We start from the raw sequence: 57,671 nt of genomic DNA, 5'->3' as shown, positions 1-57,671 counted from the left end.
TTCTGGTGGCAGACTATGTGACCACCACCGACGGTACCGGTCTGGTACACCAGGCACCCGCCTATGGTGAAGACGACCAGAAGGTGTGTGAGGCCTACGGTATTCCCGTGGTGCTCTCGATGGATGAGGGCGCTAAGTTCCTCGACCTCTTCAAGGATGAAAGCCTGGCAGCGGGTGCGCCCCTGGCCGAGATCGCCGGGGTACAGATTTTCGATGCCAACCGCACCATCATCAACGTGCTCAAGGCAGATCAGGTTCTGATCCAGGAGAAGTCCTACGTTCACTCCTACCCCCACTGTTGGCGCTGCCGCACCCCGCTGGTCTACCGGGCCATTACCTCCTGGTACGTGAAGGTCACCGACTTCAAAGACCGCATGGGCGAGCTCAACCAGCAGATTAACTGGATTCCTGACAATGTGAAGGACGGCCAGTTCGGTAAGTGGGTTGCCAATGCCCGCGACTGGTCCATTTCCCGTAACCGTTTCTGGGGCTCCCCGATTCCGGTGTGGGTCTCTGACGACCCCAACTACCCCCGCACCGAGGTCTACGGTTCGCTGGCTGAGCTGGAAGAGGCCTTTGGCCGCCTGCCCAAGAATAAGGACGGCGAGGTTGACCTGCACCGGCCCTACATTGACGAGCTGACCCGGCCCAACCCCGACGACCCCACCGGTAAGTCCACCATGCGCCGTGTTGAGGATGTCTTTGACGTGTGGTTCGACTCGGGTTCCATGCCCTATGCCCAGGTTCACTATCCCTTTGAAAACAAGGAATGGTTTGAGACCCACAACCCGGCCGACTTCATTGTGGAGTACATTGGCCAGACCCGCGGCTGGTTCTACACCCAGCACATTCTGGCCACCGCCCTCTTTGACCGCCCCGCTTTCACCAACGTGATTGCCCACGGCATTGTGCTCGGTGAAGACGGTCAGAAGATGTCTAAGTCCCTGCGCAACTACCCCGATGTTAACGAGGTGCTGGATCGCGACGGTTCAGATGCTATGCGCTGGTTCCTCATGTCTTCACCCATTCTGCGCGGTGGTAACCTCTCAGTGACCGAGCAGGGTATCCGCGAGGGTGTGCGCCAGGTGATGCTGCCACTGTGGAACGTCTACCACTTCTTTGCCCTCTACACCAACGCCGCCAACAATGGCGAGGGCTACGATGCCCAGCTGCGCTTCACCTCAGACAACGTGATGGACCGCTTCATTCTGGGCAAGACCCGCGAGCTGGTGGAGAATACTACCGCCCACATGGACGACTACGATGTCTGGGCAGCCACCGAAGACCTGCGCAAGTTCACCGACGCGCTGACCAACTGGTACGTGCGTCGCTCCCGCGAGCGCTTCTTCGACGAAGACACCCAGGCCTTCGACGTCCTCTACACCGCCCTGCGCACCGCCGTGCAGGTGGCAGCGCCCCTGCTACCGCTGATGAGCGAGGAAATCTACCGGGGCCTCACCGGGGAGCGGTCGGTGCACCTGACCGATTGGCCCGATGCGGAGCAGTTTGCCGACGAGTCTGCCCTGATTGAGCTGATGGAAGCTACCCGGGCTATCTGCTCGGCGGGTTCTGCCCTGCGCAAGGCTGAGAAGCTGCGCGTGCGCCAGCCCCTGCAGTCGCTGACCGTGGCGGCGGCCAACGGCAAGGAACTGGCGGGAGTTTTTGAGTCGATTATCGCCGATGAGCTCAATATCAAGCAGATTGAGCTTGTGGACGCCGCCGAGGTGGCTCCTGCGGACTACGGCATCTCCCAGCAGCTGAAGGTCAATGCCCGCGCGGCTGGCCCTCGCTTGGGTAAGCAGGTGCAGGTTGCTATTAAGGCAGCGAAGTCCGGTGACTGGACCGTTGACGAAACCGGTGCGGTGGTTGTCGGCGTGAAGTCCGGCGACAACCTGGGCCTGGTTGAGGGCGAATACGAGTTGGCAACCGTGGTCTCTGAGTCTGAGGAATCAGCAGATACCGCCGTTTCGGTACTACCCGGTGGCGGCTTCCTGGTGCTCAACACCGCGCTGACCCCCGAACTGGAGGCAGAGGGTATCGCCCGCGATACCATCCGTGCTATCCAGAACGCCCGTAAGGAAGCCGGTCTGAACGTTTCTGACCGCATCGCGCTGACCATCGCCGCGCCGTCCTCAACCCTTGAAGCTATCAAGGCAAATGAAGAGCTGGTGACCGGCGAAACCCTGGCAACCTCAGCGACCTACGCCGAGGCCGCCGAGCTGGACATCAAGGTAGAAAAGGCATAAATGAGCGAAAACATGGAACACGATTCCATCTTCGCTGACTTGAGCGCCGAAAGCGGCAGTGCTGCTGCCGCTTTCGGCGTGGAGTCGGTTTACCGGGAGCTGCTGTCACGGGCTCCCGAAAATAAGATGGAACCTCGACTCGATGCGGTGGCTCGTGCCGTGGAGATTCTGGGTGAGCCGAACAAGGCCGCCCCGGTTATCCACATCACCGGCACCAACGGTAAGACCTCCACCGCCCGCATGATTGAGCGCATACTCATGGCGCACGATTTGCGTACTGGCCGCTTCACCAGCCCCCACCTCTCATCGGTGACCGAACGTATCTCCATCGACGGTGAGCCTGTCTCTGATGAGACCTTTGTGCGTATCTGGGAGGAGATTCAGCCCTACCTACAGATGGTAGATGCCGAACTTGAGGCGGAAAACAATCCCAAGATTACCTACTTTGAGGCGCTGACTGTGCTGGCCTTTGCGGTGTTTGCCGATGAGCCGGTTGACGTGATGATTCTTGAAGTGGGCATTGGTGGTACCTGGGATTCCACCAACGTGGCTGACGCCGCTGTGTCGGTGGTAACCCCCATTGGGCTTGACCACACCGACATGCTGGGGGAGACCCTGGAGGAAATTGCCGGGGAAAAGCAGGGGATTATTAAGGACGGCGGCTTCCTAGTTTCTGCCGCCCAAGACCCTGCCGCCGCCCAGGTTCTGCTGGATTCTGCCCGGGCTCACGACGCTCAGTTCCGCTTTGAGGGCGTGGAGTTTGGCCTGGCAGACCGCAAGCCCGGCGTGGGTGGCCAGATGATTTCGGTGAAGGGCCTAGCTGATACCTACACCGAGCTGCCGCTACCGCTCTTCGGGGCCCACCAGGCTGAAAACGCCGCGGTGGCTATCGCCGCGGTCGAGGCATTCTTGGGTGGGGGAGAGACCCCGCTGAACCCCGAACTGATTCGCTCGGGCTGGGAAGAACTCAAGTCCCCCGGACGCCTGGAGATCGTGCGCAACTCGCCGACCGTCGTCGTCGATGCAGCGCATAACCCCCACGGCATTCGCGCTTCAGCCGAAGCCTTCAAGGAGTCTTTCGCGGTAGACGAGATTGCCCTGGTCATCGGTGTGCTCCAGGAAAAAGACGCTCGGGGTATCTTTGAGACCATCCGGGAGGAATACCTGGACTCGGTGGACTCAGGATTGAAGCTCTACCTCACCGCCTCAACCTCCCCGCGGGCAATCGCCCCCGACGAACTGGAAAACATGGCGCTGGATGCCGGCTTCGACGAAGATCTGCTCGAAAAACACGAGCACCTTCATGACGCCGTGGCGGCGGCCATTACCTCGGTGGGCAACAACGATCAGGCAGCCGGAGCGGTGCTCATCACCGGCTCCATCACCGTAGTGGGCGAAGCCCGAGACTTGTTAGGACTCTAATGGCACGAATGACTAAAGCCCAGCGCGAATGGCGGCCGGGCATGAAGAAGAAACAGCGTTCTATTAAAACCATGTTTGCTTCTACCGTGCTCTGCCTGGAAGCACTGGTTGCCTACTTCGGAACCCTGGCCACCTTCGGCCTTAACCAGAATGAACCGGGTTCGGTCAAGGTAACCATCTGGGTGCTGGGCCTGGCCCTAGCGCTCGCCTTTCTTATTACCCCCGCCTTTCTCAAAAAGCCCTGGGGCTATATTCTGGGCTGGGTGCTACAGGTTCTGCTGATTCTGGGCGGGCTAGCGCTGACTCCCATGCTCTTTATCGGTGTAGCTTTCGCTCTTACCTACTGGTACGCGCTGGTAACCGGCGAAAAGCTAGACCGGGAGAACGCCCAGCGCGCCCGCGAACAGGAAGAATGGGAGCGCAACAACCCTCTCTAAAACCACTCAGTCAGCCAGCTGATGTAGGCTAGAGAATGAACTAACCCCGGTACCTGAGGTGCCGGGGTAACTCATAGATAAGGAGAAAAGATGACCGAGCGCAGCTTGATTTTGGTGAAGCCCGACGGCGTTCAGCGCAACCTCATTGGCGAGGTGCTGAGCCGCTTTGAAACCAAGGGCTACAAGATCGTAGACCTCAAGATGCTGACTCCCACCGAGGAAATCCTCACCCAGCACTACGCCGAGCACGAGGGCAAGCCCTTCTTCCGTCCCCTGGTGGAGTTCATGAGCTCGGGCCCGGTGGTTGCCCTGATTCTCGAGGGTGAGCGCGTGATTGAGGGCGCTCGCACCATTATGGGCTCCTCAGACCCCACCACTGCCCCCGCCGGTACCATTCGCGGCGACCTGGGCCGGGACTGGGGAGAGGCCGTGCAGAAGAACCTGGTACACGGTTCAGACTCGCCCGAGTCGGCAGAGCGTGAAATCGCTATCTGGTTCGGTGCCTAAAGTCTCTTATATAAGAAAAAGGGAGCGGCCGAGGAAACCCCTCGGCCGCTCCCTTTTTCTTGCGGAAGATTAGAACATGCCCACAATCTGATCGAAGAATCGGATTACGATGATGCCGTAAATCACCACGACAATCAGCACAATCACAAACCAAGACCAGCCCTGAGCGGCCTCACGAATGTGCTCGGGAGCGGGAATCACACCGGCGGTGATATTGCGGGCGGTGACCCTCACCAGCAGGAAGGTCTGCATCAGCCACACCACCATGCAGAAGATACACAGGGCGTTGATATTGAAGGTGGTGTTGAACCAGAGGTAGCAGACAAAAGCGAAGGCCAGCAGGTGGCCAATGTTCATGCAAATCCAGAACCAGTTGGCAAAACGAGCTTTGGCCAGCAAGGCCATAGAAATGGTCAGAACAATGGTGTAGCCCACCAAGCCAATGAAGGGGTTGGGAAAGCCAAAAGCCTCAGCATAGGGAGTTCTCATGACCGTGCCACAGTTAAGAATGGCGTTAATATCACAAATTGACTGGTGATTAGGGTCAATATAAACCTGCATGCGCTCGTAGACCAGAACAATCGCCGAGACTAGGGCGAGTGCTCCGGTAATCAAAGACAGAATCGCAAAATTGCGATCCAGGCGGGAAAACAGGGGGTAATCACCCGTTTCTCGCTCAGCGAGCATGCTCGATGTTGACATAGTTTCCTCTCTACACTGACAAATCCTTAGCCCATAATACTGATATAAGGTCAATAAATCCTGAGAGTCTGTGAGACAATTGCAATGGTTTACTGTTGTTCCCGTACGTTCAACAGTGAGCCCGGTCAGTGAAACCGAAGGGCGAGTGCGCCGCAATACCAGCGAAGACCGCCCCGCAAGATCAGTGCACGATGCACCGGCTCGGTAGAGAGCTCACCGGTCGGGTTCGCTGCGAAGATGTGATCAAAGAAAGATTAGTCTCGCAGTCAATCGCCCTGAAGAGGGCTTGAGGGAACCCGGTACCAGAAGACTTGAGGGTTGATTTATTCGGCCCGTGATGGGTAGCGCGCCAGGTACGGCGGTAGCGCTACAGGAGCAGATTGACTATGAGTGAATCGAATGAGTCGCTAGACTCAACCCAGCGTGAAGAAGCTGTAGAAAACGCTGCGGTAGACCAGCAGCAGGTCGAGTCTCAGCCCGAGACCGAGCAGGCTGAAACCGAACAACCTGAGACTGAGCAGTCCGGCACCGCCGAAACTGAAGATGCCCAGCCTGAGGTAGCCGAAACTGCCGAGGCTAACGCTGAGGATGCCGAGGAGAAGACCGAGGACGACGCCGCGGAGCAGGAGCCTGCCCCCAAGTCCCAGCGCGAGCTGCTGGCAGAAGAGTTGCAGAGCATTACCGCCAAGGCATCCACCAATAACCTGCTCTTCTTTGCCCCCAACCTCGATGAAATTACCGAGAAGGTCCGCGCCGAGCGCGAGGCCGCCCGAGAGGCAAAAGAAGCAGAGCGCCGGGCCCGCCGCCTGGCAGAGCTGACCCACGATGAGGAGGAAGTCTCCTCCCGCCGCCGTCGTCGCCGTCGTCGCGGTGAATCCGACATCGAAATTGACGGCGGAGTAGACGGTGACCCCGAGAACACCATCACCAAGGTGCGCACCCAGCGCATCTCCGACTCCCACACCACCAACCGGGTCACCGGCGTGCGCGGCTCCACCCGCCTAGAAGCCAAGAAGATGCGCCGCCGCGAATCCCGCGCCGGTGGCCGCCGCCAGCGCGGCATCTCCGAGGCAGAGTTCCTGGCCCGCCGCGAATCCGTAGACCGCCAGATGATTGTGCGCCAGAAGGACGACCGCATTCAGATTGGCGTGCTCGAAGACGGCGTGCTGGCAGAGCACTTTGTCTCTAAGACCCAGCAGGATTCGCTGATTGGCAACGTCTACTTCGGCAAGGTGCAGAATGTTCTGCCCTCCATGGAAGCAGCCTTCGTAGATATTGGCCGCGGCCGCAACGCGGTGCTCTACGCCGGTGAAGTGAACTGGGATGTCTCCGGCCTGGAAGGCGCCCCCCGCAAGATTGAAAACGCTCTCAAGCCCGGTGACTCGGTGCTGGTGCAGGTCACCAAGGATCCCGTGGGCCACAAGGGCGCTCGCCTGACCTCCCAGGTTTCCCTACCCGGCCGCTTCCTGGTCTACGTACCCGGCGGTTCTATGACCGGCATCTCCCGCAAGCTGCCCGATAACGAGCGTGCCCGCCTGAAGAAGATCCTCAAGGACAAGCTGCCCGAGGGGGCCGGCGTCATCGTTCGCACCGCTGCCGAGGGCGCTTCAGAAGACGAGCTGACCCACGATATTAACCGCCTGCGCGTGCAGTGGGAGGAAATCAAGGCAGCTGCTGAGGCTCCCAAGACCCTTGCTCCCGAAATGCTCTACCAGGAGCCCGACCTCACCATTAAGACCGTGCGCGATGTCTTCAACGAAGACTTCACTTCTATGACCGTGCAGGGAACTGAGGCCTGGGATTCCATCGAGGCCTACGTGACCTACATGGCCCCCGACCTGGTAGATCGCCTGAAGAAGTGGGAGGAAGAAGAGGACCTCTTTGACCACTTCCGCATTGAAGAGCAGCTGGCTAAGGCGCTAGACCGCAAGGTCTACCTGCCCTCCGGTGGTTCGCTGGTGATTGACCGCACCGAGGCCATGACCGTGGTCGATGTGAACACCGGTAAGTTCACAGGCTCCGGTGGCAACCTCGAAGAGACCGTGACCAAGAACAATCTTGAGGCGGCCGAAGAGATTGTGCGCCAGCTGCGCCTGCGCGATATCGGCGGCATCATCGTGATTGACTTTATCGATATGGTGCTCGAATCTAACCGCGAGCTGGTGCTGCGCCGCCTGGTGGAGTGCCTGGGTCGCGACCGCACCAAGCATCAGGTGGCTGAGGTCACCTCGCTTGGCCTGGTGCAGATGACCCGCAAGCGTATGGGCACCGGTCTGCTGGAAGTTTTCTCGGAGCCCTGTGAGGCCTGCGCCGGTCGAGGAATCCTGGTTCAGGATCAGCCGCTGAAGGGTCGCTCCGGTGGCGCTTCTGACTTCATCCACCGCCACGATCACCGCGACCGCGACGACCGCCGCAAGGCGCGCAAGCAGCAGCGCAACCGCGACTCCCGCATCGAAGAGACCCAGGTTGATCCGCAGGAGCAGCAGAAGAACGAGGCCCGCCGGGCGGCCCTGGCCAATATCGTTGCCGCCAGCGCCCACACCGAGGAGCAGGCTGAGTCAGACGAGGCCAAGACCGAGTCGAAGAACGCCCGCAAGCGTAAGCGCCGCAAGAAGAACCGTCGCGAGGCGGCAGAGGCTGCTGAGAACCAGCAGAATTCAGTGCTGAACGGTCAGCCGGATATGGTGCTGACCATCGGGGGTGAAGTAATTGAGTTGCCCCAGGGCCATGACTCTTCCGAAGAGATCGAAGAGTCAATGGGGGAGCAGGGTTCCTTCACTCTTGAATCTCTGGCAGAGGTCTTTGACAAGCAGGAATCCAAGAAGCTCAGCCGCAAGCAGAAGCGCCAGATTAAGGCGGAGCAGCTGGGGGAGAACTCAGACGCCTCACCTGAAGACGATTCCGAGACCGGTCTGGATGAGCGCTTCACCCAGAATTCCTCCCGCTACGAGGCAATTCGCGCCGGTGAAGCTCGTGCCCGTGCCTCGCAGAAGGCTGGCCGGGATCTTTCCGGCCGCGAAGACCGCTCTGCTGATTCCGCAGGCTCTGCTGAGAAACGCGAGAACAAGCGCGCAGAACAGCCCCAGCGCGAGGAGAAGCCGGCTGAGACCCAGCAGGTTGAGCCCGCCACCGAGGTAAAGCCGCGCAAGCGCCGTGCCCGCCGTGCTGTCTCGACCGGAATCGACGGCACCGTGAACACCCAGCAGGTTGAGGCGGCGCAGGCAGCAGCAACCGTGGTAGCTTCTGCGGCAGCGCCGACCGCCAAGCAAGACTCCTCAGAGGTAGTCATGCTGGGCGTGGGCGTCGCGGCAGAGGACATTAAGCGAGAGGGTAAGTAAGGTATCTAACTCGAGAGCGCTGGCCAACCTCCCTTAAACGCCAGCCCCGATGCCAGTTGGCCAGGCGCTCTCGGGTTATCTCCCACCGTATCTTCGCTGTCGTTTTAAGCACATCGGCCTTGCGCAGCGCCTCTTCCGCTTGTTCGGAATTGCTAAATCCCGTAAGCTAGTGTGCTGGTGCTGTTCCCACAAGCAAACGTTAGCGTGGGTTCAGTGGAATGAGGCGGTGAAAACCGTTGGATTTCAGCCATAGGTTCGAGCGTTCTTACCCCCGTGTTGTTTGAACGGTTCAAGGGTTCACTCTTGGCAGGGGATCAAACCGTACACGTTTTGGTGCGCTGTAAGACGCTCGTTCGCACTGTTAAAAAAGACGTCAAGAGAATTGAGTTCCCAAGTGTCCTACGCAATTGTTCGCGCTGGTGGCCGCCAGGAAAAGGTCTCCGTTGGAGACATCGTTACCCTTGATCGCGTTGCTGGCGAAGCTGGCGCAACCGTAGAACTTCCCGTTCTGATGCTGGTTGATGGCGACAAGGTAACCGTAGATGCCAAGTCACTGGCTTCTGCAAAGGTAACTGCTGAAAAGGTCGAGGATCTTCGCGGTCCTAAGATCGTTATCCAGAAGTACAAGAACAAGACTGGTTACAAGAAGCGCCAGGGTTTCCGCGCAGAACTGACCACCGTTAAGATCACCTCGATCGACGCGTAATTTCAGTTAGAATCAGTTTTAATCCAAACTTTTACCTAAGGTAGGCACAAATGGCACATAAGAAGGGCGCAAGCTCCACCCGCAACGGCCGTGACTCAAACCCCCAGTACCTCGGTGTTAAGCGCTACGGCGGTCAGACCGTCAACGCAGGCGAGATTCTTGTTCGCCAGCGCGGCACCCACTTCCACCCCGGAAACAACGTTGGTCGTGGCGGAGATGACACCCTGTTCGCTCTGGCAGCAGGCAAGGTCGAGTTCGGTACCCGCAAGGGCCGCAAGGTCGTCAACATTCTGGCAGCAGCTGAGTAAGCTTTCCAGAGTTTAGCGGAAAGGGCAAACACCGGTTTTTGGTGTTTGCCCTTTTTGTTTAGGATTTCCCGGTGCCGCGGTATGGCACAATTGAAGACAGTTTTTAGTTCTAAATCCCTAGGAGTACATCGTGGCTGAGTTTGTTGACCGCGTCGTCCTGCACGTTTCCGGTGGCCATGGCGGGCACGGCTGTGTCTCGGTTCGCCGCGAGAAGTTTAAGCCCTTGGGTGGGCCCAACGGCGGTAACGGCGGTAACGGTGGAGACGTTATTCTGCGGGTTGATGGTCAGTCCACCACCCTGCTGGAGTACCACCACAGCCCCCACCAGCATGCCCCCAACGGCGATATTGGTCGCGGCGATATGCACCACGGTTTCAACGGTGACTCTCTGGTGCTTTCGGTGCCCCAGGGCACGGTGGTTAAAGACCGCGAGGGCAACGTGCTAGCCGATTTGGTGCGGGTGGGCGATGAGTACATTGCTGCCCGCGGTGGCCAGGGTGGCCTGGGCAACGCCGCGCTGGCTTCGACCAAGCGTAAAGCTCCCGGCTTTGCACTGCTGGGTATTCCCGGCGACCAGCGCGATATTATGCTGGAGCTGAAGTCGATTGCGGACGTCGCTCTGGTGGGCTTTCCCTCGGCGGGTAAGTCATCGCTGATTGCGGCTATTTCGGCGGCGCGGCCTAAGATTGCCGACTACCCCTTTACCACCCTGGTGCCTAATCTGGGTGTGGTTGAAGCCGGTGATACCCGCTTTACCGTTGCCGATGTTCCCGGTCTGATTGAGGGTGCCTCCCAGGGCAAGGGACTGGGCCACCAGTTCCTGCGCCATGTGGAGCGATCCTCTGCCATTGTTCACGTGCTTGACTGCGCCACCCTCGAACCGGGCCGTGACCCCATCACCGACTTCAACATTATTCGCGCGGAACTCGAGAACTATCAGGTTGACCCCACCGCCGGCGTCACCGTACCCCTCAACGAGCGGCCCCAGCTGATCGTTCTTAACAAGATTGACGTGCTAGAGGCCCGCGAGCTGGCCGACTTTGTGCGCGAGGACTTTGAGAAAATGGGCTTCAAGGTCTTTGAAATCTCCACCGCCTCCCACGAGGGTCTGCGTCAGCTGACCTTTGCCATGGCAGAGATTGTGGCGGCTGATCGCGCAGCCCGTGAAGAGGTAGAAGAGACCAAGGTCGAAGAGGTTGCGGTGATTCGCCCCAAGGGCTTCCGCAACAAGAAGCAGCAGGAGTTCTTTATCCGCCGTGAAGAGCGGAACCTGGAGCCTCTCTTCCGCGTGATCGGTGAGAAGCCCGAGCGGTGGATTCAGCAGACCGACTTTAACAATGACGAAGCGGTGGGCTATTTGGCAGACCGGTTTGCTAAGCTGGGCATCGAAGACGAGCTCTTCAAGCAGGGGGCTCGCGCCGGAGATGCCGTGGTGATCGGCGAAGCCAACGATTCGGTGATTTTTGACTGGGAGCCCACTATGGTGGGCGGTGCTGAGCTCCTCTCTAGCCCCCGAGGCACCGACTCCCGTCTGGACGAGATCATTCGCCCCACCCGCTCCGAGCGTAAGGCCCAGTACCACGAGCGGATGGACGCCAAGGCTGAGGCTCGTGCTGAGCTGGAAGCCGAGCGCATCGCCGGTGTGTGGACTGAATCTGTCGAAGCAAAGAAGCGTGAACGAGCTGCCAAGAAGAAGCAGCAGGAGGAGAGTCGAGGCGAGTAAGAATGGTTTTTGAGCAGGTAACACGCCACCGTGACGCCGTGATTGCAAGTGCTGAATCCCGAGGCAAGAACAAGCGCAGCCCCATTGTGGAGCGCACCGATATGCCCCGGGCTCAGCGGGTAGTGGTCAAGGTGGGGTCGTCCTCGCTCACTTCTATTCAGAACTCACTGGACGAGCTGGCGATCGCCACCATCATCGATGTTCTTGCCAAGGTCAAGCAGCGCAACCCCCACATTGAGCTCCTCTTTGTTTCTTCCGGAGCTATCGCTGCTGGCCTGGCGCCGCTGGGATTGAGCCGTCGCCCTAAAGACTTAGCAACCCAGCAGGCGGCGGCGTCAGTGGGGCAATCCCTGCTCATGACCCGCTACACCGAGACCTTTGCCCGCTACGGGGTCAAGGTCTCCCAGGTACTTCTGACCGCCCAGGATCTCATGGCGCGCGACCGCTACCACAACGCCCACCGCCAGCTTGAGCGCCTGCTGGATCTCGGGGTTATGCCCATTATTAACGAAAATGATGCGGTGGCTACCTCAGAGGTGCGCTTTGGAGATAATGACCGCATTGCCGCCCTGGTGGCGCACGCGGTGAAGGCAGATGCCCTGATTCTGCTCTCAGACGTTGACGCCCTCTACACCAAGCACCCCGACCAGGGAGGGCTGCGCATGAGTGAGGTTCGTTCCTCTGAAGATCTTGAGGGTCTGAGCATCGGTTCGGTGGTCCGAGCTGGAGTGGGCTCTGGCGGTATGGTCACCAAGGTCAAGGCGGCGCAGATTGCAGCTTCTTCCGGTATTCCGGCCCTGGTGACCTCCGCCGCCAACGCCCGGGCGGCTTTCAATGGTGAGGATGTTGGAACCTGGTTCCACACCACCGGCCGTCGCAAGTCGGTCTACGGTCTGTGGCTGGAACACCTAGCTGATATTGAGGGCACGATTACCGTGGACGCCGGCGCGGCGGCTGCCCTGCGGCGGCGTCGGTCGCTGCTGGCGGCGGGTATCACCGAGGTGACCGGTGACTTTGAGGGCGGCTCGGCCGTGGGTATCAAGGGTCCTGACGGCGTGGAGATTGCCCACGGTCTCAGCTCCTATTCCTCCGATGAAACCTCTCAGATGATCGGTAAACACTCCGATGAAATTGAAGAAATCATGGGTGAAAATTACGACGGAACCGTGGTGCACGCCGATGACATCGTCATATTAGAAGAATCCGTGGAGTCCTAGGGGAGTTCACCTGTAGACTTGTGACTCAAGCTACCCGGCAGGTGAGTGACCCGGGTGATTCGTCGAAAGGATGGCTAGTGGCAGAAGCAAAAGAAACCCTCTCCGTTTCAGAAAACGTGCTCAAAGAAGTTCAGGATATGGCCTACGATGCCCGTATCTCGGCCCGTACCCTATCCCGCGCTGATACCGAGTGGAAGAACCGCGCGCTGGAGGCAATGGCGGCAGCACTCGAGGAGCAGGCAGACGTTATTGTTTCCCAAAACGCCGAGGATCTTGCCCGCGAGCGCGAGAACGGCATGAGCGAGGCAATGCTTGACCGTCTGGCACTGAACGAGAAGCGGGTGGCTGAGCTGGCAGCTGCTTTGCGCGAGCTAAAGGCCCTGCCTGATCCGGTGGGTGAGGTAATGCGCGGTTCCACCCTACCCAACGGCCTGCGCGTGCTTCAGACCCGGGTGCCCCTGGGTGTGGTGGGTGCTATCTATGAGGCCCGTCCCAACGTGACCGTTGATATTGCCGGGCTTGCCATTAAGTCCGGTAACGCTGTGATGCTACGCGGTGGTTCCGCTGCCGCCAAGTCTAACCAGACTATCTGCCGTATTCTGCGCCAGGCACTCGACCGTACCGGGCTGCCCATGGACTGTGTTCAGTCGGTGGACGAGTTTGGCCGCGAGGGCGCCAACGCTCTGATGGTCTCCCGTGGCTTCATTGACGTTTTGATTCCCCGCGGTGGCCACAACCTGATTCAGTCGGTGGTGCGCAACGCTCAGGTGCCGGTAATCGAAACCGGTGAGGGCAACTGCCATATTTTCATGGATGCCTCTGCCGACCCCAAGACCGCCGCAGAAATTGTGGTTAACGCTAAGACCCAGCGGCCGGGTACCTGCAACACCGTGGAGACCCTGCTGATCGCCGCCGGAGCCGACTCCAGCGCCGTCCTAAAAAAACTGAGCGAGGCGGGAGTCACCCTGCACGTGGACGCCGAAACTAAGGCGAACCTGCCCGCCGGTCTTTCTGCTGAGGACGCCACCGAGGAGGACTGGAATACCGAATACGGCTCCCTGGATCTTGCCGTGGCAACTGTGCCACATCTGGATGCGGCGATTAGCCATATCCGCAAGTACTCCACCGGCCACTCCGAGGCGATTTTGACCAATGACGTGCGCAATGCAGATATCTTTGTGCGCGAGGTGGATTCGGCGGCGGTTTACGTGAACGCCTCAACCCGCTTTACGGACGGCGGCCAGTTGGGTCTGGGTGCTGAGGTTGGCATTTCAACCCAGAAACTCCACGCCCGCGGCCCCATGGGTCTGGAACAGCTGACCACCAGCAAGTGGATTATCCGCGGCGACGGCCACGTGCGCCGTTAGTCGCGTATTAATCAAGGGGCTTGAACTACAATGTGTCACTGATTCAGGCTAAAAACCGGTAGCATAGTAGCGATGGCCTCTTAAGCCCGCACACACATCAGCTTTAAGGGAAGGATCCCCATGGACCATTCACTGATTCTTGCAGCAGCAGAAGGTGCAGAGCACACCGAGCGTGTTCTGCTGGGTCTGCCCACCTACTGGTTCGGTATCATCTTCGGCATTATTTTTCTGTTGATGTTCCTGATTACCCTCTCCTTCAGCGGCCGAGGAATTATCCGCGCCTCCCACGGTGCTGATCGCCTAGACTCAGACGAGCAGCAGGCTATCAAGGAGTACAACTCCAGGCACGGGCGCTAATTTATCTTCTGATTGATCGGTACAGTTCTCGCGGAAGAGGGCTGTACCGATTTTTCTTGTTTTTACATGATTGTGCAGTCGAGAGTTTTTGAGGTTGTAACCCGGTGAATTCACCTACCTTCAAGTTTGATGCTTCATTTGTGCCCCCTCGCGTTGAGGGCCGCACTCGCCTGGGGGTGATGGGTGGAACCTTTGACCCCATTCATCACGGTCACCTGGTGGCAGCGAGCGAGGTTGCAGCCCTGCTCGATTTAGACGAGGTGGTTTTTGTACCGACCGGCCAGCCCTGGCAGAAGTCGGGTAAGCGCCGGGTTTCAGACGCAGAGCACCGCTATCTGATGACCGTGATCGCCACCGCCTCGAACCCGCGCTTTACGGTCAGCAGGGTGGATATTGACCGTGGGGGAGCGACCTACACCATCGACACCCTCACTGACCTGCACCGGCAGCGGCCCAACTCTGACCTTTTCTTCATTACCGGCGCCGACGCCATGAACCAGCTGATGACCTGGAAAGATTCTGAAAAGCTCTGGGACCTTGCCTATTTTGTGGGGGTAACCCGCCCCGGTCATGTGCTCGAAGATCCCAATGCCGAATCGGGCCGCTACTCCCTCATGGAAGTGCCCGCCATGGCAATTTCTTCCACCGATATTCGCCAGCGGGCCGCCGAGAAGAAGCCGGTCTGGTACCTGGTTCCTGACGGTGTGGTGCAGTACATCAACAAGTACGCCCTGTATTCGCGCGAGGATTCGCAGAGCTTTACGGAGCAGCACCACTATGAAGACGGCCTGCCCGTGGTGGCAACCGACTAGATTTGCGCCAACACGCGGGCAGGGGAGCCGCTAGGGGTACTCTTCTGGGGCTGGATTGTTAGGATTGTGCTTGTAAGCGCAAGAACCAAGAGGACGCCGGAAAATGAGCGAAAATACTGATAACGACCAGCAGGATTCTTCGGACTACCTGCTTGAGCCCTTTGTTACGGAAGACGGTATTGAGGTGCCGCCTCCTACGCGCCCTATGGGTCCGCGGCGTTTGGCGCGTTATCGGGACGACGCCGCCGCCTACCTGCGAGCGCTACGCGACGGTCTGCCGCTGCCGGAAGAGCCGGTTGCCTACATGCCCGCGGTGGAAGATGATTCTTCTGAGTCCGAGGCTGAAGGCGCATCGACGCAGAGTCGCTTCTCTGCTCTGGCGGCCCAGGGAGATATTGATACCAGTGCTTCAGCTCAAGTGGATCTCTTTGCAAACGGCGGCAGGGACACCCGGGAGGATGTCAGCGTTGCAGACGGGATAGCTTCTTCCCAGGAGGCAGAAGAAGATTCGATCGCCTCATCTGCCACAGATATTAGTTTTGGCGAGATTGTGGTGGAAGAGGACTCTGCTGACGAGTTTGAGACGGAGGTGGGCTCTGAAACTGAGACTGACTCTGAGATGGAGACTGAACCGGAATCCGAGCCTGAACCGGAGCCCGAGTCTGAGGTTGCGCCCGAGCTACCCCAGCCGGTAGCTGCCCTGGATGCCCAGGGCTTAGATTTCACCGAGCTGGATCAGAATGAACAGGAGGCTCCTGTTTCTGAAGATGCCCAGGATCAGATCAACACTGAGTTAGACGACCAAGCGGCAGAGGTAACGGAGCCGGCTTCTGAAGGGCTCGAGACCCGGGAGACTAGCTCAGAGTCTCAGCTAGAAGCTGAAGAGACTTCCAAAGAGACTACCGCTGTTGCTGCTGAACCTACCGAGGAAACCAAGAAATCGGGTGTGGGTCTCTGGGTGACCTTGCTCCTGCTTCTGCTGATTGCGGCGGCGGTCATTTTCTGGTTCGTTTTCATGCAGTAGACTAAACCATCTTTGAACTTTACCGGTGCGCTTTAAAAGCGCGCCCCATCGAAAGGACGCCATGGCGGCAACCGAAGAATCCATTAAGGCGCTGAAAATTGCGGCACAGGCCGCGGAAGATAAGCAGGGCACTAACTTATTCGCCGTTGATACCTCAGAGGCTATGGGGCTTATTGACGGTTTTCTGGTGGTCTCAGCTCACAATGAGCGCCTGGTCAATGCAATTGTTGACGCGATTGAAGATGAGCTACGCCTGCAGGCTAACCTCAAGCCTACCCGCCGTGAGGGTCGGGCAGGGGGCCGCTGGGTGCTTCTGGACTACGAAGACATCGTTATTCATGTGCAGCACGAAGAAGACCGGGCTTTCTATGCCCTGGATCGTCTCTGGTCTGAGGCACCCCGTATTGAGCTGGGTCTTGAGTCAGAGACCGAGGCTATCACCGGTGTTGACCAGGAGGCAGATTCGCAGGTTATCACCGAAGAAGCTGACCTCATGAAACAGGATTAACCCGGGTTTCACTGGCTGTTTAAAAATTTTTCGAAAAAATACGGTTTCAGTTTGCAATCGCGAGAATCATCTGTGTATAGTTAGTGAGTCGCCGCGAGCGACAAACTGAATACGGGGGTATGGCGCAGTTGGTAGCGCGTCTGCATGGCATGCAGAAGGTCAGGGGTTCGAATCCCCTTACCTCCACGTTTCGGTGATTATATCAAGAGGGAAACGCCCGGCTCCATCCCGAACCCGGAAGCTAAGCCTCTTCGAGCCGATGGTACTGCACTGGGGACGGTGTGGGAGAGTAGGTTGTCGCCGAGCTAACTTTGAGAAAGAGACCTAGTTCTTCGGAGCTGGGTCTCTTTTTTGTCGAGTCACTTTTTGTACAGGCTTGTCTCTGATGCACAGAGATATCGCTGTATAGAAGAGACAAGCCTGTACAAAACGGGGGTATGGGACAAATTGCCAGAATAGGCAAGCGCGTCGAGTCGCCGCTTCTGTTGTGTTTCGCCGGTTCGTGACCGGCGATGTGTCGTTGAAGCGGCGACTCAATGAAACAGGACCATCTGCACGGGCTACCATGTTCGCCGAGCGGCTATTTTTGTACCGTTTTTCTCCGATTTTCGGTACAAAATGGTCTTTCGTGGCGCTCGGTGGTGACAAGGTACAAGTTTCTTCTTACCGGGTCACCTAAAGTACAAGCGTGGTTCCCGAGTACAAGTCTTGTCTTGTACCTGGGGACTACACTTGTACCTTTGGTCTATTAGCGGAGCCACACCTGCCCCTCAGAAAAGTTGCCAGTGCATGCTTCCACCCTCACTCTCAAGTCACAAGCAAGAGGTTGTTCTTCCTCATTACTCATGGTTCTTCGAGTGTCTTTTCCGTATCTTCAGCGTAAAGTTTCTTGAGAAATCCTGCTCATGTTGTTGCAGGTAATTTCCACGTCAGCTCCAGGAGAGGTTCTGTCAGCAACCCTACCTGGCTCGAGGTTCCTGTACCCTTGAACCAATGCCACAGCCTTCCACCAACCACCTGCACCGGTGAAGCCAACCAATGAGGAGTCTGCTTTGAACACCACAGAAAACCCCGAGCTGAGCCGAGCCTGGAAGTCCACCGAGAAATCAACGGGCTACTCGCGTCAGCAGTGGATGACCGTGCTTGAAGAAACAGAACTGACGAGCCATGCCGAGATTGTGGGCGTTGCGCGGAAAAAGCTGGGGGAGCTGGCTGAACAACCGGGAAGCCTCCTAGCCGGCAAGAATCTTGACTGGTGGGCTCAGTCAGTGGCGGTGACCTATGAACAGCAGACAGGACGCCGCCCGGTCGGCCAGCGCTGTGACGGCAGCTTCGGTGCCAGCGCGTCTAAGACAATTCCCCTGGGACTGGATGAGCTAGCAGCAGCATGGGAAAAATTCGCTGCGGCAGAGCTTCCCGAAGTGAACGGGGTGGCGTGGGAGGGAGAGCCCAGAATTACTTCCTCTGAGAAGTGGCGCTATTGGCGGGCCAATCTTGCCAACGGTGCTCCGGTCTCGATTAATATGAGTGCTAAAGCCCCGGGAAAGTCCCTAATTTCTGCCGAAATGCGCAAGCTGAACACCTCGGAAGATTCTGTTGACTTTAAGGCTGCCTGGAAAGCTGTCTTGGCCCGTTTCGCCCAGAGCATCGCCTAGTTTTTCTGGTGGCGCACCTGACTCCTGTGGTATTCTTAGAAGCACGATTCAGAAGCTCACACCTAAGCCCTCAAGCTGTGTGACTGGCAACCGCAATCGCTTTCGCGGTGCCCCTTGAGGAAAATCGGCCCGCTCCTTCAACTGGGGAGTGGGAAGTGCGACTAAGAGGAGTCATACAATGACCACCCCGAACCTTTCCAACAATATCGTCGAGAATCCTAACTACTTTCCTGGATTAGCAGTTTCGGCGATAGAAAATCAAGACTGCCCCTATTACTTCATGGGGCACACTATCCACTGGATTCGGCGGCACCATGCCGCTAAAGAAGCCTGGTACCCCGCGACAATCCTGGGCGTTGAGGGAAATTGGATTACTTTTGAGTCTGAGGGCGAGGTTCTGCGAATGTGGAATCATGATGCTCAGAAACTCAGCGCTATTTTTGATGCTGTTCAGCTGATAGAAAATGTGCCCGTGCAGTGGTGCCCCCGTTTTAAGCTTTTAGGCGCGGTCTTTGAAGCGGGAGGTTTTTCTGTCGGTCTCGATTATGAGAAAGATCGGGATTGCCCGCTAACCCTTAGAGAGAAAGAAACCGAATGACCCATCGTATTTTTACCACGGCTGTCAAAGATGTCTACCCCCACTATGTCGCTAAGGCTGAGAAGAAGGAGCGAACCAAGGATGAGGTCGATGAAATTATCCGCTGGCTGACCGGCTTTAGCCAGCAGGAGCTAGAAAGTCACCTTGAGGCAGCCACCACCTTCGAGGATTTCTTTGACAGAGCGCAGCTTCATCCCAATGCTTCGCAGATTACCGGCAGTGTGTGCGGAGTGAAGGTGCAGGAGGTCGAAGATCCTCTGATGCAGAAGATCCGTTATCTCGACAAGCTCATTGATGAGCTCGCTAAGGGCAAGGCGATGGAAAAAATCCTCCGCTAGCCTGCTAGCAAATATGCGAGCGGGCCGGGCTAGAAACCCGGCCCGCTCCAAATATGGGTTACTAGGAGAAACTACTACCAAAAAATCCAGCACCTGCGATATGGGGCATCCTGGATTATGCGCTGAAACAGCTGGGTGCACGTAGATTCCCGTTGAAGTGCCACGGGTACAAGTAGAGTCCCCGGGTACAAGTATTGTCTTGTACCCGGGGACTCTACTTGTACCCTAGGTAGCCCTGCAAGAAGTAACTTGTACCTTGTCATCACTGAGCTTTCCCGAGAGGCCACTTTTGTACCGAAAATCAGTCAAATACGGTATAAAAATGGCTTCTCGGCGATTGTGGCAGCTCGTGCAGTTGCCCCTGTGCTCATCGAGTCGCCGCTTCAACGACAAATCGCCGGTCACGAACCGGCGAAACGTCGTTGAAGCGGCGATATGTCACCGAAGCGGCGACTCGGCGCGCTGCCCCGATTTTGCCGGGAGCTCAGCATGCTCATGGGGGCGCGTTTTTAGGCCACTATCTCGGGTGAGATGGCTGGTCTGGGACACAGATTTGCCCTATACCCCGAATACGCAGGGGAATAAAAGTGGGGTAGCAACGGTTATTCCTGAGTTAGAAAGTCTCTCAGAGAAAGTTCACCATGAAGATTGAAATCTGGTCGGATATTGTTTGCCCCTTCTGCTACATCGGCAAGCGGCACTTGGAATTAGCGCTGGAGCAGTTCGAGCACAAAGACGATGTTGACATTATCTGGCGCTCTTTCGAGCTGGATCCCACCGCCCCTGCGGTAGCTGAGGGGAACCTTGCTGAGAAGATTTCAAAGAAATACGGCATTAGCCTAGAGAAGGCCGAGGCTAGCCAGCGAGACATTGCGGCCCGGGCTGAGGCCGTGGGACTGACCTTCAACTGGCAGAAGGCCCGCTACGGAAATACCTTCGATGCCCACCGCATGGTTCATTTGGCGGCCCAGCACGGTCTGGTAGACCAGGCTGAGGAGACCTTTAAGAAAGCCTACTTCACCGACGGCCAGGCAGTGGGAGACCCGCAGGTCTTGCGTAGCGTGGCCGCAGAGATTGGCCTGCCCACCGACGAGGTAGAAGAGGTGCTTGCCTCAGATAAGTTTGCCGATGAAGTCCGCGACGACGAATGTAAGGCCCAGGAGCTGGGAATTAGCGGAGTGCCTTTCTTCCTGCTCGAAGAGAAGTGGGCAATTAACGGGGCGCAGCCGGTGGAGATGATTCTGGCTGGTTTGCGGCAGGTGTGGGCAGAGACCCACCCGACCCCGCAGCCCACTTTCATTACCGTGGACGGCGCCGATGCGGCGGCGTCCTGCGGTCCCAACGGTTGCTAAAGCAGGCGCTCAACCCCGGCGGAGCACTCCCTCCGCCGGGGTTTTCTTTTAAAGACCCGGGTGAAAACCTGTTGGAAAGTGTGGTAATGACCCCCGTTTCATAAGGATTTTCTGACAAGAATGTCATACATTCAGAAAAAATGTCACAAAACCCACACAAAACCATAGAGGGGGTAGGGTTTAAGTGAGGCCTCAACTCTGAGGTTTCCAAAATATACAGACTTTGAGGAGTTGAAACCATGAAGGCAGCTCGTTTCTACGACCGTGGCGACATTCGGATTGAAGAGATTGAAGAACCCGTTGCAGCGGCCGGCGAGGTACTGATTAAGGTGGCATGGTGCGGTATCTGTGGTACCGACCTGCACGAATATCTGGACGGCCCAATTTTCTGCCCCACCCACGATACTCCCCACCCTATTTCCGGCGAGACCGCGCCCGTGACCATGGGCCATGAGTTCTCAGGTGTTGTGGAGGCTCTGGGCGAGGGCGTCGATGACCTCGAAGTGGGCGACCACGTGGTGGTGGAGCCCTACATTATTCGTGACGACGTCAATACCGGCCCCGATTCCAAGGACTACCACCTGTCTCAGGACATGAACTTCATTGGTTTGGGCGGCCGCGGCGGTGGCCTGTCTGAGAAAGTAGCTGTCAAGCGCCGCTGGGTTCACAAGATTTCCAAGGATATCCCTCTGGACCAGGCAGCCGTGATTGAGCCGCTGACCGTGGGCTACCACGCGGTAGACCGTGCCGGCGGTGTCAAGGAGGGCGATTTGGCTCTGGTGGGCGGCGCTGGCCCCATCGGTCTGCTCACCGGTGCTGTGCTCAGGGCTCAGGGCGCAACCGTGGTGATCTCAGAGCTTTCCGAACTGCGCCGCAAGAAGGCAATTGAAGCCGGTGCTGCCGACTACGCTTTCTCACCCGCTGAGGTCGACGTGGTGGAGGAAGTCAAGAAGCTCTCCAAAGACGGCAAGGGCGCAGACCTCTCCTTCGAGTGCACCTCTGTTCAGGTAGTTCTGGATACCCTGCTCGATGCCACCCGCCCCACCGGCAAGATTGTGATTGTCTCCATCTGGGGCAAGCCGGCAACCGTTGATATGCACAAGATTGTGATGAAAGAGCTGGATGTTCGCGGTACCATCGCCTACGTGAACAACCACCCCGATACCATCAAGCTGGTGGAATCCGGCAAGTTGGATCTGGCCCCCTTCATCACCGGCAAGATTATGGTGGATGATTTGATTGAGAAGGGCTTTGACACCCTTATCAATCACAACGAGACTGCGGTAAAAATTCTTGCCACCACAGACCCCGAGCGCCTGAACTCCTAAGGGTGCTCTGACTAGGGGGAACCAACAGAATTCGCCCCGCTGCTCAAATGAGCGGCGGGGCGAATTTGTTGTTGAAAGTGGTGAGTAAGTGGTGACCTTTATTCGTAGAAGCTCTTCTTCTTCACCTGGGGAATCTTGCCGGTGGCAACATAGGTGGCTGCTGCCGAAGCGGCGGTAGCCTGAGTGTCCTCCTCGGTGGGAACAATCTCTGCCGACTGCGAGCGGTACATGTGCTTGTTAGCCCACAGACCAAAGGCCAGCACTGCAAGGGCTAGCAGGCAGGAGATGAAGAGGAAGGGGGAGAAGATTCCCTCGTAGTAGAGCTTGAAGAAGGAGCCACCCATGAAGCCACCGGCGATGGGTGCGGCGATCGGAACCCAGGAGTAGTACCAGCGGGAGCTGCCCTTGCCGAAGATGGGAAGAATCGCGTGCATGATGCGCGGGCCCAAATCGCGGGCGGGGTTGAGCGCAAAGCCGGTTTGGCCGCCGAGGCCAATAACGAGCACAGTCACCATGAAGCCGAAGGCCAGCGGTTTAAGGACGTCGTTGAGGTTGAGGGTGAGCTCAGAGCCGGTTAGCGCCGGGGTAAAGTTGACGCCCACATAGAGAGCGGAGAAGACCAGCAGGAAAGTGCCGATCATTTCAGACAGGGCGTTGGTGAAGTAGTTGTGAATGGCCGGTACAGTGGCGAAAACGCCGAGCTTGATTTTGCGGTCTTCGGTGGCCTTCCAGTGGGGGAGGTAGTTGAGGTAGACGAAGACTGCGCCCACCATAGCTCCCAGTAGTTGGGAGATGATGTAGCCGGGCACCTGGGACCAGGGGAACTCGCCGTAGGCCGCCAGTCCAATGGAAACCGCCGGGTTGAGGTGGCCGCCGGAGTAGTGGTGGGAGGCGTAGACGCCGAAAGCGACGGCGAAGCCCCAGCCGAAGGCGATAGTGAAGAAGTTATCGCCGTGACCTTTGGAGCGACGAAGCTCAACGGTTGCAATCACGCCGCAGCCAATGGTCACCATAATCATGGTGCCGAGGAATTCGGCGAGATAGGGGCTGATGGTGTGCATTGGGAAAATCCAATCTTGGGTTGTGTGGTTTTCTTTTGGGTTCGTTGGTTTTTATCAAACCTTAGTTTTGCCTTAACCGCAAAGCTTTGGTGTAAAGGTGCTTTAAGTACTTATGCACTAGTCCGCCGGGAAATAAAACCTCCAGTGGGGAGATTCACACCAAATGCCCAGGGTGACTCAGTGTTCTTGCAGACACGCCGACCTGTGATGTGCAACAAAAAGTCAGAGTGCATAAATTTGGTTTTATGCGGGAAAAGCCCTCACATGTGCGACCCAGCCACCCCGCCGTCCATAAAAAACCCACACAAACGATCATTTCCCCAAAAAATCGTGCCATACTGGTGGCAAGACCCGGCAGGAACAAAACCCATGAAAGGACATTCCGCCATGACCATCCAGAAATCAGGAACCAAGCTCGGCGTAATCGGAGCCGGCGGCGTGGGCTCGGCAACCGCCTACGCAGCGGCAATCCGCGGCTCAGCCGATGAAATCGTCATCTACGACATCGCAGACAAACTCGCCGAGGCTGAAGCACTCGATATTGCCCACGGCACCATGTTCGCCCACGAGGCAGAAGTTACCGGCGGCGGAGACATTGAGCTGCTACGCGACTGCGACCTGATTATTATTACCGCCGGCGCTCGCCAGAAGCCCGGCCAGCCCCGCCTTGAGTTGGTGGACGCCAACGTAAAGATTTTCCAGTCCATGCTGCCCAAGGTGATGGAGGTTGCCCCGCAGGCAATCCTGATGATCGTTACCAACCCCTGCGACGTGATGGCGGTGGTGGCTCAGAAGATTACCGGCCTGCCCACCGAACGCTGCTTCGCCTCGGGTACCGTTCTCGACTCTTCGCGCCTGCGCTGGCTGATCGCCCAGAAGGCAGAGGTCTCCATTCGCTCTGTTCACGCTAACGTGGTGGGTGAGCACGGCGATTCTGAGTTCCCGGTCTGGTCGGCGGCAAATATCGGTATGGTTCCGCTGGATGAGTGGAAGGCCAACGGAGAGCTGGTCTTTACCGAAGAGGTCAAGGCTCAGATCGCTGAAGACGCTATGCGGGCAGCCTACAAGGTGATTGAGGGCAAGGGGGCTACCAACTACGCCATCGGTATCTCGGGTGCCCGTATTGCCGAGGCTATTCTGCGCGATGAGCACGCGGTGCTCAACGTTTCCACCCAGCTTCGCGGTAAGTACGGTGTTGAGGGCGAAGCCGCTGTATCGCTGCCCTCTGTAGTGAGCCGCCAGGGTGTGCTGCGCGTGCTGGATGTGCCCATGACCGAGGCGGAGATCGACAAGCTGAGGGCCTCTGCTAAGGCGATTGACGACGTCATTCAGGGTGTTGACCTGAGCTAGCTCTTCTTCATCCCCGCCGCCGCGCCTGCTTCTGAGGGCAGGGGTGGTGGCGGGGATTTTTATACCAACTTTTGTGCCTAGCGGCTTCTTAATGATGCGGTTCTGTGCTGTTTATCCGCTAATCTGTATGTAGACGTTGTGTCTGTAAATCGACTGGCGCCCATACGGCCCAGCACCCGGCCAGAAGATAAGGCAGACTAGACAGAGGCAGCGACCTCGTTTCAGCAGGTCACACACATATTACTTAGTTAGGTTATTGCACATGGCTTCTAAGAAGGTTCTCGCGGCACTCGCGTTGGGTTCAGCGGCACTGCTCAGCGGTTGCGCTACCACCATTGTTGATGGTCTCGGTATCGAGAAAACTACTAACTTTGAGGATAATCGCGACAACGTTGTGGTTGAAGCGTATGTGCTCGATGTAGAGACCGGTGAGCCCAAGGCAGCAACCGTAACTTTTGAACAGGATCAGATGCCTTTCGAGGGTAACCGCGTTGAGATTGGTGCCGAGGAGACTTATCTGAAGGTCACCGCTGATAACACTGACGATCTGGCGGGTCACCGTCTCACCGCCGTGGTCTCTAGCGATAACCCCGACGACACCGCCGTCTGCGCTATCAAGGACTCCGGTATTTTTGAGCCCGTTCACTCTGCCCACGCAGAGGCTAAGGGCAGCGCCACCTGCCAGATTGAGATGCACTAGGATTTTTTCGCGAGCGCCCCGGCATAGGCTGTGCCGGGGCGCTTTTGTATGGGTGGACGGCGTTATAGCGGCACATCGGCCGATTGCGGCGGGTTATTCGTCAACATGGTTCAGGTCTGTGAAAGACTAGAGACATGAATACATCTGGGTCCCACGATCTACGAAATATTGTTACTGAAGCCGCCGATGAGGCGGTTAATCTTGGTTACCGGGTAGCTGACCGTCTTCATACTTGGCGGGAGGCTCGAGCCCAGGAAAACGGTAAAGAGCCGGTGGTTGTTCCCTCGGTGGGTTACGGTGCCCCCGGCTGGGTGCGGGTGATTGGTCGTGCCCTCTATAAGACCGATATGTTCGAGGAATTCTTCAATACCCTCGAGGGAGAGAACCCTAAGAGTGAGCCCATTCGTGGCTGGCGCTCTTTTACCTCGATTGCTATTTCTCATGCCCGGGTGACTGTGCGGATTGAGAACCACGAGTTTACGGTGCAGGCAGACCGCGGTGGCGTGGTGGACGAGCGGATTGAGGTTGACCTCGAGCCCGGTATCCACGAGGTCTACATGCAGGTGCCCGGCAGTAAGCCCGCTAAGACCACCGTCTACATCGTGCCGCCGGAGCAGAAGATTGGTGTGATTTCCGACGTTGACGACACGGTGATGGTCACCGCCCTGCCCCGCCCCATGCTGGCCGCCTGGAACTCCTTTGTGCTCAACGAGCACGCGCGAACCCCCACTCCGGGTATGGCGGTGCTGATGGATCGTATTCACCGCGCCCACCCGCAGGCTCCCTTCATGTACCTGTCCACCGGCGCCTGGAATGTTACCCCGACCCTGCGGCGCTTCCTCTCCCGCAACGCCTACCCCAAGGGCACCTTTTTGCTGACCGACTGGGGCCCGACTCCCGACCGCTGGTTCCGGTCTGGCTCCCAGCACAAGGTGGAGTCCCTGAAGCGCCTGGCGGCGGAGTTCCCCGATATGAAGTGGATTCTCATTGGTGACGACGGCCAGCGCGACCCTGACATCTACAACGGCTTTGCGGTGCGCTACCCACAGAACGTGGCTGCGATTCTGATTCGTAACCTGACCCTGGGGGAGTCTGTGCTGGCCTCGGGCCGGGTCTGGGGCGATAAGCGGGCCCAGCAGATTACCACCGGTGATCTCTGGATGGAGGCCAATGACGGCGCCACCCTGCTGGCGCGCCTGAAAGAGGTGGGTCTGCTCTAGGGCTAGCTTCGCCAGTAGTTCGTAGGACGCCGTCGCTTGACTGACCTGCCTCGGGGCGGGGGAGTCGGGCGGCGGCGTCCTCGCCTTTAATAGACTCGAAAACCCTAAAATGCAAGCAGGCCCCATCGCAGACACGGCCGGTTAAAAATCTTTAAAAATTGAGCTTAAGCTTCTTTAACCTTCAAGGCTCATGTGATGGTTGAATCGCCTTGCCCGGAATCTCGCGGCAGAGAATTATTCCCCACCGGGCACGTGATTAAGCAGACCGGGCTGGGCGGCTTGCGCTCCTGGCAAGCCGCCGATGTGGATAACTCGGGCTTAAACCGCGAAAACAAGCCAACCAGCTGTGGATTAAAAAATTTTTCAGAAAATTTTCGTCAGTTACCACACTATATAGGGGTGTGGATTAAGGCCCGACACTAGATGTAGTATTGATACCTGTTGGGCAGCACAGGGCAGTTCTTCGCGAATCCCCCGAAAATTCCGCGAAATGCCGAAAGCCCCCAGCCTCTTAGACCACCACAGATTGTTAGAAATACCCGGTGCCCTGGGCCCGGGAGTTCAAGGAGTCAAAATGTCAGTTACGGTGTACACCAAGCCGTCATGCGTCCAGTGCAACATGACCTACCGTGCCCTCGATAAGCAGGGCATTGAGTACAACACCGTAGACGTGACTCAGGACGCCGAGGCGCTGGCCCGCATCAAGGAACTTGGCTACATGCAGGCGCCCGTGGTGATTGCAGGCGACGAGCACTGGTCAGGTTTCCAGCCCGACCGCATTAACGCTCTGGCAGCCTAGCGGGGCCGGAATCAACCATGAAGTCCCAGCAGGCACCCCTGGTTGTTTACTTTTCCTCCATTTCAGAAAACACCCACAAGTTCATTCAAAAAACTCGGGTGGAAAGCCTGCGCCTACCGTTGCTCACCAAAGACGAACCCCCGGTGGTAGACCGGCCCTTCGTTCTCTGCATTCCCAGCTACGGTAGACCCAACGGCGCCGGATCTGTACCGCCCCAGGCGGTTAAATTCCTTAACGTGGAGCAGAACCGCGCCCACCTGGTCGGAGTCATCGGCGCAGGAAACACAAACTTTGGAGACCTCTACTGCGTTGCCGCCGACAAGGTCGCGGCCAAATGCCAGGTCCCGGTACTCTACCGTTTTGAACTCATGGGTACCGCAGAAGATGTACATAAAGTCAATGAAGGGTTAGAAGAATTTTGGATTCAAAACTCCCTGTACTAGGTCAGTCGCAGGAACCCGGTCACGAAGACCTCACCACCCCCGAGAAATTCCAGGGCCTGGGCTACCACGAGCTCAACGCCATGCTGAATCTCTACGACGAAAACGGCAAGATTCAGTTTGACGCCGACCGCCAGGCAGCCCGCCAGTACTTCCTGCAGCACGTCAACAACAACACCGTTTTCTTCCACGATCTCGAAGAAAAGCTCGACTACCTGGTCAAGCACCAGTACTACGAGAAGCACGTGCTCGACCAGTACTCCTTTGACTTCATCAAGTCTCTCTCCAAACTGGCCTACTCCAAGAAGTTCCGCTTTCCCACCTTCCTGGGCGCTTTCAAGTTCTACACCTCCTACGCGCTGAAGACCTTCGACGGCCAGCGTTACCTGGAACGCTTCGAAGACCGCGTGGTCATGGTGGCCCTGCTTTTGGCAGAGGGCAACGAAGAGCTGGCCCGCGACATCGTCGAAGAAATCATCTCCGGCCGCTTCCAGCCCGCCACCCCCACCTTCCTCAACGCCGGCAAGATGCAGCGCGGTGAGCTCGTCTCCTGCTTCCTGCTGCGCGTAGAAGACAACATGGAGTCCATCGGCCGCTCCATCAACTCCGCCCTACAGCTCTCCAAGCGCGGCGGCGGCGTCGCCTTTGCGCTGACCAACCTGCGTGAATCCGGCGCTCCCATCAAGAAGATCGAAAACCAGTCTTCCGGCGTCATTCCCGTCATGAAGTTGCTGGAAGACTCTTTCTCCTACGCGAACCAGCTGGGCGCTCGCCAGGGTGCCGGTGCGGTTTACCTGCACGCCCACCACCCCGATATCTACTCTTTCTTGGATACCAAGCGCGAGAACGCCGACGAGAAGATTCGTATTAAGACCCTCTCGCTGGGTGTTGTGATTCCCGATATCACCTTTGAGCTGGCCAAGCGCAATGAAGATATGTATCTCTTCTCGCCCTACGACGTTGAGCGGATCTACGGCGTTCCCTTCTCTGACATTAACGTCACCGAGAAGTACTACGAGATGGTGGACGACGCTCGAATTCGCAAGCAGAAGATTAATGCTCGCGAGTTCTTCCAGACCCTGGCTGAAGTTCAGTTCGAGTCGGGCTACCCCTACGTGATGTTTGAAGACACCGTCAACCGGGCCAACCCGATTGAGGGCAAGGTTATTATGTCTAACCTCTGCTCTGAGATTCTTCAGGTTTCCGAGCCTTCTGCCTACCACGACGATCTGGGCTACGAGACCGTGGGTAAGGACATTTCCTGCAACCTGGGCTCGCTCAATATTGCCCTGACCATGGACGGCGATAACTTCGGCAAGACTATCGAGACCGCTATCCGGTCGCTGACCGCCGTCTCTGACCAGTCCGATATTCGTACCGTTCCCTCCATTGAGCGCGGTAACAAGATGTCTCACGCGGTGGGTCTGGGTCAGATGAACCTGCACGGTTACCTGGGCCGCGAACACATCTACTATGGTTCCGAAGAGGCGCTGGACTTCACCAATATCTACTTCTACACCGTGACCTACCACGCTATCCGCGCGTCCATGGAGATTGCCAAGGAGCGTAAGGAAACTTTCGCTAACTTCGAGAACTCCGACTACGCTTCGGGCAAGTTCTTCCAGAAGTACATTGAGCAGGAGTGGGCTCCGCAGACCGAGCGGGTCAAGGAGCTCTTTGCCGCCCACCAGATTCCCACCCAGGAAGACTGGAAGAAGCTGGCTGCCGATGTCGCCGAGCACGGTATGTACAACCAGAACCTGCAGGCGGTACCGCCCACCGGCTCGATTTCCTACATCAACGGTTCCACCTCTTCGATTCACCCCATTGCCTCGAAGATTGAGATCCGTAAGGAGGGCAAGCTGGGCCGCGTGTACTACCCGGCTCCCTACCTGAACAACGACAACCTGGAATACTACCAGGATGCCTACGAAATCGGCTACGAGAAGATTATCGACACCTACGCTGTGGCAACCCAACACGTTGACCAGGGCCTGTCGCTGACCCTCTTCTTCAAAGACACCGCAACTACCCGCGATGTCAATAAGGCCCAGATTTACGCATGGCGCAAGGGCATTAAGACCATCTACTACTCGCGTATCCGCCAGATGGCTCTGGAAGGTACCGAAGTAGAGGGTTGCGTATCCTGCATGCTCTAGCCCCAGGCTAAAGCGAGCGCTTGAACCCAGCTATCGGTTGCCCGCCGGTGGCTGGGTTTTTTGTGGGTTTGGGTGCCCGGCGGTTGTGTTTTCAGATGACCTGTCGGGCTAAAATGGTTTCAACTGCCGATAGACATATCGGCACAAGTTCACGAAGGAGTTTCCCTCAGCATGATGAGCGAAAAGGTCAAGCTCGTTGACCACGTCGAAGCAATCAACTGGAACCGTATCCAGGATGAAAAGGATCTTGAGGTGTGGGATCGCCTGACCTCTAACTTCTGGCTCCCCGAGAAGGTTCCGCTCTCTAACGACGTTCCTTCCTGGAAGACCCTGACCGATGAGGAAAAGCAGCTGACCATGCGTGTTTTCACCGGTCTGACCCTGCTGGATACCATTCAGGGCACCGTGGGCGCTGTCTCGCTGCTGCCCGATGCTACCACTGCCCACGAAGAAGCGGTGTACACCAACATCGCTTTCATGGAGTCGGTGCACGCGAAGTCTTACTCTTCTATCTTCTCCACTCTGGCGTCTACCCGCGAGATTGACGAAGTCTTCCGCTGGGCCACCGAGAACCCCCACCTGCAGAAGAAGGCTCAGATTGTGATGAGCTACTACCAGGGCGATGACCCGCTGAAGAAGAAGGTTGCCTCCACCCTGCTGGAGTCCTTCCTCTTCTACTCGGGCTTCTACCTGCCCATGTACTGGGCTTCTCGAGCCAAGCTGACCAACACCGCAGACCTGATTCGCCTGATTATCCGCGATGAAGCTGTGCACGGCTACTACATTGGCTACAAGTACCAGCGCGGTCTGGAGCAGGAGACCCCCGAGCGTCAGCAGGAGCTCAAGGACTACACCTTTGACCTGCTCTATGAGCTCTACGAGAACGAAGTGCAGTACACCCACTACCTCTATGATTCTGTGGGCCTGAGCGAGGACGTCAAGAAGTTCCTGCACTACAACGCCAACAAGGCACTGATGAACCTGGGCTACGAGGCAATGTTCCCGGCATCGGTCACCAATGTTTCCCCGGCCATTCTCTCAGCCCTGTCGCCGAACGCTGATGAGAACCATGACTTCTTCTCGGGCTCCGGCTCCTCCTACGTCATCGGTAAGGCAGTTAATACCGAAGATGAGGATTGGGACTTCTAAGAAGTTTCGTAACCTGGGGTGACTGGTGGTGATTCTCCCTTGAATTTCCGGGGTTTATGCCACCGTTTCATCACCCCGGGTTACTCCGAGTAATTCGCAAAGGGGTTCAAAATGGGGTTCAAAAAATAGACCCCTTAACGCACAAAAAGGCGCCTCACCCCCATCAAGGGGTGAGGCGCCTTTTTCTACTCACTCAAATGTCCGTGCTGCAGCTCCAGCACTACCGGGGGTATTCAGCACGGACAGCATGCCCTGACCACCAATGAGGAAAGACCACACAGCGAGAGCCACATTCAGCCAGACCGGCTGCGGGGCTTCTGCTATGCCGTCCTCCGTCCCCTCTTTATGCCGAGCCACCAGCACGTTACTTGTAGCTCAGTAACAATTGGTGGCTCGCTGGCCGGTAGCCGGCTCACCGCTTTGAGCAGGGCCAACAGATATCGAAGGTTTCGCCGTCGCGTTCCTAGGGCATCTTGTCCATGGTTTTCCTGGTATGACTAAGGTTTTGACTGTTAAAATTGAGATATAGCAGGTGCTACCCTCTGCAACCTTGAAATAACAGGGCGACTGTAATAGGTCTAAAAGTAGATGGAGGTGGGGCACCTGCATTTTTATTGCACTTTTATTTCCTCGGCAATAAAAGTCCTGAGCTGCAGATTCAACTTCCCCAGGGCGGGATTTTTTGCCTTGAAAGCCCGACGGGAGAAGATTTTGTACAGGATTATCTCGAGAGTACAGAGTTACCTCTGTACAACCGAGACAACCCTGTACAAAACTGCGGGGTGCCGAACAGATACAATAAATCCAGTGAAGACCTCGAATTCTGCCAGAGAAGCAATCACCACCTATGAGCGCTCACGGGAGCTTGAAACCGCCCTCATGGAGGCCGACTTCTGCCTACCAGTGGGCTCTATTGAACTTGCCCGGCAGCACAGAGCAGCCCAGCTTACTTCGCAAAGACTCAAGCTAACAGAGATGCAGCCCTGGCGGCGTCGTTATTCTGACTCCCATTTCGAGATGCGCCTGGGCAACTATCGAGGCCTGACCATTATCTGCGCCCAGCACGAGCGGGTACGGGAGGAACTTGCCGCCCTGCTACCCGGCGATGAGGGTAACTGGGCCGGAGACTATAACAAGCTCAAAAAGGTCAACGATTTTCTCAGCCCCTTTGCCCTGCAAAGTTCGGGTACCGCCCTCTTCTTCACCCCGGGACGAAGCCTCTTTAACACCCAGCACCTCGAACCTCCCGCAGGCTATAGCTTCCGCTGGCTAACCCCCAGCGAAATTGAAGACTATAGAGGAAACAACCCCTTTCCCAACGCGCTGGGCTTCAGCAAAGACCGCCCAGACGTCCAAGCCCTCGCCGCAGAGTACGAAAACCAGGTCATCGGTGTTGCAGGTGCCAGCGATGATTCCTCCATCGCCCGCCAAATTGGTGTGGATGTTCTCTTCGACCACCAGCAGCGCGGCCTCGCCACAGCCCTGGTGCAGAAGCTGGCGCTCGCCGTCCTTGATGAGGGTTTTCTGCCCTTCTACGGCACCTCACCCTCCCACGTTCCCTCGCAAAACGTTGCCCTGCGGGCGGGGTTGGAGCCCTGCTGGTTTGAGTATGTCTCAACCTCCCTGCTCGATGTTAACGTCAATTAGGCCTAGGAGTTTTTATGCGCGTTGATCTTGACCGGCATGAGCCCGGCACCCACCTCTATCCCTTCGCAGAGTCGGTGGACTATGTGCGTGCGGTGGGGCGGGGAGAGGCTGAATCGACCCTGCGGCTCTACCGTCCGCGCAAGAATATGGCTTTTGGACGTCGTGATGAGCTGCGGGAGGGATTTGAGGACGCCGCCGCTGCGGCTTCGCGCTTTGGCTATGAGCCGCTGGTGCGGCCGGTGGGCGGTCACGCAGCCGGCTACCATGCTGGCTGCCTGGTGGTGGACCATTTTCAGGCGGATGCCGATGCGGTCAGCGGTAATACAGACCGCTTCGAGGTATTCGGACATATGTTCGAAAAGGCTCTAGAGACTCTCGGCATCTCCGCTGGGGTAGGAGAGATTCCGGGGGAGTACTGCCCCGGTGAACACTCTGTACACGCGGTCTTTCCTCACGGAAGCAAAACAAAAATAGTGGGCACCGCCCAGCGGGTGGTCGCCGGTGCCTGGTGGTTCTCTACCGGAATTGTGGTGGAATCCGGCTACCAACTGCGTGAGGCTACCGAGCAGGTCTATAAGAAGCTGGGGCTGGAATTAGAACCGGAAACCGTCGGAGCCCTCACCGAGATCAACCCCATTCTCACCGTTGAAGATGTAGAAGATGCCGTGCTTGAAGCCTATGCGGCAGAAGGGTGGCTCTGATGTGCGGCCGCTACGTTCTCGATTTTGATCACGGCGTTTACATGGCAGGCGTGCCGCTTGAGGCACCGATACAAAACTTCAACGTGGCTCCCACCCACACGGTACCCATTATTATTGATAACTTCACCGGGTTGGAGCCGGCCCAGACCGCCCTGCTGGTCCACGGGCAGGCCGGCGAAACTGGGCAAGCCGGTGGGGGAGTAACTCCCAACCGGGAACTTCACGCCGCCCGCTGGGGGCTCCTCCCCACGTGGGCAGAAGATGCCAGCTTCTCTGCCAAGGCTTTTAACGCCCGCAGTGAAACCATCTTCGAAAAGCCCACCTTCCGACAGGCCGCCACAGCGGGCCACTGCGCCATACCCGTCAGCGGCTACTACGAATGGAAAACCGAAACCACCACCGCGGGCAAACAGGTCAAAACCCCGCACTTCATCCACCGGGCAGATCAAGACCCCATCTACTTCGCAGGCCTCTACTCCTGGTGGAAAATCACCGAGAAAGAAGCCCACAACCCCAAGTCCCCCTACGCCAACCGGGCAGGGGACTGGCTACTGACCTGCTCCATTATCACCATGAAATCCCCTGACGACCTCGACCTCGCCGACCTGGCAACCAGCGGCCGCCCAGAAGCAACACCCACCGCTCTCTCCCACCTGCACAACCGACTCCCAGTACCCCTGCACTTCACCGGAGAACCCACCGACGCCCTGACCCGCTGGCTGCAATCCGGCAAAGCCCCCGGCCGCCCCGTCACCCAACCCAGCGGCGTCCTCACCCAAGACGCCCGGGTAGCGCTCGCCGAAATACTCGACCAAGCCTACGCCCAAACCACCGGATGGGAGCTCTACCCCGTCTCCACCGATGTGGGTAATGTTCGTAATAATGGCCCCCACCTCATCGAGCCGGCCCAAGACCTACTCAGCGGCCTTTAAACACAAAAAAGTGCCCTCGCTCCCGGCAAGGGGAACGAGGGCACCTGTGAAAAGAAACTAAACAATCTCTTCATCCTCAGAAGGATCCTGCCAACGGCGGAACTCTAAGGTCAAATACAACGCCAGCGCCGCAGCATTCGACTCAGGAATACGCACACTGACCTCCTCAAGACCATCGGAGCGCATCACCGACAGCGACTGACGAATCAGCTTCTCAGCTAAACCCTCACGACGACGCGACGCCGCGGTAAAGAGCTCATAAATAGCCGGAACATCAGAGGGCTGACCACCATCGGTGCGATTGCGCAAACACAGGGCCGCAGCCACCACCCGATCGTGATCATCAATCACCACTGGTGAAGCCTCAGTATAAAATTCCCCGTGCTCTCCACCCAAGACAGCCTCAATCTCAGTCAGCGCATGAGCCTGCGACGTCAACCGCCCATCGTCATAGGAAGAAAAAAGCAAACGCGCCAGCGCCTCAGCATCAGAATGCTCCACCGGGCGAGTCTCCAAAGTGGGCTTACCCACCAACTCTTTAGTCTCAGAAATCAGAGTAATTAAACGGGTCATGGCTGCCTCCTTTATCAGTCTGGCCTGAACCTGTATCTTATAGAGTAACCTCAATCACTGTAGTCAGAAGCAATATGACACAATAAATTTAAGTTAACAGGGGGAGTACACATGCGATGGGGCAATGCAAAATTCGGAGAAAATCTCCTAGCAGTCGTCGAACATCAGAACCAAACTTTCACCTTCGACCAACCCCTCGACACCCTCCTCGCCCAAGGCATCCCACACCACATCCACACCGCTGAAGACATCAAAAAACTCGGCGGCCACTCCACCGACCTCACCTTCAACACACTCACCTTCGCAGCGCCCGTCCTCAAACCCGGCAAAATCCTCTGCATCGGCCTCAACTACACCGACCACGCCCAAGAAGTCGGGGCCCAAATCCCCGAATACCCCACCATCTTCACCAAATACTCCAACGCCCTCATAGGCCCCACCGACCCCATCACCCTCCCCAAAGAATCAACCAAAATCGACTGGGAAGCCGAACTCTGCGTCGTCATCGGCACCCAAACCCGCAGCGTACCCGAAAACCAAGCCCTCAACCACGCCCTCGGCTACACCGTCATCAACGACATCTCAGTCCGCGACTGACAAGGCCGCACCACCGAATGGTTCCAAGGCAAAAACTGGGACAACACCACACCCACCGGCCCCTACATTGTCACTCCAGATGAAATTGACCCCGTCAAAGGCCTCACCATCACCTGCACCATCGACGGCGAAACCCGCCAAAACGGCAACACCGCCAACATGATCTTCACACCAGCCCACATCATCTCCTACATCTCCACCTTCATGACCCTCGAACCCGGCGACCTCATCGCTCTCGGCACCCCAGCCGGCGTAGGCCTCTCCATCAAACCCCGCAAATGGCTCACCCCGGCCAAACCGTCACCACCGAAATCCAAGGAATAGGAAAACTCACCAACACCTGCACCCAACCCAACTAACACCCACAACACACAGAAAGACAACCATGCGCAGCATCACCGTAAAACTCGCCAAAATGATCGCCACCGAAGCCCACGAAGGCCAACGCGACAAAAACGACAAACCCTACATCGGCCACCCCGGCAGAGTCGCCAAATACGCCGAAGCCCTCGCAGAAGAAAAAGGCATCAACCCCGTCAACGCAATCGCAGTCGCCTGGCTCCACGACGTCCTCGAAGACACCCAAGTCACCAAAAAACAACTCAGCCACGAATTCCCCCGCGAAATCGTCAAAGCAGTAGAAGACCTCACCCACCAACAACAAGAAACCCTCGAAGACTACTGCGCTCGCATCAAGCGCAACGAGTTGGCCCTGCTGGTGAAGAAGGCAGATATTCAAGACAACACCAACCCCGAACGCATGGCCGGCCTCGATGAGGAGACCCGCCTGCGCCTGACCGATAAGTACCAGCGTATGAGTCGGTTGCTGGCGGTCTAAGGGAGTGAGAAGGACGGCGCTGGGGCAGCTGTTGCCGGTGCCGGCGAGCGGGTAGACTGGTGGGTGATGTGTGCCCTCGTACCGCACACATGTAACCCGAGCCTGCCCCTTGTATGGGTGGGCAGATAAAGGAGACACACAGTGTCCAACATTTCGATCAGCGTAAACGGCGAAGCACGTTCGGTAGAAGCCGGAACCACCGCGGCAGACCTCTTTGGAGAAGACAAAGAGATTGTTGTTGCTCGAGTCAATGATGTTTTGGTTGACCTTTCGCGCGAACTGGCTGAGGGCGACGTCGTCGTTCCCGTTTCAGTACACGAGGAAGACGGCCTGAACGTTCTGCGCCACTCGGCAGCGCACGTGATGGCGCAGGCGGTGCAGGAGTACCGCAAGGATGCCAAGCTGGGCATCGGCCCCTACATCACCGACGGTTTCTACTTCGATTTCGATGTGGAAGAGCCCTTCACGCCCGAGGACCTCAAGAAGATTGAGAAGTCCATGGTGAAGATTATTAAGTCGGGCCAGACCTTCCGACGCCGCGTGGTCACCCAGGCCGAGGCTGAAGCCGAAATGGCTGATGAGCCCTACAAGCTGGAGCTGCTGGCTCTCTCGCAGGGTCCCGGTTCAGGTGCGGACGCCGCCGAGGGTGCCTCTGTTGAGGTGGGCGCGGGCGAAATCACCATCTATGACAACGTGAACAAGAAGGGCGAGACCGTGTGGAAGGATCTCTGCCGCGGCCCCCACGTTCCCAACACCAAGCTGATTGCTAACGGCTACGCTCTCATGCGTGCGGGCGGCGCCTACTGGCGCGGTTCCGAGAAGAATCCCATGCTACAGCGCATTTACGGTACCGCCTGGCCCTCGAAGGAAGAGCTGGTTGCCTACAAGGATCGCATTGCCGAGGCAGAGCGCCGTGACCACCGCCGCCTGGGCGAAGAGCTGGATCTCTTCAGCTTCCCCAAGACCATTGGCCCCGGTCTGCCGGTTTTCCACCCTAAGGGCGGTATTATTCTGCGCGAGATGGAGAACTACGTTCGCCAGCGCCACATTGACGAGGGCTTCCAGTATGTGAAGACCCCCCATATCTCTAAGGAAGATCTCTTCTACACCTCTGGCCACCTGCCCTACTACTCAGACGGCATGTTCCCGGCCATGGATGACGAGGGTCAGGCTTACCGACTGAAGGCAATGAACTGCCCCATGCACAACGAGATTTTCCGTTCGCGGGGTCGTTCCTACCGCGAGCTGCCCCTGCGTCTCTTTGAGTTCGGTACCGTCTACCGCGATGAGAAGTCCGGCGTGTTGCAGGGCCTGACCCGCGTGCGCATGATTACCCAGGATGACTCCCACTCCTACGTGACCAAGGAGCAGGCACCCGACGAGGTACGCCACCTGCTCAAGTTCATGCTCTCCCTGCTGGAAGACTTCGGTATGACCGACTTCTACCTGGAACTGTCTACCCGCGATACCGAGGGCGAGAAGAAGGATAAGTTCATCGGCACAGATGAGCAGTGGGAAGAGGCTACCGCGGTGCTGGAGCAGGTTGCATCTGAGACCGGTCTTGATTTGGTTCCTGACCCGGGTGGAGCTGCTTTCTACGGCCCCAAGATTTCTGTTCAGGCTAAGGATGCGATTGGTCGTACCTGGCAGATGTCTACCGTGCAATACGACTTCAACCAGCCCAAGCGCTTTGGTTTGGAGTACCAGGCTTCTGACGGCTCCCGCCAGGAGCCGGTGATGATTCACTCCGCTAAGTTTGGTTCACTGGAGCGCTTCTTCGGTGTGCTGACCGAGCACTACGCGGGTGCTTTCCCTGCCTGGTTGGCTCCGGTGCAGGTGATTGGTGTTCCCGTTGCTGAGGCCTTCAACGATTACATGGGTGAGGTTGCTGCCAAGCTGGCAGCCCACGGTGTGCGCGTTGAGGTGGACTACGGTACCGACCGCTTCCCCAAGAAGATCCGCACCGCTTCTAAGGAGAAGGTGCCTTTCATCCTGATTGCCGGTGGCGAGGACGCCGAGAACGGCGCGGTCTCCTTCCGCTTCCGCGACGGCTCGCAGGAGAACGGTGTTCCCGTGGACGACGCTGTGGCCCGCATTGTCGAGCACATCGAGTCGCGAAACAATGAGGATCCGAAGTCGCGGGTGAGCAATTAATCCAGGCAATATATTATTGACTAAATAAATATTAATAAATGGAAGGTGTCGTATATGTACGGCACCTTCTGTCTATATTGAAGAGGAGTAAGATGCTAGGCTGGTTTTTTGAATCTGAAACATCCCGTACAATCCTTTCAACCTTATTAGCTAGTTTTGTTTCCATTCTTACGGCAATTATTGCTGCTAAAAATGTTTCAAGAACTATTAGGAATCAAAATAAGGGATTACCTCCAGAAATATTAAGAGTGGAGAAGATTCAATCAGTTTTAATAAATCATTTAAATCATAAAAAATTAAATAAAATAGACATGGAAATATTGGAATCCGAGTACAGGGGCTCACTTAAGAAATTATTCCTAGAGTCTAGATTGGCTAGTGTTGGTGTAGTGGATGAATTTTCAAGACAGAAGCTTCTCAAATTGTCAGACAATATTCAAAATATAAGAAAATTTCCTGACCTCAACACTGTACATGGTTCGATTTTTGATAAATTTAATCGAATATTCGGAGCCGCATCCATAATACTTGGAATTTTTACACTAGGTATAACACTCCTGCTTCTTGTTCTACAGGTGTTTATTTTAGTATTTGATGCAAATTTAGAAAGATTCGATTTTGGGTACGTTCCATTTATAGTTATATACGGATTGGTAACCGTATTTTTATTCAAATTATCGAAATTAATTGTAGAGAGATGGGGTGAGTTGGATTTGATTACAGATTTGATAGTTAGAAATGTCTATCAGTATCATACAGAATATTTTACAGGAATGGCTGATGTCGTGCGAGAGAGTGAATTGGAAGCTAGGAAAAGATTAAAATTTGAGAATTCGAAAAAGTATAAAAAATGGATTAAAGAAAATCCTGGGAAAACATCTTGGGACTATGGCTTCGAGAATAAATTAAGTTATAAAATTTTTTCGCCCTCAGAGGCGCTTCCAATGGGGTATCATGTGGAATATAAAAAAATTGGTTTTATAACCAGTTCACCGTTTTTGATTTCTAATAAAAAAGTTCTCAGAGAGTCTAAATAATCTTTATGATGTCGAACTTGCCTGTTCTGCGAAAGCCTGGGCATTTTCTAACATGCGGGCAAGACGCTGTTCGGTGGGGGAGGAGTCGTCCACTTGGTGGGTTTCGTTGGGGTTTCTTTCCTTACATAATCTGCAAGGCGGAGGGTTATTTTCGCGGTAACTTAAACTGCTGACGAGCCCGATGTGGTTCATTGTTCAAGCGAGTAGAGGTGGCAAGCTCCTGAGGTTGGGTTGGTCTCCTTGTGTAACACTATTCCTGAAATCGCAGGAGAGTGCTACATTGTAAATACACCGTATGTTTAAGGAGAGATGCAATGTCTACTACAAGCATCAGTGTCCGTATGGACTCAGAAACCAAAAAAGAAGGTGAAGCTCTCTTCAAAGAGCTGGGCCTGAACATGTCCACGGCTATCAACATGTTTGTGAAGCAAGCCGTGAGAGAGAACCGCATTCCCTTCACAGTGGGAGACCCTAGACCCAATGCAGAATCTCTTGAAGCAATCCGTGATAGAGAGCAGTTCCTTGCCAGTGGAAAGAAGCCTAGGTTCTCAAAAGCCGAGGAGCTCTTTGAAGATTTAGGTATCTAATGTATCTCGAAGCCGACTATGCACCAGCATTTAGGCGGGATATCAAAAGGCTGCAGAAGAAGCACATTGATACAAAACCACTCCGAGATTTGATTCAACTGGTACTAGAAAATTCGGTGGAGTCTAAGGAAACCCTGCGACGAAGGCACATGATGCATACGCTCAAAGGTGAATGGCAAGGTAGTTATGAGTGCCATGTTGCCAATGCTGGTGACTGGTTAATTATTTGGAGTGAGACAAATGAGCTCGCCTACTTCCAAAGAACTGGTAGCCACGACGAGCTGTTTCGCTAAGAAGTCTGGTGGAGGCGCTCTACGAAAGCCTGGGCATTCTCCAGCATACGTTGCAAGCGTTGCTCGACCGTCAGGGTTTCGTCTATTTGGCGGATACCTTCGGGCTTCTTCTTGCCCGTTACATAATCTGCGCAGCGCAGGTTAGAGCAGATATACGTACCCAGGGTGTTGCCACGACGACCAGATTCACCTGTTTTCGCCGCTGAAAACAGGGAAATCCCAGAACCGGGGTGCAAAGTCATACAAAACGAGCACATTTGGGCCTTCTTGCCCTGAGCTTTAGCCCGAGTTAGCAGCACACCCGCCACAGCGCCGTCCTGCTGAGGAACCACCACACAAGCCTTCTGCGGATTCTTCGCATTGATCCACGAGAAAAACTCAAGCGACTCCCAATCCACCTCGTTCAAACGCGGCGGCACATTCAGACGCTTCGCCTCGCCCTTGGAACAGTTAATAAAGGATTTACGAATCTCGGCCTCGGTCAAACTTTGCATAGAACCATCCTAACCGGGCGAGGTTATGAGCATGAAAGTCACTGGTGCAGAAAAGCGGTTTTGGGTGCCAAATTTGAAGCCGAAAACCACTTTCTGCACCATCGGGTTTTCAGCACCACCGAGTTTCCTGCACCACTGAGTTCCGGCGCCAGCAAACCCACCCACGCCCCGCGCTATGAGCCCTCACCACTCCCCAAGCAAGGAGAATTTCCCCTCACCCCGGAATAGAGCCACCCCACGCCGCGTTAAGAAACCGGAAGCCTGCCCAACCAACGAAAGGAAGACCCGTGGCATCACCGCTCTTTGAAGAATTCACCGTCAAAAATATGACCACTCGTAACCGCATCTGGAACCCGCCCATGTGCCAGTACTCGGTTGAAAAGCAGGACGGCATTCCCACCAGCTACCACGAGCACCACTACAGTGCGCTGGCACGCGGGGGAGCGGGCGCCGTCATCGTAGAGATGACCAACGTTCTGCCCGAGGGCCGCATTAGCCCCTTCTGCTCCGGCCTCTGGTCAGACGAGCACACCAAAGCGCACGCCCGCCTAGTGCAGGCTATTCACGATGGCGGCGCTAAGGCCGGCGTGCAGATTGCCCACGCGGGCCGCAAGGCGTCAACCGGCGGTGAGCTGCATTCGGAGAAGCCCAACGTCTCCCTGAGCGAAGAAGAGGGTGGCTGGGAAACTTTTGGCCCCTCGGCGGTTGCTTACCCCGGTCTCAAGAAACCCACCGCGCTGACCCTCGAACGCATTGACGAAATCGTTGAAGCCTTCGGCGCAGCTGCCGCCCGCGCGGTAGAGGCAGGCTATGACTTTTTGGAAATCCACGGTGCCCACGGTTACCTGCTGATGCAGTTCCTCTCGCCCCTGTCTAACAAGCGCGACGACGAATACGGCGGCTCCCTGGAGAACCGCGCCCGCATGATCCGCCGTGTTGCGGTTGAGATGCGCAAGAATATGCCCGCCGACATGCCCCTGCTCGCCCGCCTCTCCGCCACCGAGTTTGTGGAGGGCGGTCTGACCGTGGAGGAAATCGCCCAGGTTGCCGCCTGGCTCAAGGAAGACGGCGTGGACATGGCCGATATTTCCACCAGCGGTAACTACCCTGCCGAGATCAAGGTTTACGCGGGATACCAGACCCCTATGGCAGCGCAGGTCAAGCGTGAGGCAGACATTCCCGTGGCTGCGGTGGGCATGATTAACTCCCCGCGTCTGGCCGAGTATATTGTAGGCTCGGGCCAGGCGGATGTCGTGCTGGTGGGTCGCGAGGCGCTGCGCAACGCTTCGACCCCGCTGGAATGGGCGAGGGAGCTCAAGCAGGAAGTTGATTACTCACCCAAGCAGTACCGCCGTGCCTGGAACACCCGCCGATAGCCTGAGCTATAAATACCCCGCTCCTTCCGTACAAGCGGTAGGGGCGGGGTAAACTTTTGAGTCTAAAGCCAAGTTTCCATACCTACCCAGGAGTTTTCTTGACCATCAAAATTATTGCCATCGGTAAGAAGCATGAGAAGTGGGTTAAGGAGGGAATCGATCGCTACGAGTCTCGGCTGCGCAAGCCCTGGGATATTAGTTGGAATTTCCTGGCGCATTCATCTTTGGCCGAGGAACAGGCGCGAGCTGAGGAGTCGAAGAGGATTCTCGATAAGGTGGCAAGCGACGATTATCTGATTCTGCTAGACGAGCGCGGTAAAAACCTGTCTTCCCCTGACCTGTCTGCTCTCATTGCGGGCAACCTGGGCTTCAAGCAGGTGACCCTGGTAATCGGTGGCGCTTACGGCGTGGATGACTCGGTACGCCAGCGGGCTAACACCGTCTGGAGCCTCTCTAAGCTGGTTTTTCCCCACCAGCTGGTGCGCCTGATTCTCACCGAGCAAATTTACCGTGCCGGCGAAATCGCCAATAACCGCCCCTACCACCACGTGTAGGTCAGATTTCCGCCTCTTCTAGGGGCTAGACTGAAGTCATGGGTTTTGATTCACACGACTACACCACCGACGACTTTGAACTACCCGGTGTTCCCGACGCTTTCCAGCGCCTCTGGACTCCCCACCGCCGAGCCTACGTGAAGGGTGGTCAGCAGGACTACACCGAGAACACCTGCCCCTTCTGTGCGGCGCCGACTCGTTCTGATGAAGAATCCCTGATTGTAGCCCGCGGTGAGCACGCTTTCGTAGTGCTGAATCTTTACCCCTACAATCCGGGCCACCTGCTGGTCTGCCCCTACCGCCATATTCCCAATTATGACGACGCCACGGTAGAGGAAACCGCAGAGATAGCCCTGCTCACCCAGCAGGCCATGGGGGTTCTCCGCGAGGTTTCCAGGGTGCACGGCTTCAATATCGGCATGAACCAGGGGAAAATTGGCGGCGCAGGAATTGCCGACCATCTGCACCAGCACATTGTGCCCCGCTGGAGCGGCGACACCAACTTTCTGCCTATCATCGCGGGCACCAAAACCGTGACCCAGACCCTGGGGCAGATTCGCGAGTTAGTAGCTGAAGCTTGGCCTAGTAAGTAGAGCGCAAGCAGTCGCCTGCAGTCCCTCTTGCGAGCTCGCTGGCGCTCGTATCGCAATTCACGAGCGCTGCGCGATTCCACTCGGTTTTTTGTTCTTCACTTGCTCAGAAAACCTTCGTTCCATCCCGATGCCAGCAGACGACGTGCTTGCGCTCCACTCTACGGGCAGTAATCCGCTAGAACAGCGAAGCCTGGCTCTGCGGCTCTTGGGTCAGCGAATCATGGGGCAAGATTGCCCGGTTCTGTAGCTCTGCCAGGTTGACCAGGAAGGCATGGTCTGGGTTGCCAAAATGCACCACGGCAAACTTGCCGGTGGCCCCCACGAAGTAGAAGCCCTGCTGGGAGTCCAAAAGAGAAGAATAGGTGTTCAACGGTGCCGGATTCTCTGCCCACAGCGATTCATAGGCTCGGTTCATGGAGAGGGAGGGCTGCCACTTTTCGTCCATGAGCTGCTCCTCATCGATGAAGTCCTCAAAGAGGGCTGCCTCCTGTAAGGTCCAGGTGGCAAGGGAAACCGCTTTCTCATGAGCCGTAGAAAGCTCACTCGAAGCAAGGGGCGAGGTCCATGCCTTATATTTACTCCGTACCTGCTTGACCTGCACCAGGCCGGCCTCCTTGGATACCAGATCTTCCCAGATGCGCACCTGGCGACCGTCGGTAGCGTGAGCAACGTAGGTGGCGCAGGCTACCGCCTGCTCGTCGAGACGCCGGGGCTTGGAAAAGAGGGAGGTGGTGCCCACCTTGGAGGTGCCATCGGGAAAGGTCGCCACGTAGAGCCAGTGTTCCAGGGAAGCGTAGGACTCTGCGGCGGGGGTTAACGCGGCTCCCCGGTGAATACCGTGCATGGCGGAGAACTCATCGCGGGCTTCACAGCGGGCACACTGCTTGCCCTTGCTAATCACAGCAGAATCGGGGCAGGGCTCCACCGAAAAACCTACACCCTCCACCAAAGCTTTAGAGTAACCAGCGCAGTAGCGCTCGGTCGATAAACCTTCAGCCTCAATAGAAGGTAGAACTGTGGAGAAGCCCAGAAAAGACCCGGGGGAGAGCTCAACACGCGAGAGGCGGCCGCTGGGAGCGGCGTCCTCAACAGTCTCAACCACCGCGTGAGGAACCCGATCAACCCACTTGAGGTCGCGAAAAATCAGGGGAGAATTGCCTTGGTCAAAGAGTAGGTTTTGCACCTATCCAGTCTAAAGCCAAACCTGCTTACTGGTAGAATTAGGCGCATGTCTAGACCCGTAACTCGACTTATTGGCCAGGGCGTTCGCTACGCCACCAAACTGCGCGGCGGCGGATCCGCCTTTCCCGGTTTGGTTATGGAAAAACTGCACCCTAATTTCGTGCCCGAAGAACTCGCCAAGCTGCCCAAGGGCGTGGTGGTAGTTTCTGGCACCAACGGCAAAACCACCACTACCAAGATGGTGGTGCAGCTTTTGGAGTCCCAGGGTCTCAAGGTTTTCACCAACCGCACCGGCTCTAACTTTGTGCGCGGGGTGGCGGCGGCCCTGCTGGGCGAGATGAATCTCAAGGGTAAGCTGGACGCCGACATCGCGGTTCTCGAGCTCGACGAGGCTCACGCGGTGCACTTCGTGAAGAAGGTCAAGCCAGACTACGCTCTGCTACTCAACGTTCTGCGCGATCAGCTGGATCGCTTTGGCGAGATTGACACCACCCGCCGCATGCTGGCTCAGGTGGCCGCCAACACCACCGGAACCGTGGTGCTCAACCGGGAAGATCCGCGGATTCGCTCCCTGGCAGAGAACGTGGGCTCCGAGACACAGGTTAGGTATTTCGGGCTTTCTGAGAAGCTACGCGCCATGTTCCCCTCGGACGACGAGATGCGGTCGGCAGGTGCCGGCGGCGAGAAGAAGCTGGCGCCCGAGCTACCCGCTGCCAGCGTCGTCCTGAAAGATTTCACCGGAACCGCCGCCAACTTTCTCATCGACGGGGAAGAGGCAGCCGGTAACGTCAACCTCTACGGGGTCTACAACATCTTCAACGCAGCGGCAGCAATGGCCCTGACCTTAGAAGTTATGGGTGAGCAGGCAGACCGCACCGCGCTTTTGCGCGAACTCGCCGAGATTACCCCGGCCTTTGGCCGCGGAGAAACCCTGAGCGTCAATGACCAAACCCTACAGTTGCTTTTGGTCAAGAACCCCTCGGGCTTCCGTCTTTCGCTGGCCTCTGCCGATGCCCGTGACTACGCCACCATGATTGTTATCAATGACCAGTACGCGGACGGGCGCGACGTCAGCTGGCTCTGGGACGTCGACTTCCACTCGCTACAGAACGGGGGAGTCAGCATGGTCTCGGGCGTGCGCGCCTACGACATGGCGCTGCGCCTAGAACACGATGACGTGACCGTTGCCAGCGTTAACGAAGATCTTGAGCAAGCTCTCGCCGAGTTTATTAAGAAATCTGAGGGCAAGCCCATGCGCATCTTCACCACCTACACCGCCATGTTGGCAATCCGTAAAGAACTTTCCAAGATTACCGATGTGGAGGAAATCTCCTAATGAGTAAAGAAAATTCGTCAGAGAAAATTATTGCGCAGACCAGCGGTCTATCTTCAGCCAATGCACAGAAGATTGAGTCGGTGATCCCTGAGGGCCAGCAGTCTGTTCAGCCCCAGAAGTCTGACTCAGAGCAGACGATCCCCCGTGAGCAGGAGCAGCCAGAGCGCTCGTCCAGCGAGAAAACCCTCAAGATCGTACAGCTCTACCCGCGGGATATGAACATCTACGGTGACTGGGGCAACACCCTCTCGCTTTCCCGCAGGGCTCAGGCCCACGGCTACGCCACCGAAATTGTGGACTACAATCCCGGCGATACCTTTCCGCAGGACGCCGATATTTTGGTGGGTGGCGGCGGCCAGGATTCTGGCCAGACCGTGATTCAGGAAGACCTGCATGCCCTGGCGCCCCAGCTCAAAGAAATGGCTGAAAATGGCACCCCCATGCTGGTAATTTGCGGCCTCTATCAGCTCTTCGGCAAGGAATTCCGCACCATTGGCGGCGATAACCTGGCGGGAATCGGCATTTTTGACGCCGTAACCGTCGGCGGTAAAGAGCGGCTGATTGGCAACATCGTTGAAGAATCCGAGGAATTTGGCACGGTGATTGGCTATGAGAACCACTCGGGCCTGACCACCCTCTCGGGATCTACCCGCCCCCTGGCAACCGTCACCAAGGGCGAGGGCAACAACACCGAAGATAGCTATGAGGGTGCCCGCATCCACAATGTGATTGGCACCTACCTGCACGGTTCCCTGCTGCCGAAGAACCCACAGATTTCGGACTTCCTGGTTGAGAAGGCCGCCGAGAAAAAGTTTGGCTCCTTCGAGAAGAAGCAGATTGACGACTCCCTGGTAGAGAAGGCACGGGCTTCGGCGGCGGCGCGGCCGAGGTAGGGCAGACCAGCGCGGTTTTTGCCGAACACGTTACAATAGAAACCGATTCCCAAGATTGAATGCGCATTTTCGTGTGCGCGGAAGAAACAATTAATAAGGAGATTCCATGTCGGGTCACTCCAAATGGGCCACTACCAAGCACAAGAAAGCTGCGATTGACGCCAAGCGCGCTAAGGCTTTTGCCAAGTACATTAAGGCGATTGAGGTTGCAGCGCGTATGGGTGGCGCAGACACCTCTGCTAACCCCGCCCTGGATCTGGCTGTTTCTAAGGCCAAGAAGAACTCCGTTCCCAATGACAACATTGATCGCGCGATTAAGCGCGGTGCTGGCCTAACCGGTGAGACCATTGACTACACCGAAATCATGTACGAGGCTCGCGGCCCCCAGGGTACTGCCCTCTACATCGAGTGTCTGACCGATAACCGTAACCGTGCGGCAGCTGACGTTCGCACCGCCGTCACCCGTAACGGTGGCACTATGGCTGACCAGGGTTCTGTTGCCTTCATGTTCGAGCGCAAGGGCGTGGCCGAGGTGACCAAGACCGACGGCCTGACCGAGGACGACGTTCTGATGGCTGTTCTCGACGCCGGCGCTGAAGAGGTGGTGGACGACGGCGACGTCTTCACCGTGGTCTCCGAGGCAACCGACCTGCCCGAGATTCGTAAGGCTCTGGAAGAGGGCGAGCTGGACTACAACAACGACGATCCCGTCTTCCGCCCCACCATGAAGGTTGATCTCGATGCTGAGGGCGCTAAGAAGTTCCTCAAGTTGGCAGACGCTATTGAAGAGCTGGACGACGTGCAGAACGTCTACTCCAACGCTGATATCAGCGAAGCAGTTATGGCAGAGCTCGAGGCGGAGTAAGCAGGTTTGACCCCCGCAACTTCTGCGAAGAATAGCGCCCAGCGCCCGGATTTTGCTCCTATTGAGCGAGTTCCGGGCGCTGCCCGTATTTTGGGTGTTGACCCGGGGCTGACCCGTTGCGGTTTCGGCCTGATTGATATGTCTGCCAACCGCAAGGCCCACTTTGTGAAGGTGGGCGTGGCGGGTACGGCTGCGGCGGAAACCCTGGACCAGCGTATTCTCAAAATTTTTCGGGTTGCGGAGCAGTGGCTTGATGTGTATCGCCCCGATGCGCTGGCGATTGAGCGAGTTTTTGCCCAGGAGCAGGTGAACACGGTGATTGGTACCGCCCATGCCTCGGGCGTGGTGATTGCTGCTGCGGCGTCTAGGGGGATTCCGGTCTTCTTCCATACTCCCTCCGAGGTGAAGGCGGCAGTTACCGGGTCGGGCCGTGCCGATAAGGGCTCGGTGGGGCGCATGGTCACGCGAATCCTCGGTTTGGAGGCTATGCCCAAGCCTGCGGACGCCGCCGACTCGCTAGCAATCGCTATCTGCCACGGTTGGCGCGGGGCAACCGCCGGTGGCGGTATTGATATGAGTGCCGGCGTGCAAACCCACCAGGGTTCCCAGCCGGTGGCTACCCAGTTGCAGGGTAATCTGACCCCGGCCCAGCGTATCTGGCGGGAAGCTCAGGCAAAATCTGCGCGAAAAAACCCGCGCAGGTGGAATTAGTACATATATTCGAATAGAATCTATCTCATGATTAGTTCTCTTACCGGCCAGGTCACCCATGTTGGCCTGGATAACCTCATGATTGATGTCAATGGCTTTGGCATGTTCGTTAACATTCCCGGCAGAACCGCAGCGGCCCTGCGCGTGGGGGAGCAGAGAACTATTCTCACCACCATGATTGTGCGGGAGGATTCAATGACTCTCTACGGGTTTTTGGATTCTGCTGAGCGGGAGGTCTTTGACCTCATGCTCACCGTCTCGGGTATTGGCCCCCGTATCGCTCTGGCTGTGGTCAGTGCGCTCACTCCGGCAGAGGTTTCCCAGGCCGTTGCGGTGGGTGACGACAAGGCCTTTACCAAGGTGCCCGGGATCGGCCCCAAGGGTGCCCGCCGAGTGGTCTTGGAGCTGGCAGGTAAGCTGGTGCTGGCTGATTCTGATACCTCTGACCAGCTGCCGCTGAGCCATGAGGTTGCCTGGAAGCCCCAGGTACTCGATGCTCTGATGGGGCTGGGCTGGACAGAGAAAGATTCCCTGGCCGCCGTGGATTCCTTTATCAAGGAAAACCCTGCCGCAGAGAATCTTTCGGTGGCCCAGGCACTCAAATCTGTGCTGGCAACCCTGGGTTCCCAGCATTCCAATACCCGCCACTAAACTGACTGCCCGCCAGGAAAGGTAAGAGATGACCTCAAACCCTTACGACTTTGCCTCAATGCCCGAAGGCAACCCGGGTCAAATTCCCGGTCAGCGCCTGGTGGCTATGGAAGAAGAGCCCGAAGAAAAGATGATTGAGGCCGCCCTGCGCCCCAAGTCCCTCGATGATTTTGTGGGGCAAAAGCGGGTGCGCCAGCAGCTCTCTCTGCTGTTGGAAGCCTCCAAGCTACGCGGTCGCAGCGCTGACCACGTGCTTCTCTCCGGTCCTCCCGGTCTGGGTAAGACCACCCTGTCGATGATTATCGCCGCCGAGATGGATGCTCCTCTGCGGATTACTTCCGGCCCGGCTATTCAGCACTCCGGCGACCTTGCGGCCATTCTTTCTTCTCTGACACCCGGGGAGGTACTTTTCCTCGACGAAATCCACCGTATGTCCCGGCCCGCAGAAGAAATGCTCTATATGGCCATGGAAGATTTCCGCGTGGATATTGTGGTGGGCAAGGGCGCCGGTGCCACCTCGATTCCCCTGGAACTTCCTCCCTTTACCCTGGTCGGAGCTACTACCCGGGCGGGCCTTCTGCCCGGGCCCCTGCGCGACCGCTTCGGCTTCACCGGCCATCTCGAGTTCTACTCCACCGACGAGCTACAGCTGGTGCTGCGTCGCTCAGCCGGTCTCATGGATATGAACATCACTTCTGAGGGCTACGCCGAGATTGCCGGCCGCTCCAGGGGTACCCCCCGTATCGCTAACCGGCTGCTGCGCCGGGTTCGCGACTGGGCCCTGGTGCACGACGTCAGCCGGATTGGAGCCAGCGAGGCCGCCCACGCCCTCGACATGTACGAGGTAGACTCACGCGGACTCGACCGCCTCGACCGCGCCGTCCTTGACTCCCTTATCCACAAGTTCGGTGGGGGCCCGGTGGGTCTGTCTACCCTGGCCATTGCCGTGGGTGAAGAGGTAGAGACCGTGGAAACGGTGGCCGAGCCCTACCTGGTGCGCGAAGGTTTAGTGGGTAGGACGCCGCGGGGGCGGGTGGCTCTGCCCGCCGCCTGGGAGCACCTGGGCCTAGAGCCCCCTGAGCTGGGTTGATCTTCACTAGCTAAACTCTGATTTATCCCCGGCACAGGGGAGTGCTCTCGGTAAATTTTCATCTTGGTGAATTAGCATAGAACCTGAACGTTTGAACCCGATTTAGGTAGTTATGCTGACTCATTCAACCTCACTTCTTGCCGACTCCCTCCTCGCTGCCGAAGGCAGCGCCGGGGGCGGTAGCAACCTCATGCTCATTTTGATTATGGTGGTTGCCATCATTTTCCTCTTCGTTCTGCCTGCCCGCCGCCAGAAAAAGGTGCAGCAGCAGCTCAAGGAGCGCCACGATTCTATGGGTCCCGGCACCGAGGTAATGACTAACTTTGGTCTCTACGGCAGGGTTGTTGAGGTGAATCGGGACGAGAACTTTGCCCTGCTTGAGGTGCACTCGGGCGCGGTGGTGAAGGTTCACCTGCAGACCGTGACCACCGTGCTTGACGCTTCGGCAGAAGAGGCTTCAGCCCAGCCCCAGGCTGGTTCCGCTCAGACCGATTCCACTCAGGCGGGTTCGGTTGCAGAGGGGGAGCAGGCTGAGCCCAACCGCGATGAGTTTTACCGCCCCGATGCTCAGGGCGATCAGCGCTAGTAAAAGTCAATGAATAAGGTGTACTGCCCCGGCTAGGGGCGGTACACCTTTTCATTGTGAGAAAAGAAAAGAGGCAAGATGGCACAGCGCAGTCCGCGCAAAAAAGCTAAAAGTGCTTTGGGTGGCATGATTGCAATTGTGGCTCTGTTAGTGGGAGCCGTGTTTACCTCCACCCTGATTGGCGGAAGCTGGGGAGCCAAGCTGGCGCTTGACCTCTCGGGCGGTACCCAGATGGTGCTGGCCCCCAAGGTCAACGGTTCTGAAGACAACCAGGTCAATGAAGATCAGCTGAACCAGGCGGTGGAGATTATCCGCCAGCGCGTAGATGGTTCGGGCGTATCGGAGGCTGAGGTAACTACCCAGTCGGGCTCCAATGTGGTGGTCTCTATGCCGGGCACGGTAGATCAGGCGACCCGAGAACTGATTCAGGCATCGGCTCAGATGGCCTTCCGCGCTGTGCTGGTTGCAGGTGGCCCCGAAGCTCAGACCGGTGACGCTGCAACTCCCGAGGACGAGCTACCGCAGCCCACCGCTGAACCCACCAACGGTTCTGACAGCAACTGGATTACCGCTGATTTGAGAAAGGAGTATGAGGCTACCTCATGCTCGGCTCAGAAGAGTGAAGAAACCGAGGCTCAGAACCCCAATGAGGCGGTGGTGGCGTGCTCTACCGACGGCACTGAGAAGTACATTCTTGGCCCGGTAGAACTCAACGGCTCCGATATTCAGGATGCGAGCTTCTCACAGGTTTCTAACAGCACCGGTGTTACCACAGGCCAGTGGGGCGTGAACATCGAGTTTAACGAGTCTGCCCGCCAGAAGTTTGAAGAGATTACCACCCGTATGTACCAGCTCTACGGGCAGAATCCCAACGACCCCAAGGCACGGTTTGCCATTATGCTGGACGGCGACGTGATTTCAGCGCCCGTTACCCAGGCCGTGATTTCAGACGGCAACCCGCAGATTACCGGTAACTTCAACGAGCAGTCAGCCCAGGCACTGAGCGAGCAGCTCAAGTACGGTGCCCTTCCCATCAGCTTCGATATTCAGTCGGAGCAGCAGATTTCGGCAACCCTGGGCGCTAACCAGCTGAAAATGGGCCTCATAGCGGGCGTTATCGGTCTGCTCCTGGTCTTCATCTACTCGCTCTTCCAGTACCGTCTGCTGGGCTTTGTAACCATTGCTTCGCTGGTGGTTGCCGGCGTGATTTCCTACCTGGCGATTGTGATTCTGGGCACCATCATGAACTACCGGCTCTCGCTGGCAGGTATCGCCGGTCTGATTGTGGCGGTGGGCCAGACAGCTGACTCCTTCATTGTCTACTTTGAGCGTATCCGCGATGAAATTCGCGGCGGCAGAACCATTCCATCGGCGGTTGACCACGGCTGGGCCAGCGCCAAGAAGACTATTCTTGCTTCCAAGGCGGTAAACCTGCTGGCTGCGGTGGTGCTCTACCTGGTTTCGGTGGGCTCGGTGCGGGGCTTCGCCTTTACCCTGGGCTTGACGGCGATTGCAGACCTCATTGTGGTCTTCCTCTTCACCCACCCGGCCCTGGTGCTGCTGACCCGCACCAACTATTTCGGCAACGGCGGTAAGCATTCTGGCCTTGATCCTCGGGCGCTCGACGCCGCCCCTGTCTACCGGGGCGCCGGTCGCTTCCGTAGCTTTGCAGAGAAGGGAGCCTAATCATGGCGAATACTTTGGCTCGATTTGGTAATGCTCTGCATTCGGGAGAGAAGTCCTTTGGCTTTGTTCCCAAGCGCAAGCTCTGGCTGGGCATTGCAACCCTGCTGGTTTTGCTTTCGCTCTTGGTGCCTGTGGTTAAGGGCGGCTTTAACCTGGGTATTGATTTCCGCGGTGGATCGGAGTTCACCGTTTCAGATGTGGCTACTGACGACGTATCGGTGGGCGAGCAGGCGGTGGGCGAGAGCGCTCCCGAAGCCAGCGACGTCCGTGTTACCGCCATAGCCCCCGGAACAATCCGCGCGCAGATGGGCGAGCTGACCGATGACCAAACCCTGGCGGTCAAAGACGCACTCCAGAAGGCGTACGGGGTGTCTGAGAACGAGGTCACCTCATCCTTTGTTGGCCCTACCTGGGGTGCGGACGTTACCCGGCAGGCTCTGCTGGGTCTGGTTATTTTTGTGGTGCTAGCGCTCATCGGCATGGCTCTCTACTTCCGCACCTGGAAGATGTCACTGGCCGCCATCGCGGGCCTGGTCTTCACCGTGGTGGTGACCGTGGGAATCTACGCCCTGGTGGGCTTTGAGATTACCCCCAGCGCTATTATCGGTTTCTTGACCATTCTCAGCTACTCCCTCTATGACTCGGTGGTGGTCTTCGATAAGATTCGGGAGAATACTCAGGGGTTGCTCTCCCGCAGGGATTCCACCTACGGCGAGCAGGTGAACCTGGCGGTCAACCAGACCCTGGTGCGCTCCATCAATACCTCGGTGGTGGGTGCCCTGCCGGTCGGCGCCATTCTTTTTATCGGTGCCTTCATACTTGGCGCGGGGACCCTGCGCGACCTCTCGCTCTCGCTCTTTGTGGGTATTATCGTGGGAACCCTGGGTACCATCTTCGTCTCAGCCCCCCTCTACGGTATGTTGCGCCTGGGCGAGCGGGAGATTCGCGAGCACACGCGAATGGTTGAGGACGCGCGGGCGGGCGGCTCTGCGGGGCTTCAGCGGGCGACTGCCGCTGAAGATGGTCTCGGCGAACCTGCTGAAAACCAGCAGGCCGAGCCTGAAGAAACCCCGGTGAAGAAGCCCCAGTTCACCATTACGGTCAATAACTTCAGCCTCGATGATTCGACCCAGGATATAGATTCTTCGTCGCAGTCAGAGAGCGGCCAGAAGTAAATATTTCAAAGCCCGGCAGATTGATTTCATCTGCCGGGCTTTTGAATTTATGAGATACCCCTAACGGCGTTACAATATGTTCAATCACACCGGTTTGAGGAGCGCGCGATGTCTGATTCAGAGAAGTCCATGCAAGAGGTTGTCTCGCAGAAGGTCATGGGCGATGTTCAGCAGAGAATCGTGCGCGGCTCCCACCGGGTGATGGCAGCTTCTGAGAGGGTGCCCACCCGTCTGGTTTTTGGGCGAAGCGGTGCGAGTAAGGATCTCGCCACTCTGCGCTTCTCACCCGTGCTTGCCCCGGTGATTCGAACCGTTAAGAAGTATCACCCCGATGAAGACCTCGAGGTAATCCAGCGCGCTTTCACGGTGGCGAATAAGTACCACCAGGGGCAGAAACGTAAAAGCGGCGACCCCTATATCACCCACCCGGTGGCGGTGACCACCATTCTGGCTGAAATTGGTGCTACCGGGCCCGTGCTGGTGGCCGGCCTGCTCCACGATACGGTGGAAGATACCGACTACACCCGCGAACAGCTAGCAGCTGACTTCGGTGAGGAAGTTGCCTACCTGGTAGACGGCGTCACCAAGCTGGAGAAGGTCGAATACGGCGAAAATGCGCCGATTGAGACAATTCGCAAGCTGGTTCTCTCCATGAGCAAGGACATTCGGGTTCTGCTCATCAAGCTGGCAGACCGGCTGCACAATGCGCGTACCTGGCGGTTTGTTCCCGCCAAGTCTGCTGCAAAGAAGGCAGAAGAAACCCTCAAAATTTATGCTCCGCTGGCCCATCGGTTGGGGCTGAACACTATTAAGTGGGAGCTTGAAGATCTTTCCTTCGCCGCCATGTCGCCCGATATCTACCGCGAGATTGTGCGCATGGTGGGCGAACGCACCCCCAAACTCGAAAAGTATTTGGGGGAGTCCAAGAAGATTATTGAAGAGCGTCTGAAGAAGGTGGGCATTGAGGCCACCGTTACCGGCCGCCCCAAGCACTACTACTCCATCCACCAGAAGATGAAGTCGAAGAATAAGAGCTTTGACGAAATCAATGACATTCTGGCCGTGCGCATTATGGTGGAGGAAGAAGACACCTGTTATGCGGTGTTGGGCCACGTGATGAGTCTTTGGTCTTCGGTTCCCGGTCGCTTCAAAGACTATATTCGTTCTCCCAAGAACAATCACTATCAGTCCCTGCACCTGACGGTGAACGGCCCCGGTGGCCTGCCCCTGGAAATCCAGATCCGCACCTTTAAAATGCACGAGGAAGCCGAGTACGGCGTGGCTGCCCACTGGCGTTACAAGGCTGCTTCCCGCGGTGAGACGGTGGGGGAGAAAAAGGAGCCCGGTACCCAGACCTCCTCTATGAACATCGGGGTGCTACAGAGTATCGCCGAGATTTCCAGCTCTAACCCGGAATCTGAAAAGTTCTACGAGCTGCTGGCTGACACTCTTGAGACCGACGAGATTGTGGTGCTGACCCCCCAGGGCAAGCCCATCACCCTGCCGGTGGATTCAACCCCGGTTGACTTTGCCTACTCCATCCACTCAGAGGTGGGAGACAAGACCATTGGCGCCAAGGTCAATGGGCGTTTGGTTCCGCTACACTCAATTCTTGACTCCGGTGACGTGGTGGAGATTCTGACCACCAAAGACGAAAACCAGGGTCCTAGTGAAGACTGGCTCAAGTTTGTGCGCTCGTCCAAGGCCCGCACCAAGATCCGCCAGTACTTTGCCAAGAGCCGGCGACTTGAGGCCATCGATAAGGGTAGGGATGCCCTCACCAAGGCCATGCGCCACCATGAGCTGCCGCTGACTAAGATGCTCACCCCTGCGCTGCTGATGCAGGTTGCCCACGAGTTTAAGAAGAATGACGGCGCCTCCCTCTACCACGCGATCGGCGAGAATGAGATTAAAGCTCAGGACGTCATCGATACCTTCGTCAAGATTTATTATGGCGAGGAAGACGACGAGATAGTTCAGGATGTGACCGAGTTCGATGAAGACATGTTCTCATCGCATCGGTCGGTCAGCGATAACGGAATTATCGTGCCCGGGGCCGAAGGCGTGCTCACCCACATTGCTAAGTGCTGTAATCCGGTACCGCCGGATGAGATTATCGGTATTGTCACCCGCGCCCACGGTATTTCGGTCCATCGCACTGACTGCCCCAACATGCGCAATATTGAGGATGAACCGCGGGCTACCGAGGTGCGCTGGGCCCAGTCTTCTAACGCCCTCTACCGCGTGATTGTTCAGGTAGAAGGTCTAGACCGCAAGTCGCTGCTGATGGATTTGGTCAAGGTAATTGCTGAGAACCAGACCAATATCGTCGATGCCCGGGTGCTGACCAATGCAGACCGCTTTGCCATTAACCGCTTCACGCTGGAGCTGCGAGACCGCTACATGCTCGACCACCTGCTCAACGTCATGCGCGGTGTGGAGGGTGTTTACCGGGCATACCGGCTGACCGGTTCTAAGCCTTTGGAGGCTGAGAGCTAATTTTTCCTCGGGCCAGCCTGGCAAGCCGTTCTAACCGCTCCATCGTGCGATCCTTAAAACGCAGGTAGGAAATTCTGTCCATTGCGTCTAAGAGCTTCATCTGGCTACAGCCGCTCTCAGGGTCCCGCAGAATCCTGATGAGCACCTCGTCTGCGGCAGCAGTCTGCTCATGGAATAGAAGATCCAGGGCGGTGCGCAGGGGAGTGGTTACCCGTAGTTTGCCCAGCTCTATGTAATCGTAGGGAATCACCCGCACCTGATGGGTCATGATGTTGGCAGCTCGGGCACGGGTAACGTTGAGTCGAAGAGCCCGGTCAAAATCAATGTGCACGCTAGGGTCTGGCGCATCGAGGTAGCCCCACACCCAGGCCGCCGTCATTCGGGAAATCCTCCCCCGTTCGGTGTAGTGGAGGGCCAGGCTTTCGTACAGGGCAGTTGCCCTGAGCAGGGGAGTCTGGCTCAGCGAGTCTGAGCAGTAAAAATCTCCAAAAACCTGGCGCAGGCTGTTTTCTCTGGCGAAAAAATTCTGTTCAGCCAGGTTCGTTCCCACGGATTTGAGGTTGACCAGTTCTTCCCAGCAGTCGAGGCTGGCCTGGGTGTTGCGGTCTTGGGAGTGAAGCTGCCGGTAGCGAGCATCTTTGAGTGAGGGTTCCCGACGGAAGTAGCCGAAAAAATCAGAGGGCGCTCCCTTACTCTTGGTGCGCTGGGGAGGCAGCAGGGGGTAGGGCAGGGACTCGAGTAGATAGGTGGGCTGGGATGTTTGGCTCTTATGGTTCATACAGCCATTGTCCCCGGGAAACATTGATACACAAGAGGCACAGAGTAAATCCACTGAATCTGTGGATAACTCTGTGCCTCAGGTGCTCAGGCGTAGGAAAATCCGGCCTTTTAACCGGTTTATGAACCGACTGTTACAGACTAGGCGGAGAAATCTGCCGAAGAAGCCTGCAGGGTGTTCAGCCACTGACGGCGGGCGTCCAGGGCCTCCTGAGCCTTCTTAATCTTGGCGGAATTGCCGCTAGCCTCTGCCTTCTTCAGGTCGTCTTCCAGGCCGGCAATGGAATCTTCAAGCTGGGCCAGCATGGAGTTCGCGCGAGCCTTCTTCTCGGGGTCAGACTTTGACCACTTAGCGTTCTCAGCCTGATGAATCGCGTCCTGAACCTTCTTCAGCTCGCCCTCAACCCGGCGCACGTCCTTGCGGGGAACTCGGCCGGCGGCGTCCCAACGATCAAGAACCTTATCGAGGGCGGCCTTGGCCTGGGCAATGTCCTTGACCGGCAGAATAGCGCGAGCCTCTTCCAGCAGGGCTTCCTTGACCGCCAGGTTAGCCTCGTACTCCTTATCGAGCTCGGCATTAGCGGCAGAGCGGGCATCAAAGAACTTATCCTGGGCGGCGCGGAAGCGAGCCCACAGGGCGTCGTCCTCACGACGGGAAGCGCGGGGAGCCGCCTTCCACTGGTCCATCAGATCGCGGTACTTAGCGGCGGTCTGGGCCCAGTCGGTGGAATCCGAGTACTTCTCTGCCTGAGCAATGAGGTCTTCCTTGACGCGCTTCGCCTTAGCATTTGCCTCATCCAGGGAGGAGAAGTGGGCGCGGCGGTTCTTATCAAAGGTGGTGCGGGCAGCGCGGAAACGCTTCCACAGCTCATCCTCAATCGACTTGGGCAGGTGGTGCTCGCGCTGGGTAGCCTTCCAGGCGTCAAAGAGCTGGTTCATACGGGCGTGGGAGTTCTTCCAGTGGGTCTTCTCCCGATCCTGGCCAGCAATCTGCTCTGCCTCAGAGACAATAGTTTCTCGG

Annotated in this window: 54 protein-coding genes, 1 tRNA gene, 1 rRNA gene, 1 pseudogene and 1 riboswitch (2 of these 58 cut by a window edge); of the genes and pseudogenes, 50 read left to right on the top strand and 7 right to left on the bottom strand. The window is 57.0% G+C overall.

The window, feature by feature from the left end; genetic code table 11:
• The 4 genes from ileS to ndk form a co-directional block, all read left to right on the top strand.
• Positions 1-2,246: the 3' portion of an isoleucine--tRNA ligase gene (gene ileS, locus IEV00_RS02000; protein WP_188358657.1), read on the top strand. Its footprint begins 1,051 nt before the window's first position; only the last 2,246 of its 3,297 coding nucleotides appear in the window; the start codon falls outside the window, past its left edge; it ends in the stop codon at positions 2,244-2,246.
• The gene (locus tag IEV00_RS01995) at positions 2,247-3,668 is read left to right on the top strand and encodes a bifunctional folylpolyglutamate synthase/dihydrofolate synthase (RefSeq protein WP_188358656.1); all 1,422 of its coding nucleotides are present in this window, start codon (positions 2,247-2,249) and stop codon (positions 3,666-3,668) included.
• Positions 3,668-4,105 (top strand): DUF4233 domain-containing protein, encoded by a 438-nt coding sequence (locus IEV00_RS01990; protein WP_188358655.1) that lies wholly within the window; start codon positions 3,668-3,670, stop codon positions 4,103-4,105. Before IEV00_RS01995 ends, IEV00_RS01990 begins: the two co-directional genes overlap by 1 nt.
• Positions 4,106-4,195: 90 nt before the next feature.
• Entirely contained in the window at positions 4,196-4,612 is a 417-nt protein-coding gene (gene ndk, locus IEV00_RS01985) for a nucleoside-diphosphate kinase (RefSeq protein ID WP_188358654.1), read from the top strand.
• A gap of 69 nt (positions 4,613-4,681) precedes the next feature.
• Here the strand turns inward: ndk and IEV00_RS01980 are convergent, their stop codons facing one another.
• Complete coding sequence (locus IEV00_RS01980) at positions 4,682-5,314, bottom strand: vitamin K epoxide reductase family protein (protein WP_188358653.1); 633 nt, start codon at positions 5,312-5,314, stop codon at positions 4,682-4,684.
• Between the two features lie 386 nt (positions 5,315-5,700).
• Between IEV00_RS01980 and IEV00_RS01975 the strand changes: the two genes are divergently transcribed.
• From IEV00_RS01975 to IEV00_RS01895, 17 genes are all read left to right on the top strand, one after another.
• Positions 5,701-8,652, top strand: a complete 2,952-nt coding sequence (locus IEV00_RS01975) for an Rne/Rng family ribonuclease (RefSeq protein WP_188358652.1) — start codon at positions 5,701-5,703, stop codon at positions 8,650-8,652.
• Between the two features lie 394 nt (positions 8,653-9,046).
• Positions 9,047-9,358, top strand: a complete 312-nt coding sequence (gene rplU / locus IEV00_RS01970) for a 50S ribosomal protein L21 (RefSeq protein ID WP_188359418.1) — start codon at positions 9,047-9,049, stop codon at positions 9,356-9,358.
• A gap of 50 nt (positions 9,359-9,408) precedes the next feature.
• Positions 9,409-9,666, top strand: coding sequence for a 50S ribosomal protein L27 (rpmA, locus tag IEV00_RS01965; protein WP_083091175.1), 258 nt, complete (start codon positions 9,409-9,411; stop codon positions 9,664-9,666).
• 130 nt (positions 9,667-9,796) lie between these two features.
• The gene (gene obgE / locus IEV00_RS01960) at positions 9,797-11,389 is read left to right on the top strand and encodes a GTPase ObgE (protein ID WP_188358651.1); all 1,593 of its coding nucleotides are present in this window, start codon (positions 9,797-9,799) and stop codon (positions 11,387-11,389) included.
• Positions 11,390-11,391: 2 nt separating this feature from the next.
• Positions 11,392-12,606 carry a glutamate 5-kinase gene (proB, locus tag IEV00_RS01955; RefSeq protein ID WP_188358650.1) on the top strand — a complete coding sequence of 405 codons (1,215 nt, stop codon included), beginning with the start codon at positions 11,392-11,394 and terminating at the stop codon, positions 12,604-12,606.
• Between the two features lie 77 nt (positions 12,607-12,683).
• Positions 12,684-13,973: a glutamate-5-semialdehyde dehydrogenase gene (locus IEV00_RS01950; protein WP_268234162.1), complete on the top strand. Its 1,290-nt coding sequence runs from the start codon at positions 12,684-12,686 to the stop codon at positions 13,971-13,973.
• A 120-nt stretch (positions 13,974-14,093) separates the two neighbouring features.
• Complete coding sequence (locus IEV00_RS01945; protein ID WP_188358649.1) at positions 14,094-14,330, top strand: hypothetical protein; 237 nt, start codon at positions 14,094-14,096, stop codon at positions 14,328-14,330.
• Positions 14,331-14,434: 104 nt separating this feature from the next.
• Entirely contained in the window at positions 14,435-15,142 is a 708-nt protein-coding gene (gene nadD, locus IEV00_RS01940) for a nicotinate-nucleotide adenylyltransferase (RefSeq protein ID WP_229723014.1), read from the top strand.
• A 103-nt stretch (positions 15,143-15,245) separates the two neighbouring features.
• The gene (locus IEV00_RS01935) at positions 15,246-16,166 is read left to right on the top strand and encodes a hypothetical protein (RefSeq protein WP_188358648.1); all 921 of its coding nucleotides are present in this window, start codon (positions 15,246-15,248) and stop codon (positions 16,164-16,166) included.
• Between the two features lie 61 nt (positions 16,167-16,227).
• On the top strand, positions 16,228-16,674 hold the full coding sequence (gene rsfS / locus IEV00_RS01930) for a ribosome silencing factor (RefSeq protein WP_188358647.1): 447 nt from the start codon (positions 16,228-16,230) through the stop codon (positions 16,672-16,674).
• Between the two features lie 113 nt (positions 16,675-16,787).
• Positions 16,788-16,860 (top strand) — tRNA-Ala (locus tag IEV00_RS01925).
• A gap of 3 nt (positions 16,861-16,863) precedes the next feature.
• Positions 16,864-16,980 (top strand): 5S ribosomal RNA (gene rrf / locus IEV00_RS01920).
• A gap of 746 nt (positions 16,981-17,726) precedes the next feature.
• Positions 17,727-18,329, top strand: a complete 603-nt coding sequence (locus tag IEV00_RS01915; protein WP_188358646.1) for a hypothetical protein — start codon at positions 17,727-17,729, stop codon at positions 18,327-18,329.
• Between the two features lie 45 nt (positions 18,330-18,374).
• Positions 18,375-18,493, top strand: a riboswitch (SAM riboswitch).
• A 14-nt stretch (positions 18,494-18,507) separates the two neighbouring features.
• On the top strand, positions 18,508-18,927 hold the full coding sequence (locus IEV00_RS01910) for a hypothetical protein (protein ID WP_188358645.1): 420 nt from the start codon (positions 18,508-18,510) through the stop codon (positions 18,925-18,927).
• Positions 18,924-19,265 carry a DUF2200 domain-containing protein gene (locus IEV00_RS01905; RefSeq protein ID WP_188358644.1) on the top strand — a complete coding sequence of 114 codons (342 nt, stop codon included), beginning with the start codon at positions 18,924-18,926 and terminating at the stop codon, positions 19,263-19,265. The genes IEV00_RS01910 and IEV00_RS01905 overlap by 4 nt, the downstream gene beginning before the upstream one ends.
• Positions 19,266-19,906: 641 nt before the next feature.
• Positions 19,907-20,617: a DsbA family oxidoreductase gene (locus tag IEV00_RS01900; RefSeq protein WP_188358643.1), complete on the top strand. Its 711-nt coding sequence runs from the start codon at positions 19,907-19,909 to the stop codon at positions 20,615-20,617.
• 239 nt (positions 20,618-20,856) lie between these two features.
• Complete coding sequence (locus tag IEV00_RS01895) at positions 20,857-21,945, top strand: 2,3-butanediol dehydrogenase (protein WP_188358642.1); 1,089 nt, start codon at positions 20,857-20,859, stop codon at positions 21,943-21,945.
• A gap of 98 nt (positions 21,946-22,043) precedes the next feature.
• Here the strand turns inward: IEV00_RS01895 and IEV00_RS01890 are convergent, their stop codons facing one another.
• Entirely contained in the window at positions 22,044-23,006 is a 963-nt protein-coding gene (locus tag IEV00_RS01890; RefSeq protein WP_188358641.1) for an MIP/aquaporin family protein, read from the bottom strand.
• 369 nt (positions 23,007-23,375) lie between these two features.
• Between IEV00_RS01890 and IEV00_RS01885 the strand changes: the two genes are divergently transcribed.
• The 10 genes from IEV00_RS01885 (at position 23,376) to IEV00_RS01840 (ending at position 34,103) form a co-directional block, all read left to right on the top strand.
• On the top strand, positions 23,376-24,356 hold the full coding sequence (locus tag IEV00_RS01885; RefSeq protein WP_229723013.1) for an L-lactate dehydrogenase: 981 nt from the start codon (positions 23,376-23,378) through the stop codon (positions 24,354-24,356).
• 262 nt (positions 24,357-24,618) lie between these two features.
• On the top strand, positions 24,619-25,056 hold the full coding sequence (locus IEV00_RS01880) for a hypothetical protein (protein ID WP_188358640.1): 438 nt from the start codon (positions 24,619-24,621) through the stop codon (positions 25,054-25,056).
• Between the two features lie 134 nt (positions 25,057-25,190).
• Entirely contained in the window at positions 25,191-26,276 is a 1,086-nt protein-coding gene (locus tag IEV00_RS01875) for an App1 family protein phosphatidate phosphatase (protein WP_188358639.1), read from the top strand.
• Between the two features lie 574 nt (positions 26,277-26,850).
• Positions 26,851-27,075, top strand: coding sequence for a glutaredoxin-like protein NrdH (nrdH, locus tag IEV00_RS01870; RefSeq protein ID WP_188358638.1), 225 nt, complete (start codon positions 26,851-26,853; stop codon positions 27,073-27,075).
• A 17-nt stretch (positions 27,076-27,092) separates the two neighbouring features.
• Positions 27,093-27,518 (top strand): class Ib ribonucleoside-diphosphate reductase assembly flavoprotein NrdI, encoded by a 426-nt coding sequence (gene nrdI / locus IEV00_RS01865; protein ID WP_188358637.1) that lies wholly within the window; start codon positions 27,093-27,095, stop codon positions 27,516-27,518.
• Complete coding sequence (nrdE, locus tag IEV00_RS01860; RefSeq protein ID WP_188358636.1) at positions 27,494-29,674, top strand: class 1b ribonucleoside-diphosphate reductase subunit alpha; 2,181 nt, start codon at positions 27,494-27,496, stop codon at positions 29,672-29,674. The genes nrdI and nrdE overlap by 25 nt, the downstream gene beginning before the upstream one ends.
• A 174-nt stretch (positions 29,675-29,848) precedes the next feature.
• Positions 29,849-30,823, top strand: a complete 975-nt coding sequence (nrdF, locus tag IEV00_RS01855) for a class 1b ribonucleoside-diphosphate reductase subunit beta (RefSeq protein WP_188359414.1) — start codon at positions 29,849-29,851, stop codon at positions 30,821-30,823.
• Positions 30,824-31,630: 807 nt separating this feature from the next.
• Entirely contained in the window at positions 31,631-32,470 is an 840-nt protein-coding gene (locus IEV00_RS01850; protein WP_188358635.1) for a GNAT family N-acetyltransferase, read from the top strand.
• A 14-nt stretch (positions 32,471-32,484) separates the two neighbouring features.
• The gene (locus tag IEV00_RS01845; protein ID WP_188358634.1) at positions 32,485-33,171 is read left to right on the top strand and encodes a lipoyl protein ligase domain-containing protein; all 687 of its coding nucleotides are present in this window, start codon (positions 32,485-32,487) and stop codon (positions 33,169-33,171) included.
• Positions 33,171-34,103 carry an SOS response-associated peptidase gene (locus IEV00_RS01840; RefSeq protein WP_229723098.1) on the top strand — a complete coding sequence of 311 codons (933 nt, stop codon included), beginning with the start codon at positions 33,171-33,173 and terminating at the stop codon, positions 34,101-34,103. The genes IEV00_RS01845 and IEV00_RS01840 overlap by 1 nt, the downstream gene beginning before the upstream one ends.
• Before the next feature lie 57 nt (positions 34,104-34,160).
• Here IEV00_RS01840 and IEV00_RS01835 read toward each other — a convergent pair whose 3' ends face one another.
• Positions 34,161-34,676 (bottom strand): GNAT family N-acetyltransferase, encoded by a 516-nt coding sequence (locus IEV00_RS01835; protein WP_188358632.1) that lies wholly within the window; start codon positions 34,674-34,676, stop codon positions 34,161-34,163.
• Positions 34,677-34,787: 111 nt separating this feature from the next.
• Here IEV00_RS01835 and IEV00_RS01830 point away from each other — a divergent pair.
• From IEV00_RS01830 to IEV00_RS01805, 6 genes and pseudogenes are all read left to right on the top strand, one after another.
• A pseudogene (locus IEV00_RS01830) lies at positions 34,788-35,597 on the top strand (fumarylacetoacetate hydrolase family protein).
• Between the two features lie 61 nt (positions 35,598-35,658).
• A complete protein-coding gene (locus IEV00_RS01825) occupies positions 35,659-36,111 on the top strand; it encodes an HD domain-containing protein (protein ID WP_188358631.1) in 453 nt (150 codons plus the stop codon).
• A 141-nt stretch (positions 36,112-36,252) separates the two neighbouring features.
• Positions 36,253-38,265: a threonine--tRNA ligase gene (thrS, locus tag IEV00_RS01820; protein WP_188358630.1), complete on the top strand. Its 2,013-nt coding sequence runs from the start codon at positions 36,253-36,255 to the stop codon at positions 38,263-38,265.
• 38 nt (positions 38,266-38,303) lie between these two features.
• Complete coding sequence (locus tag IEV00_RS01815; protein ID WP_188358629.1) at positions 38,304-39,302, top strand: hypothetical protein; 999 nt, start codon at positions 38,304-38,306, stop codon at positions 39,300-39,302.
• A gap of 314 nt (positions 39,303-39,616) precedes the next feature.
• The gene (locus IEV00_RS01810; protein ID WP_188358628.1) at positions 39,617-39,889 is read left to right on the top strand and encodes a type II toxin-antitoxin system RelB/DinJ family antitoxin; all 273 of its coding nucleotides are present in this window, start codon (positions 39,617-39,619) and stop codon (positions 39,887-39,889) included.
• On the top strand, positions 39,889-40,182 hold the full coding sequence (locus tag IEV00_RS01805) for a type II toxin-antitoxin system RelE/ParE family toxin (RefSeq protein ID WP_188358627.1): 294 nt from the start codon (positions 39,889-39,891) through the stop codon (positions 40,180-40,182). Before IEV00_RS01810 ends, IEV00_RS01805 begins: the two co-directional genes overlap by 1 nt.
• On the opposite strand, the gene IEV00_RS01800 is transcribed toward IEV00_RS01805, so the two are convergent.
• The gene (locus tag IEV00_RS01800) at positions 40,179-40,676 is read right to left on the bottom strand and encodes an FBP domain-containing protein (RefSeq protein ID WP_188358626.1); all 498 of its coding nucleotides are present in this window, start codon (positions 40,674-40,676) and stop codon (positions 40,179-40,181) included. The genes IEV00_RS01805 and IEV00_RS01800 overlap by 4 nt on opposite strands.
• A gap of 287 nt (positions 40,677-40,963) precedes the next feature.
• Here IEV00_RS01800 and IEV00_RS01795 point away from each other — a divergent pair, with 287 nt between their 5' ends.
• The 3 genes from IEV00_RS01795 to IEV00_RS01785 all read left to right on the top strand — a co-directional run bounded on the left by IEV00_RS01795 (position 40,964) and on the right by IEV00_RS01785 (position 43,199).
• Positions 40,964-42,052 carry an NADH:flavin oxidoreductase/NADH oxidase gene (locus tag IEV00_RS01795; RefSeq protein ID WP_188358625.1) on the top strand — a complete coding sequence of 363 codons (1,089 nt, stop codon included), beginning with the start codon at positions 40,964-40,966 and terminating at the stop codon, positions 42,050-42,052.
• 98 nt (positions 42,053-42,150) lie between these two features.
• The gene (locus tag IEV00_RS01790) at positions 42,151-42,606 is read left to right on the top strand and encodes a 23S rRNA (pseudouridine(1915)-N(3))-methyltransferase RlmH (RefSeq protein ID WP_188358624.1); all 456 of its coding nucleotides are present in this window, start codon (positions 42,151-42,153) and stop codon (positions 42,604-42,606) included.
• A gap of 38 nt (positions 42,607-42,644) precedes the next feature.
• Complete coding sequence (locus IEV00_RS01785; protein ID WP_188358623.1) at positions 42,645-43,199, top strand: HIT family protein; 555 nt, start codon at positions 42,645-42,647, stop codon at positions 43,197-43,199.
• 175 nt (positions 43,200-43,374) lie between these two features.
• Here IEV00_RS01785 and IEV00_RS01780 read toward each other — a convergent pair whose 3' ends face one another.
• Positions 43,375-44,382 (bottom strand): hypothetical protein, encoded by a 1,008-nt coding sequence (locus IEV00_RS01780; RefSeq protein ID WP_188358622.1) that lies wholly within the window; start codon positions 44,380-44,382, stop codon positions 43,375-43,377.
• 36 nt (positions 44,383-44,418) lie between these two features.
• Here IEV00_RS01780 and IEV00_RS01775 point away from each other — a divergent pair, with 36 nt between their 5' ends.
• The 10 genes from IEV00_RS01775 (at position 44,419) to IEV00_RS01730 (ending at position 55,873) form a co-directional block, all read left to right on the top strand.
• On the top strand, positions 44,419-45,717 hold the full coding sequence (locus tag IEV00_RS01775; RefSeq protein ID WP_188359413.1) for a Mur ligase family protein: 1,299 nt from the start codon (positions 44,419-44,421) through the stop codon (positions 45,715-45,717).
• Positions 45,717-46,610 carry a type 1 glutamine amidotransferase gene (locus IEV00_RS01770; RefSeq protein WP_188358621.1) on the top strand — a complete coding sequence of 298 codons (894 nt, stop codon included), beginning with the start codon at positions 45,717-45,719 and terminating at the stop codon, positions 46,608-46,610. The genes IEV00_RS01775 and IEV00_RS01770 overlap by 1 nt, the downstream gene beginning before the upstream one ends.
• Before the next feature lie 106 nt (positions 46,611-46,716).
• Positions 46,717-47,475, top strand: coding sequence for a YebC/PmpR family DNA-binding transcriptional regulator (locus IEV00_RS01765; RefSeq protein ID WP_188358620.1), 759 nt, complete (start codon positions 46,717-46,719; stop codon positions 47,473-47,475).
• Between the two features lie 6 nt (positions 47,476-47,481).
• A complete protein-coding gene (gene ruvC / locus IEV00_RS01760) occupies positions 47,482-48,186 on the top strand; it encodes a crossover junction endodeoxyribonuclease RuvC (RefSeq protein ID WP_229723012.1) in 705 nt (234 codons plus the stop codon).
• Between the two features lie 27 nt (positions 48,187-48,213).
• Entirely contained in the window at positions 48,214-48,837 is a 624-nt protein-coding gene (ruvA, locus tag IEV00_RS01755; RefSeq protein WP_188358619.1) for a Holliday junction branch migration protein RuvA, read from the top strand.
• 28 nt (positions 48,838-48,865) lie between these two features.
• A complete protein-coding gene (gene ruvB / locus IEV00_RS01750; RefSeq protein WP_373868214.1) occupies positions 48,866-49,927 on the top strand; it encodes a Holliday junction branch migration DNA helicase RuvB in 1,062 nt (353 codons plus the stop codon).
• 112 nt (positions 49,928-50,039) lie between these two features.
• Positions 50,040-50,513, top strand: a complete 474-nt coding sequence (gene yajC, locus IEV00_RS01745) for a preprotein translocase subunit YajC (protein ID WP_188358618.1) — start codon at positions 50,040-50,042, stop codon at positions 50,511-50,513.
• Positions 50,514-50,591: 78 nt separating this feature from the next.
• On the top strand, positions 50,592-52,199 hold the full coding sequence (gene secD, locus IEV00_RS01740) for a protein translocase subunit SecD (protein WP_188358617.1): 1,608 nt from the start codon (positions 50,592-50,594) through the stop codon (positions 52,197-52,199).
• Between the two features lie 2 nt (positions 52,200-52,201).
• On the top strand, positions 52,202-53,374 hold the full coding sequence (gene secF, locus IEV00_RS01735) for a protein translocase subunit SecF (RefSeq protein ID WP_188358616.1): 1,173 nt from the start codon (positions 52,202-52,204) through the stop codon (positions 53,372-53,374).
• 129 nt (positions 53,375-53,503) lie between these two features.
• The gene (locus IEV00_RS01730; RefSeq protein WP_373868226.1) at positions 53,504-55,873 is read left to right on the top strand and encodes a RelA/SpoT family protein; all 2,370 of its coding nucleotides are present in this window, start codon (positions 53,504-53,506) and stop codon (positions 55,871-55,873) included.
• Here the strand turns inward: IEV00_RS01730 and IEV00_RS01725 are convergent.
• Entirely contained in the window at positions 55,848-56,651 is an 804-nt protein-coding gene (locus tag IEV00_RS01725) for a type IV toxin-antitoxin system AbiEi family antitoxin (RefSeq protein ID WP_188358614.1), read from the bottom strand. The genes IEV00_RS01730 and IEV00_RS01725 overlap by 26 nt on opposite strands.
• A gap of 140 nt (positions 56,652-56,791) precedes the next feature.
• Positions 56,792-57,671 carry the 3' portion of a DUF349 domain-containing protein gene (locus IEV00_RS01720; protein ID WP_188358613.1) on the bottom strand. It continues 407 nt past the right edge of the window, so 880 of the gene's 1,287 nt are visible here — the last part of the coding sequence; its start codon lies off the right edge, out of view; its stop codon occupies positions 56,792-56,794.

Source organism: Rothia aerolata (genome assembly GCF_014635585.1).
GTDB classification, from domain to species: domain Bacteria; phylum Actinomycetota; class Actinomycetes; order Actinomycetales; family Micrococcaceae; genus Rothia; species Rothia aerolata.
Note: the sequence above shows the minus strand (reverse complement) of the source record. Positions and strands in the feature narration are given on the sequence as shown.

What these genes read in the sequence shown, in the direction of transcription:
- IEV00_RS01995 (WP_188358656.1), top strand. Translation starts at nt 2,247, where the DNA reads ATGAGCGAAAACATGGAACACGATTCCATCTTCGCTGACTTGAGCGCC.
- IEV00_RS01990 (WP_188358655.1), top strand. Translation starts at nt 3,668, where the DNA reads ATGGCACGAATGACTAAAGCCCAGCGCGAATGGCGGCCGGGCATGAAG.
- ndk (WP_188358654.1), top strand. Translation starts at nt 4,196, where the DNA reads ATGACCGAGCGCAGCTTGATTTTGGTGAAGCCCGACGGCGTTCAGCGC.
- IEV00_RS01980 (WP_188358653.1), bottom strand. Translation starts at nt 5,314, where the DNA reads ATGTCAACATCGAGCATGCTCGCTGAGCGAGAAACGGGTGATTACCCC.
- IEV00_RS01975 (WP_188358652.1), top strand. Translation starts at nt 5,701, where the DNA reads ATGAGTGAATCGAATGAGTCGCTAGACTCAACCCAGCGTGAAGAAGCT.
- rpmA (WP_083091175.1), top strand. Translation starts at nt 9,409, where the DNA reads ATGGCACATAAGAAGGGCGCAAGCTCCACCCGCAACGGCCGTGACTCA.
- proB (WP_188358650.1), top strand. Translation starts at nt 11,392, where the DNA reads ATGGTTTTTGAGCAGGTAACACGCCACCGTGACGCCGTGATTGCAAGT.
- IEV00_RS01945 (WP_188358649.1), top strand. Translation starts at nt 14,094, where the DNA reads ATGGACCATTCACTGATTCTTGCAGCAGCAGAAGGTGCAGAGCACACC.
- IEV00_RS01935 (WP_188358648.1), top strand. Translation starts at nt 15,246, where the DNA reads ATGAGCGAAAATACTGATAACGACCAGCAGGATTCTTCGGACTACCTG.
- rsfS (WP_188358647.1), top strand. Translation starts at nt 16,228, where the DNA reads ATGGCGGCAACCGAAGAATCCATTAAGGCGCTGAAAATTGCGGCACAG.
- IEV00_RS01910 (WP_188358645.1), top strand. Translation starts at nt 18,508, where the DNA reads ATGACCACCCCGAACCTTTCCAACAATATCGTCGAGAATCCTAACTAC.
- IEV00_RS01905 (WP_188358644.1), top strand. Translation starts at nt 18,924, where the DNA reads ATGACCCATCGTATTTTTACCACGGCTGTCAAAGATGTCTACCCCCAC.
- IEV00_RS01900 (WP_188358643.1), top strand. Translation starts at nt 19,907, where the DNA reads ATGAAGATTGAAATCTGGTCGGATATTGTTTGCCCCTTCTGCTACATC.
- IEV00_RS01895 (WP_188358642.1), top strand. Translation starts at nt 20,857, where the DNA reads ATGAAGGCAGCTCGTTTCTACGACCGTGGCGACATTCGGATTGAAGAG.
- IEV00_RS01890 (WP_188358641.1), bottom strand. Translation starts at nt 23,006, where the DNA reads ATGCACACCATCAGCCCCTATCTCGCCGAATTCCTCGGCACCATGATT.
- IEV00_RS01885 (WP_229723013.1), top strand. Translation starts at nt 23,376, where the DNA reads ATGAAAGGACATTCCGCCATGACCATCCAGAAATCAGGAACCAAGCTC.
- IEV00_RS01880 (WP_188358640.1), top strand. Translation starts at nt 24,619, where the DNA reads ATGGCTTCTAAGAAGGTTCTCGCGGCACTCGCGTTGGGTTCAGCGGCA.
- IEV00_RS01875 (WP_188358639.1), top strand. Translation starts at nt 25,191, where the DNA reads ATGAATACATCTGGGTCCCACGATCTACGAAATATTGTTACTGAAGCC.
- nrdH (WP_188358638.1), top strand. Translation starts at nt 26,851, where the DNA reads ATGTCAGTTACGGTGTACACCAAGCCGTCATGCGTCCAGTGCAACATG.
- nrdI (WP_188358637.1), top strand. Translation starts at nt 27,093, where the DNA reads ATGAAGTCCCAGCAGGCACCCCTGGTTGTTTACTTTTCCTCCATTTCA.
- nrdF (WP_188359414.1), top strand. Translation starts at nt 29,849, where the DNA reads ATGAGCGAAAAGGTCAAGCTCGTTGACCACGTCGAAGCAATCAACTGG.
- IEV00_RS01845 (WP_188358634.1), top strand. Translation starts at nt 32,485, where the DNA reads ATGCGCGTTGATCTTGACCGGCATGAGCCCGGCACCCACCTCTATCCC.
- IEV00_RS01840 (WP_229723098.1), top strand. Translation starts at nt 33,171, where the DNA reads ATGTGCGGCCGCTACGTTCTCGATTTTGATCACGGCGTTTACATGGCA.
- IEV00_RS01835 (WP_188358632.1), bottom strand. Translation starts at nt 34,676, where the DNA reads ATGACCCGTTTAATTACTCTGATTTCTGAGACTAAAGAGTTGGTGGGT.
- IEV00_RS01825 (WP_188358631.1), top strand. Translation starts at nt 35,659, where the DNA reads ATGCGCAGCATCACCGTAAAACTCGCCAAAATGATCGCCACCGAAGCC.
- IEV00_RS01815 (WP_188358629.1), top strand. Translation starts at nt 38,304, where the DNA reads ATGGAAGGTGTCGTATATGTACGGCACCTTCTGTCTATATTGAAGAGG.
- IEV00_RS01810 (WP_188358628.1), top strand. Translation starts at nt 39,617, where the DNA reads ATGTCTACTACAAGCATCAGTGTCCGTATGGACTCAGAAACCAAAAAA.
- IEV00_RS01805 (WP_188358627.1), top strand. Translation starts at nt 39,889, where the DNA reads ATGTATCTCGAAGCCGACTATGCACCAGCATTTAGGCGGGATATCAAA.
- IEV00_RS01800 (WP_188358626.1), bottom strand. Translation starts at nt 40,676, where the DNA reads ATGCAAAGTTTGACCGAGGCCGAGATTCGTAAATCCTTTATTAACTGT.
- IEV00_RS01785 (WP_188358623.1), top strand. Translation starts at nt 42,645, where the DNA reads ATGGGTTTTGATTCACACGACTACACCACCGACGACTTTGAACTACCC.
- IEV00_RS01770 (WP_188358621.1), top strand. Translation starts at nt 45,717, where the DNA reads ATGAGTAAAGAAAATTCGTCAGAGAAAATTATTGCGCAGACCAGCGGT.
- IEV00_RS01765 (WP_188358620.1), top strand. Translation starts at nt 46,717, where the DNA reads ATGTCGGGTCACTCCAAATGGGCCACTACCAAGCACAAGAAAGCTGCG.
- ruvA (WP_188358619.1), top strand. Translation starts at nt 48,214, where the DNA reads ATGATTAGTTCTCTTACCGGCCAGGTCACCCATGTTGGCCTGGATAAC.
- ruvB (WP_373868214.1), top strand. Translation starts at nt 48,866, where the DNA reads ATGACCTCAAACCCTTACGACTTTGCCTCAATGCCCGAAGGCAACCCG.
- yajC (WP_188358618.1), top strand. Translation starts at nt 50,040, where the DNA reads ATGCTGACTCATTCAACCTCACTTCTTGCCGACTCCCTCCTCGCTGCC.
- secD (WP_188358617.1), top strand. Translation starts at nt 50,592, where the DNA reads ATGGCACAGCGCAGTCCGCGCAAAAAAGCTAAAAGTGCTTTGGGTGGC.
- secF (WP_188358616.1), top strand. Translation starts at nt 52,202, where the DNA reads ATGGCGAATACTTTGGCTCGATTTGGTAATGCTCTGCATTCGGGAGAG.
- IEV00_RS01730 (WP_373868226.1), top strand. Translation starts at nt 53,504, where the DNA reads ATGCAAGAGGTTGTCTCGCAGAAGGTCATGGGCGATGTTCAGCAGAGA.
- IEV00_RS01725 (WP_188358614.1), bottom strand. Translation starts at nt 56,651, where the DNA reads ATGAACCATAAGAGCCAAACATCCCAGCCCACCTATCTACTCGAGTCC.